Origin of the sequence: Thalassospira mesophila (genome assembly GCF_002115755.1) — a bacterium.
GTDB classification, from domain to species: Bacteria; Pseudomonadota; Alphaproteobacteria; order Rhodospirillales; family Thalassospiraceae; genus Thalassospira; species Thalassospira mesophila.
Map to the genome: position 1 here is coordinate 747,082 of NZ_JFKA01000001.1, position 57,671 is coordinate 804,752.

52 protein-coding genes and 1 pseudogene (2 of these 53 only partly in view) are annotated in these 57,671 nt (G+C 55.3%); 20 read left to right on the forward strand and 33 right to left on the reverse strand.

The window, feature by feature from the left end; translation table 11 throughout:
* Positions 1–615, forward strand: the 3' portion of a protein-coding gene (gene phoB / locus TMES_RS03300) for a phosphate regulon transcriptional regulator PhoB (RefSeq protein WP_085579332.1). The gene continues 84 nt to the left of window position 1, outside the view; 615 of the gene's 699 nt are visible here — the last part of the coding sequence; its start codon lies off the left edge, out of view; the stop codon is at positions 613–615.
* Positions 616–836: 221 nt separating this feature from the next.
* On the opposite strand, the gene TMES_RS03305 is transcribed toward phoB, so the two are convergent.
* Complete coding sequence (locus TMES_RS03305; RefSeq protein WP_085579334.1) at positions 837–2,624, reverse strand: cation:proton antiporter domain-containing protein; 1,788 nt, start codon at positions 2,622–2,624, stop codon at positions 837–839.
* 445 nt (positions 2,625–3,069) lie between these two features.
* Here TMES_RS03305 and TMES_RS03310 point away from each other — a divergent pair, with 445 nt between their 5' ends.
* From TMES_RS03310 to uvrC, 4 genes are all read left to right on the forward strand, one after another.
* Complete coding sequence (locus tag TMES_RS03310; RefSeq protein ID WP_085579336.1) at positions 3,070–4,032, forward strand: calcium/sodium antiporter; 963 nt, start codon at positions 3,070–3,072, stop codon at positions 4,030–4,032.
* Between the two features lie 113 nt (positions 4,033–4,145).
* Entirely contained in the window at positions 4,146–4,916 is a 771-nt protein-coding gene (locus TMES_RS03315; RefSeq protein WP_085579864.1) for an SDR family oxidoreductase, read from the forward strand.
* Between the two features lie 66 nt (positions 4,917–4,982).
* Positions 4,983–5,408 carry a dihydroneopterin aldolase gene (gene folB / locus TMES_RS03320; RefSeq protein WP_085579337.1) on the forward strand — a complete coding sequence of 142 codons (426 nt, stop codon included), beginning with the start codon at positions 4,983–4,985 and terminating at the stop codon, positions 5,406–5,408.
* A gap of 435 nt (positions 5,409–5,843) precedes the next feature.
* Positions 5,844–7,760, forward strand: coding sequence for an excinuclease ABC subunit UvrC (uvrC, locus tag TMES_RS03325; RefSeq protein ID WP_085579339.1), 1,917 nt, complete (start codon positions 5,844–5,846; stop codon positions 7,758–7,760).
* A 78-nt stretch (positions 7,761–7,838) separates the two neighbouring features.
* Here uvrC and TMES_RS03330 read toward each other — a convergent pair whose 3' ends face one another.
* From TMES_RS03330 to TMES_RS03360, 7 genes are all read right to left on the reverse strand, one after another.
* On the reverse strand, positions 7,839–8,363 hold the full coding sequence (locus TMES_RS03330) for a 2,4'-dihydroxyacetophenone dioxygenase family protein (protein ID WP_085579341.1): 525 nt from the start codon (positions 8,361–8,363) through the stop codon (positions 7,839–7,841).
* A gap of 55 nt (positions 8,364–8,418) precedes the next feature.
* On the reverse strand, positions 8,419–9,111 hold the full coding sequence (locus tag TMES_RS03335; RefSeq protein WP_085579343.1) for an RraA family protein: 693 nt from the start codon (positions 9,109–9,111) through the stop codon (positions 8,419–8,421).
* A gap of 27 nt (positions 9,112–9,138) precedes the next feature.
* Positions 9,139–9,873, reverse strand: coding sequence for an SDR family NAD(P)-dependent oxidoreductase (locus TMES_RS03340; protein WP_085579345.1), 735 nt, complete (start codon positions 9,871–9,873; stop codon positions 9,139–9,141).
* A gap of 67 nt (positions 9,874–9,940) precedes the next feature.
* A complete protein-coding gene (locus TMES_RS03345; protein ID WP_085579347.1) occupies positions 9,941–11,446 on the reverse strand; it encodes a tripartite tricarboxylate transporter permease in 1,506 nt (501 codons plus the stop codon).
* On the reverse strand, positions 11,446–11,919 hold the full coding sequence (locus TMES_RS03350; protein ID WP_085579349.1) for a tripartite tricarboxylate transporter TctB family protein: 474 nt from the start codon (positions 11,917–11,919) through the stop codon (positions 11,446–11,448). Before TMES_RS03350 ends, TMES_RS03345 begins: the two co-directional genes overlap by 1 nt.
* Before the next feature lie 171 nt (positions 11,920–12,090).
* On the reverse strand, positions 12,091–13,053 hold the full coding sequence (locus tag TMES_RS03355) for a Bug family tripartite tricarboxylate transporter substrate binding protein (protein WP_085579351.1): 963 nt from the start codon (positions 13,051–13,053) through the stop codon (positions 12,091–12,093).
* A 71-nt stretch (positions 13,054–13,124) separates the two neighbouring features.
* A complete protein-coding gene (locus TMES_RS03360; protein WP_085579353.1) occupies positions 13,125–13,841 on the reverse strand; it encodes a FadR/GntR family transcriptional regulator in 717 nt (238 codons plus the stop codon).
* Between the two features lie 826 nt (positions 13,842–14,667).
* On the opposite strand from TMES_RS03360, the gene pgsA reads away from it, so the two are divergent.
* On the forward strand, positions 14,668–15,219 hold the full coding sequence (pgsA, locus tag TMES_RS03370; protein ID WP_085579357.1) for a CDP-diacylglycerol--glycerol-3-phosphate 3-phosphatidyltransferase: 552 nt from the start codon (positions 14,668–14,670) through the stop codon (positions 15,217–15,219).
* A 58-nt stretch (positions 15,220–15,277) separates the two neighbouring features.
* Complete coding sequence (locus tag TMES_RS03375; protein ID WP_085579359.1) at positions 15,278–15,727, forward strand: molybdenum cofactor biosynthesis protein MoaE; 450 nt, start codon at positions 15,278–15,280, stop codon at positions 15,725–15,727.
* Between the two features lie 20 nt (positions 15,728–15,747).
* Here the strand turns inward: TMES_RS03375 and TMES_RS03380 are convergent, their stop codons facing one another.
* The 4 genes from TMES_RS03380 to metX all read right to left on the reverse strand — a co-directional run bounded on the left by TMES_RS03380 (position 15,748) and on the right by metX (position 19,150).
* Positions 15,748–16,038 (reverse strand): hypothetical protein, encoded by a 291-nt coding sequence (locus TMES_RS03380; protein WP_085579361.1) that lies wholly within the window; start codon positions 16,036–16,038, stop codon positions 15,748–15,750.
* Between the two features lie 69 nt (positions 16,039–16,107).
* Positions 16,108–16,965 carry a hypothetical protein gene (locus tag TMES_RS03385; RefSeq protein ID WP_085579363.1) on the reverse strand — a complete coding sequence of 286 codons (858 nt, stop codon included), beginning with the start codon at positions 16,963–16,965 and terminating at the stop codon, positions 16,108–16,110.
* 351 nt (positions 16,966–17,316) lie between these two features.
* On the reverse strand, positions 17,317–17,988 hold the full coding sequence (metW, locus tag TMES_RS03390; RefSeq protein WP_085579365.1) for a methionine biosynthesis protein MetW: 672 nt from the start codon (positions 17,986–17,988) through the stop codon (positions 17,317–17,319).
* A 4-nt stretch (positions 17,989–17,992) separates the two neighbouring features.
* On the reverse strand, positions 17,993–19,150 hold the full coding sequence (metX, locus tag TMES_RS03395) for a homoserine O-acetyltransferase MetX (RefSeq protein ID WP_085579367.1): 1,158 nt from the start codon (positions 19,148–19,150) through the stop codon (positions 17,993–17,995).
* A gap of 162 nt (positions 19,151–19,312) precedes the next feature.
* Here metX and TMES_RS03400 point away from each other — a divergent pair, with 162 nt between their 5' ends.
* The 6 genes from TMES_RS03400 (at position 19,313) to TMES_RS03425 (ending at position 25,030) form a co-directional block, all read left to right on the forward strand.
* On the forward strand, positions 19,313–20,203 hold the full coding sequence (locus tag TMES_RS03400; protein ID WP_085579369.1) for a chorismate mutase: 891 nt from the start codon (positions 19,313–19,315) through the stop codon (positions 20,201–20,203).
* A gap of 45 nt (positions 20,204–20,248) precedes the next feature.
* Positions 20,249–21,346, forward strand: a complete 1,098-nt coding sequence (gene hisC, locus TMES_RS03405) for a histidinol-phosphate transaminase (protein WP_085579370.1) — start codon at positions 20,249–20,251, stop codon at positions 21,344–21,346.
* A gap of 1 nt (position 21,347) precedes the next feature.
* Positions 21,348–22,385, forward strand: a complete 1,038-nt coding sequence (locus TMES_RS03410; protein WP_085579372.1) for a prephenate/arogenate dehydrogenase family protein — start codon at positions 21,348–21,350, stop codon at positions 22,383–22,385.
* Between the two features lie 110 nt (positions 22,386–22,495).
* Positions 22,496–23,386, forward strand: a complete 891-nt coding sequence (locus TMES_RS03415) for a DMT family transporter (protein WP_085579374.1) — start codon at positions 22,496–22,498, stop codon at positions 23,384–23,386.
* Positions 23,387–23,432: 46 nt separating this feature from the next.
* Positions 23,433–24,002, forward strand: coding sequence for a gamma-glutamylcyclotransferase (locus tag TMES_RS03420; protein WP_085579376.1), 570 nt, complete (start codon positions 23,433–23,435; stop codon positions 24,000–24,002).
* A 68-nt stretch (positions 24,003–24,070) separates the two neighbouring features.
* On the forward strand, positions 24,071–25,030 hold the full coding sequence (locus tag TMES_RS03425; RefSeq protein ID WP_085579378.1) for a DMT family transporter: 960 nt from the start codon (positions 24,071–24,073) through the stop codon (positions 25,028–25,030).
* A gap of 136 nt (positions 25,031–25,166) precedes the next feature.
* Here the strand turns inward: TMES_RS03425 and TMES_RS03430 are convergent, their stop codons facing one another.
* The 4 genes from TMES_RS03430 to ftsE form a co-directional block, all read right to left on the reverse strand.
* A complete protein-coding gene (locus TMES_RS03430) occupies positions 25,167–26,018 on the reverse strand; it encodes a lysophospholipid acyltransferase family protein (protein WP_085579380.1) in 852 nt (283 codons plus the stop codon).
* Positions 26,019–26,129: 111 nt separating this feature from the next.
* The gene (locus tag TMES_RS03435; RefSeq protein ID WP_085579382.1) at positions 26,130–26,924 is read right to left on the reverse strand and encodes a YdcF family protein; all 795 of its coding nucleotides are present in this window, start codon (positions 26,922–26,924) and stop codon (positions 26,130–26,132) included.
* Between the two features lie 191 nt (positions 26,925–27,115).
* On the reverse strand, positions 27,116–28,018 hold the full coding sequence (locus tag TMES_RS03440) for a cell division protein FtsX (protein ID WP_085579384.1): 903 nt from the start codon (positions 28,016–28,018) through the stop codon (positions 27,116–27,118).
* 44 nt (positions 28,019–28,062) lie between these two features.
* On the reverse strand, positions 28,063–28,746 hold the full coding sequence (gene ftsE, locus TMES_RS03445) for a cell division ATP-binding protein FtsE (protein ID WP_085579386.1): 684 nt from the start codon (positions 28,744–28,746) through the stop codon (positions 28,063–28,065).
* 390 nt (positions 28,747–29,136) lie between these two features.
* Between ftsE and TMES_RS23465 the strand changes: the two are divergent.
* Positions 29,137–29,232: pseudogene (locus TMES_RS23465) on the forward strand (zinc-ribbon domain-containing protein); the annotation flags it as partial.
* A 60-nt stretch (positions 29,233–29,292) separates the two neighbouring features.
* A complete protein-coding gene (locus TMES_RS03450; protein WP_158091178.1) occupies positions 29,293–29,964 on the forward strand; it encodes a DUF3426 domain-containing protein in 672 nt (223 codons plus the stop codon).
* Between the two features lie 365 nt (positions 29,965–30,329).
* Here TMES_RS03450 and TMES_RS03455 read toward each other — a convergent pair whose 3' ends face one another.
* The 4 genes from TMES_RS03455 to argH all read right to left on the reverse strand — a co-directional run bounded on the left by TMES_RS03455 (position 30,330) and on the right by argH (position 36,011).
* Positions 30,330–33,002: a DUF4175 domain-containing protein gene (locus TMES_RS03455; RefSeq protein ID WP_245835206.1), complete on the reverse strand. Its 2,673-nt coding sequence runs from the start codon at positions 33,000–33,002 to the stop codon at positions 30,330–30,332.
* A 170-nt stretch (positions 33,003–33,172) separates the two neighbouring features.
* On the reverse strand, positions 33,173–34,438 hold the full coding sequence (gene lysA / locus TMES_RS03460) for a diaminopimelate decarboxylase (protein ID WP_085579390.1): 1,266 nt from the start codon (positions 34,436–34,438) through the stop codon (positions 33,173–33,175).
* Complete coding sequence (gene lptM / locus TMES_RS22900) at positions 34,435–34,599, reverse strand: LPS translocon maturation chaperone LptM (protein WP_169718824.1); 165 nt, start codon at positions 34,597–34,599, stop codon at positions 34,435–34,437. The genes lysA and lptM overlap by 4 nt, the downstream gene beginning before the upstream one ends.
* Positions 34,596–36,011, reverse strand: a complete 1,416-nt coding sequence (gene argH, locus TMES_RS03465) for an argininosuccinate lyase (RefSeq protein ID WP_085579392.1) — start codon at positions 36,009–36,011, stop codon at positions 34,596–34,598. Before argH ends, lptM begins: the two co-directional genes overlap by 4 nt.
* A 33-nt stretch (positions 36,012–36,044) precedes the next feature.
* Here argH and TMES_RS03470 point away from each other — a divergent pair, with 33 nt between their 5' ends.
* The gene (locus tag TMES_RS03470) at positions 36,045–36,599 is read left to right on the forward strand and encodes a TlpA disulfide reductase family protein (RefSeq protein WP_085579394.1); all 555 of its coding nucleotides are present in this window, start codon (positions 36,045–36,047) and stop codon (positions 36,597–36,599) included.
* 156 nt (positions 36,600–36,755) lie between these two features.
* Here the strand turns inward: TMES_RS03470 and TMES_RS03475 are convergent, their stop codons facing one another.
* Positions 36,756–37,544, reverse strand: a complete 789-nt coding sequence (locus TMES_RS03475) for an SDR family NAD(P)-dependent oxidoreductase (RefSeq protein ID WP_085579395.1) — start codon at positions 37,542–37,544, stop codon at positions 36,756–36,758.
* A 100-nt stretch (positions 37,545–37,644) separates the two neighbouring features.
* Here TMES_RS03475 and TMES_RS03480 point away from each other — a divergent pair, with 100 nt between their 5' ends.
* Positions 37,645–38,268: a TetR/AcrR family transcriptional regulator gene (locus TMES_RS03480; RefSeq protein WP_085579397.1), complete on the forward strand. Its 624-nt coding sequence runs from the start codon at positions 37,645–37,647 to the stop codon at positions 38,266–38,268.
* A 54-nt stretch (positions 38,269–38,322) separates the two neighbouring features.
* On the opposite strand, the gene xylB is transcribed toward TMES_RS03480, so the two are convergent.
* From xylB to TMES_RS03520, 8 genes are all read right to left on the reverse strand, one after another.
* Positions 38,323–39,789, reverse strand: coding sequence for a xylulokinase (xylB, locus tag TMES_RS03485; protein WP_085579399.1), 1,467 nt, complete (start codon positions 39,787–39,789; stop codon positions 38,323–38,325).
* Positions 39,790–39,977: 188 nt separating this feature from the next.
* Entirely contained in the window at positions 39,978–40,865 is an 888-nt protein-coding gene (locus tag TMES_RS03490) for a 3-hydroxybutyryl-CoA dehydrogenase (protein WP_085579401.1), read from the reverse strand.
* Between the two features lie 36 nt (positions 40,866–40,901).
* Entirely contained in the window at positions 40,902–41,837 is a 936-nt protein-coding gene (locus TMES_RS03495) for an electron transfer flavoprotein subunit alpha/FixB family protein (RefSeq protein WP_085579403.1), read from the reverse strand.
* A 15-nt stretch (positions 41,838–41,852) separates the two neighbouring features.
* Complete coding sequence (locus TMES_RS03500) at positions 41,853–42,602, reverse strand: electron transfer flavoprotein subunit beta/FixA family protein (protein WP_085579405.1); 750 nt, start codon at positions 42,600–42,602, stop codon at positions 41,853–41,855.
* 273 nt (positions 42,603–42,875) lie between these two features.
* Positions 42,876–43,478, reverse strand: coding sequence for a cob(I)yrinic acid a,c-diamide adenosyltransferase (locus TMES_RS03505; protein ID WP_085579868.1), 603 nt, complete (start codon positions 43,476–43,478; stop codon positions 42,876–42,878).
* A gap of 93 nt (positions 43,479–43,571) precedes the next feature.
* Positions 43,572–43,769: a twin transmembrane helix small protein gene (locus TMES_RS03510; protein ID WP_085579407.1), complete on the reverse strand. Its 198-nt coding sequence runs from the start codon at positions 43,767–43,769 to the stop codon at positions 43,572–43,574.
* Positions 43,770–44,151: 382 nt separating this feature from the next.
* Positions 44,152–44,691 (reverse strand): EndoU domain-containing protein, encoded by a 540-nt coding sequence (locus tag TMES_RS03515; protein WP_085579409.1) that lies wholly within the window; start codon positions 44,689–44,691, stop codon positions 44,152–44,154.
* Between the two features lie 79 nt (positions 44,692–44,770).
* On the reverse strand, positions 44,771–45,403 hold the full coding sequence (locus TMES_RS03520) for a hypothetical protein (RefSeq protein WP_085579411.1): 633 nt from the start codon (positions 45,401–45,403) through the stop codon (positions 44,771–44,773).
* Positions 45,404–45,652: 249 nt separating this feature from the next.
* Between TMES_RS03520 and TMES_RS03525 the strand changes: the two genes are divergently transcribed.
* Together TMES_RS03525 and TMES_RS03530 are read left to right on the forward strand one after the other, a co-directional pair.
* On the forward strand, positions 45,653–46,006 hold the full coding sequence (locus TMES_RS03525) for a hypothetical protein (protein ID WP_143589514.1): 354 nt from the start codon (positions 45,653–45,655) through the stop codon (positions 46,004–46,006).
* A 164-nt stretch (positions 46,007–46,170) separates the two neighbouring features.
* On the forward strand, positions 46,171–47,337 hold the full coding sequence (locus tag TMES_RS03530) for an adenosylhomocysteinase (protein ID WP_085579414.1): 1,167 nt from the start codon (positions 46,171–46,173) through the stop codon (positions 47,335–47,337).
* A 101-nt stretch (positions 47,338–47,438) separates the two neighbouring features.
* Here the strand turns inward: TMES_RS03530 and TMES_RS03535 are convergent, their stop codons facing one another.
* The 3 genes from TMES_RS03535 to ccrA all read right to left on the reverse strand — a co-directional run bounded on the left by TMES_RS03535 (position 47,439) and on the right by ccrA (position 52,967).
* The gene (locus tag TMES_RS03535) at positions 47,439–49,559 is read right to left on the reverse strand and encodes a methyl-accepting chemotaxis protein (RefSeq protein WP_085579416.1); all 2,121 of its coding nucleotides are present in this window, start codon (positions 49,557–49,559) and stop codon (positions 47,439–47,441) included.
* Positions 49,560–49,751: 192 nt separating this feature from the next.
* Positions 49,752–51,428 carry an acyl-CoA dehydrogenase family protein gene (locus TMES_RS03540; protein ID WP_085579418.1) on the reverse strand — a complete coding sequence of 559 codons (1,677 nt, stop codon included), beginning with the start codon at positions 51,426–51,428 and terminating at the stop codon, positions 49,752–49,754.
* A gap of 258 nt (positions 51,429–51,686) precedes the next feature.
* Complete coding sequence (gene ccrA / locus TMES_RS03545; protein WP_085579420.1) at positions 51,687–52,967, reverse strand: crotonyl-CoA carboxylase/reductase; 1,281 nt, start codon at positions 52,965–52,967, stop codon at positions 51,687–51,689.
* A 251-nt stretch (positions 52,968–53,218) separates the two neighbouring features.
* Between ccrA and TMES_RS03550 the strand changes: the two genes are divergently transcribed.
* Positions 53,219–55,294 (forward strand): protein meaA, encoded by a 2,076-nt coding sequence (locus TMES_RS03550; protein ID WP_085579422.1) that lies wholly within the window; start codon positions 53,219–53,221, stop codon positions 55,292–55,294.
* A 312-nt stretch (positions 55,295–55,606) separates the two neighbouring features.
* On the opposite strand, the gene TMES_RS03555 is transcribed toward TMES_RS03550, so the two are convergent.
* Positions 55,607–57,671, reverse strand: the 3' portion of a protein-coding gene (locus tag TMES_RS03555; protein ID WP_245835187.1) for a putative bifunctional diguanylate cyclase/phosphodiesterase. It continues 353 nt past the right edge of the window; only the last 2,065 of its 2,418 coding nucleotides appear in the window; its start codon lies beyond the right edge, outside the window; it ends in the stop codon at positions 55,607–55,609.

Consider the following 57,671-nt stretch of genomic DNA (forward strand, 5'->3'; position numbering starts at 1 on the left):
GTTGTTGAGGCCGGCGACGGCGACGAAGCCCTGAAAATCATGGCGGAAACCCATGTTGATCTGGTTTTGCTTGACTGGATGTTGCCGGTGATGTCGGGCATCGAGGTGTGCCGCCAGATCCGCCGCAAACCCGAAAGCCGCGATCTGCCGGTGATTATGGTGACCGCACGCGGGGAAGAAGGCGACCGTATTCGCGGCCTTGATACCGGGGCGGATGATTATGTGACCAAGCCGTTCGCCATTGGCGAATTGCTGGCCCGTATTCGCGCTTTGTTGCGCCGCTCTGGTCCGGCGCAACCACAGGGGCAACTGATCTATTCCGATATTGAAATGGATCTGGCCGCCCACCGGGTTAATCGCAGTGGCAAAGCTATCCATCTCGGGCCGACGGAATTTCGCCTGTTGCGGTATTTCCTCGAACATCCGGGCCGGGTTTTCTCGCGCGAACAATTGCTTAACGCCGTTTGGGGGCCGAATATTTATGTCGAAACCCGCACGGTCGATGTGCATATTCGTCGTCTGCGCAAGGCCTTGAACGATGTGAAAGGCACACGCGATGTTATCCGCACCGTGCGTGCGGCGGGCTATGCACTAGATGATGATGCGGCTGCATAACCGGCCATTTTTATTTGTTTGAATTGTGACATAATTTCGCAATTTACACCGAAATTACAAGGCCCTGTCATATGACGGGGCCTTGTTTTTATGGCAGCAGCCTTGGCAAGTTTTGCATATCCCGATTGCGCGCTATTCACCGGTTTTTTGGTGCTGCGCAGGCCGGGCATCAAGAGGCTGGCCGCGCTGCCACGGGGCCATGTCGCCGGACGATCATGCGATTAAGGGTTTGTCTTGTTGGGGCTCACCGCACTTGGCGTTGCGGCTGTTGCTGTTGCCGCAGGTTTGGCGGCATTTGTTGCTGAATGTGACGGCGTGCGCGGGGCCAGTTCGTTCATCAGCAGCATGTCGGCGCGGCGGAATTTGGCAATTTCGGCGTCAATTTCATCCTGTGGCACATCGCAGGCGGATAGCACATGGTCCGACAGGCGCAGGCCGGTTTCCAGTACTTCGGGGATGGCGGCATTGGCGCCGCTGCGCGACAGCGCGCCGATATGGGAAATATCCTGCGCGCGGGCGAAAATTTTCAAATGCGGATAATGCTGGCGCAGCAAGGCTACGGTTTTTTCGGTTTCGTGCGGGGTGCCCATGGCCACGGCGGCAACATTGGCCTGTTCGGTGTGGGCGGCGCGGAAGCTTTCCGGGCGCGAGCCATCGGCAAAATAAACCGGCAATCCTTCAGCACGGCCCCGTGCCACTTGCTGGGCGTCGGATTCCAGCACCACAAACGGAATATTGCGGGTTTTTAACAAACGCGCCAACACCCGCCCGACCCGGCCACAGCCAATAATCAGCACATGGTGTTCGACCCCTTCGGTGTGGCTTTCAATTTCGCCCAGCTGGTCGGTTTCGCGCGGGTGCAAAACATCTTCCAGCTTTTTACCCAAGCTGATCAGGCTGGGGGTTAGCGCCATTGAAATGGCGACAATCGGCACCAGTATGGCAGCCAGGTCGGTGGTGATGGCGCCGTTTTGGGCCGCCAGCGTAAACATGACAAAGGCAAATTCACCGCCACCGGCCAAACTCATGGCAATGCGCAGCGAAACAGCGCGGTCAAACCGGGTGGCAAGGGACAGGATAAATAACAGAACTGCCTTGACCACCAGCAGGGCCAAAACCCCGATAATAACGGTAACGGCATGGTGATAAACCACCCCAACATCGACCGACATGCCAACCGACATGAAAAACAGCGATAAAAACACCCCGCGAAACGGGGCAATGTCGGCTTCGATTTGGTGGCGAAATTCGGTTTCGGCCAGCATCACCCCGGCAATAAATGCGCCCAGCGCCATCGACAACCCGGCCATTTCCGTAAGGGTGCTGGCGGCCAGCACGGCAAACAGGGTGCCAATGGCAAACAGTTCGGGGTTATGCAGGGCGGCAATGGCGCGAAACATCGGTCGCAGCAAATAGCGCCCGGCCAGTAACAACAGCGCCACCGCACCAAACCCGGCCAAAATGCTGATCCACGGGCTGGTGGTGGTGGCCGTGTTGCCTGCGGCCTGCACCATAATCAGGAACGGACCAACCGAAACGTCTTGCACCAACAATACGGCAAGGGCAGCGCGGCCAAACCGCGTGTGCAACTGGCGTTCGTCGGAAAGCTGTTTAAGGATGATCGCGGTGGATGACAGGGCCAGCGCCCCGGCAATCACCAGCGCCGCGGGCAATGGCAAATCAATGGCCATTAACACGACAAAGCCAACGCCAAGGGTAACCAGAATTTGCAACATGCCCAAGGCGGCAAATTTGCCCCCAATGACGCGCAGGCGTTCACGCGACAGTTCCAGCCCGATCATAAACAGTAAAAACACCACGCCCAGTTCGGCAACGGTGGAAATATCCTTGTTGCTGGGAATAAGCCCCAGCCCGAAAGGACCGATCACCAGCCCGCCGACCAGAAATCCGATGATCGAATTAGCGCGCAAACGCTGGGCAATGGGCACTGCAATAACCGCAGCGCTTAAAATCAGAAACAGCTCGAACAGCACATTGCTATGAGGCATGAATGATCATCCAGGGTCGTTAAATTTTCGGCCAGTCAACAAACGGTCCCGGTTGCCTCTAGCATAGCGAAACGGGGCAAAAAAACGATGTAAATCTGGTTTCAGGTCGCTTTGTTATCAAGGTTCGGCCACCGGGCGTGCCAGTGAACCGGGCAGGGGCCAACAGGTGAAAACAGTTCTGGTGAACCCGTTTCTGACAGGAGAAAAAGGCCGTCGCTTATTTGCAGGATTGTGATTTTGCAGATGCAGCATATGTATTGTCACATTCACACTGTTACCGGCTGTGTTTTAGGTAACAGCACTGACGTGTGAGGCTGTTCAAACCGGCCTGCGATCCGCTATTTGGGGGACACAGCTTGCGTTTGCGAGGTGGCAATGCCATCTTGCGCGGCAGCGCCCGGTAAAACAGGGCGCATTATTTTTAATAATAAACGGCGGACCGGTTTTGGAACAGCTTATACCCTATTTGCAAATATTTGCCGGACTGGTTCTTTTAACCGCCGGCGGTGAATTTATGGTGCGCGGGGCCGTGGGACTGGCACTGCTGATGGGCATTTCCAAGGTTATTGTCGGGCTTACCATTGTTGCTGCGGGCACATCGGCCCCGGAATTTGTGGTGTCGTTAAATGCCGCACTGGCCGGGGCGGGCGATATTGCCATGGGCAATGTTGTTGGCTCGAACATTGCCAATATCTTGCTGATTTTGGGGTCGGTCGCACTTTTAAAACCGGTTATGGCCAGCCGCACCACCACGGTGCGGGATGGCGGGGCGATGCTGCTGGGCACTTTGCTGTTTATCGGGCTGTGCCTGTTTGGGGTGATCGACCGCTGGGCCGGGGTACTGATGCTCGCCGTGCTGATCGGCATTTGGTACTTTACCTATAAACACGACAAACAAAGCCCTTGTGATGCAAGCGTGCTGCATGAAAACGAAGCCGACGAAGTGGGCGAAGCACCCACTGGCTGGGCCAAACCGGTTATTGCCACGCTGATTGGCGTGGTCGGGCTCACTTTCGGGGCCGATCTGCTGGTTGATGGCGGGGTGACGGTGGCCCGTGAATTTGGTATTTCCGAAGCCGTCATTGGCTTGACGCTGGTGGCATTTGGCACGTCGCTTCCCGAACTGGCGGCGTCGATGGTGGCGGCGTTTCGCGGTCATTCCGATGTGGCGCTGGGCAATGTTTTTGGATCTAACCTTTTGAACCTGCTGGTGATTATTGGCGGTGTGTCGGTGATTTCGCCCATAACTGTTCCGGCCCAAATTGCCGGGTCCGATATGTGGATCATGCTGGCGGTAACCGTGGCGGTTCTGGTTGTGGCCTTTGCCGGGCGGCGCATTGGCCGTGTGGCCGGGGCAATCTTTATGGCGGCCTATTTTGGATATATCGGTATGCTGTTTGCCGCGTAAACCCGTGGCAGGTGCCATACGGGTTATGGCGTTTCCCGGTTGGTAACGGGTGGGAAACAGGATGATGATTGATAAATGATGATACGGATAAAACGGCAGGAAACGGACAGGCGATGACAGATACGATGCCAAAAACCGCCCTGATCACCGGGGCCGCCAAGCGGATCGGGCGCGTTATTGCGCAAGATCTGGCCGGGCAGGGATATGATATTGTCCTTCATTGTAACCAGTCGCGTGATGCAGCCAATGAATTGGCCGGTGACATTCGCGATATGGGCCGCAAGGCCCATGTGGTATCTGCCGATTTATCCCGCGAAGATCAAACTGCCGGGATTATGGATGCGGCGAATGCCGCCCTTGGCCCGATCGGGCTTTTGGTCAATAACGCATCGACCTTTGACTATGACGATGTCAAAACGGCAACGCGCGAAAGCTGGGACTTTCATATGGAGGTTAATCTGCGCGCACCGTTTGTATTGTCACAGGCCTTTGCCGGTCAGTTGCCCGACGGTGCAAGCGGGTTGATTGTTAATATCATTGATCAGCGGGTGTGGAACCTGACCCCGCATTTTACCACCTATAGCCTGTCCAAGGCGGGGTTGTGGACCTTGACCCAAACCTTGTCGCTTGCACTGGCACCCCATATTCGGGTTAATGGCGTGGGCCCGGGGCCGGTATTGCCCAGCGCGCGGCAAAGCCAGGACGATTTTGATGCCCAGTGCCGAAAAACCCCGTTAGGAATTGGGACATCGCCGCAGCAGATTTGCGACGCGATACGGTTTTTCCTTGCCGCACCTGCCGTTACCGGGCAAATGTTAGCCCTTGATGGTGGACAACATATGAACTGGGCGCCCTGCGACAGCACGGAAATGCCTGTCGAATAACCGGGCCGCTCATTGCTGGCGGTTACGCCGGTTGCCCCCACCCGCGCAGCACGAAGGATTTCAAAAATGACCGCAGGTCTGAAACAGGACGATAACATCACCACCTTGCCCTATGCCGATCAGGCGGGCAGCTTGCGGCGCGTGTTTGTGCGCGACATGGTGGTTAATACGTCGATCGGGGTTTATGATTTTGAAAAAGATGCGCCCCAGCGTGTGCGCATTAATCTGGATTTATCCGTGGTCGAGGGCGAAGGCCCCAAGAACGACGACCTGCAAAATGTGCTGTGTTACGAGGAACTGGTCAACGGGGTGCGCGCTATTTGTGCAACCGGGCATGTGAACCTTGTGGAAACGCTGTCTGAAAATATCGCAGCCATGTGTCTGACCGATCGCCGGGTGCGCAAGGTATGTGTGCGGGTCGAAAAGCTGGATGTTTTTGAAGATGTCGCGGCGGTCGGGGTCGAAATTGAGCGCTTTAATCTCGCGCGGTAATGGCCGCGATTTGAAGTGTATAAATTTTGATTTCGGGGCGAGGATGATGGCGAATCTGTGATTCCCTAAGGGCGAATCGTTTTGGTTGTTTATGCACAAGCACTGTTGGCGACAAAAACAAAGGGGTAAAAAGATATTTTACGATAAGATTACGGAATGTTTTCAGGTTGACAGTATTTTTAGTTAATAAAATCAACAACTTAGCTTTTTTGCCTATTTTATGGGCAATTCATAGAACGTTAAGACTCCCAACGGCTGCAGAGTTCAGCCCCCGTATTACCCACATACTTATCCACAGCCTTGGTGGAAACTTTTCAGGGGGGACGATTCCCTTGGTAAACTGTAATTATCTAAGCTGATTCGGCTAGACCATCGTATAGAAACTTTGCTGTTGGCTTGTAAAAGCCTGTTAATTGCACAATTCAGGACCACCCGATGACCTCCCCCGTACCGCCAAGCCCTGCACCGCGCGATATTGAATTGTCGCTGGACGATCTTCACGACGGTAAAGCCGGGCGCGGGGTCAGCGCGATCAAACACGCGTTAAAGACAATGCCGGGGTCGCCGGGCGTTTATCGCATGGTCGACGAGAAGGAACGGGTGCTTTATGTCGGCAAGGCCAAGAACCTGAAAAAACGGGTGACCAGCTACACCCATATTGCCCGGCTGGCCCTGCGCATTGCGCGCATGGTGGCACAAACCGTGCGAATGGAAATTATCACCACCCACACCGAAGCCGAAGCCCTGCTGCTTGAATCCAACCTGATCAAGAAGCTTAAACCGCGTTACAATATTTTGCTGCGCGACGATAAAAGCTTCCCCTATATCCTGATCACCGAGGATCACGGCTATCCACGGATTGTGAAACATCGCGGGGCCCGGGCCAAGGATGGCAGTTGTTTTGGGCCTTTTGCCTCGGCCTGGGCGGTGAACAACACGATTAACCATTTGCAGCGCGCTTTTTTGCTGCGCTCCTGTACCGATTCTGTTTTTGCCAACCGGTCGCGCCCGTGTTTGCTTTATCAAATCAAGCGCTGTTCTGGCCCTTGTGTCGATCGCATTTCCAAACCCGAATATGACGGGCTGGTCGATATTTGCCGCGACTTTTTATCCGGGCGCAGCAAAGTCATCCTCAAGCAACTGGAAGCCAGCATGCTGGCGGCGTCGGAAAACATGGAATTTGAAAAGGCCGCGATGTATCGCGACCGCATCCGGGCGTTGTCGCAAATTCAATCGCATCAGGATATCAACCTCGAAGGGCTGGAAGAAGCCGACGTAATTGCCTTGCATCATGAAGGCGGGCAAAGCTGTGTGCAGGTGTTCTTTTTCCGCAGCGGCTCCAACTATGGCAACCGGTCCTATTTTCCGCGTCATGAACAATCGGCCGAAATTCCCGAAATTCTGTCGGCCTTTGTCGGGCAGTTTTATGCCAACAAACCGGCCCCGCGCCAGGTGCTGCTAAGCCACGATATCGAAGGCCAGAAACTGGTCGAAGAAGCCCTGTGCATTAATAATGGCTACAAGGTTGAGCTGCATGTGCCCCAGCGCGGCGGCAAGCGCAAGCTGGTTGACCATGCCATGACCAATGCCCGCGAGGCCCTGGGGCGGCGCATGGCCGAAAGTGCATCGCAACGCAAATTGTTAGATGGTTTGGCCGACAAGCTGGACCTGGATAGCCCGCCCGAACGGATTGAAGTTTACGATAACAGCCATATTCAGGGCACCAATATGGTCGGCGGCATGATTGTCGCCGGGCCGGAAGGCTTCATGAAAAATGCCTATCGTAAATTTAACATCAAGGGCGACATCGCCCCGGGCGATGACTTTGCCATGATGCGCGAAGTCTTAACCCGCCGCTTTGCCCGCGCGCAAAAAGAAGACCCGGACCGCGAAAATGGCACATGGCCCGACCTGTGCCTGATCGATGGTGGTTTGGGCCAGTTGGGTGTGGCACGACAGGTGCTGGAAGATCTGGGCATTGAAGATGTGATGCTGGTGGGCGTTGCCAAGGGGGTGGACCGTAACGCGGGCAAGGAAGTGTTGCACATCACCGGCAAGGAACCCGTGCGGTTAGATCAGAAAGACCCGATCCTGTATTTCATTCAGCGCCTGCGCGATGAAGCACACCGCTGGGCGATTGGCACACACCGCGCCAAACGGTCCAAACAGATTGGCAAAAGCGTGCTTGATGATGTGCCGGGCATTGGCGGGGCGCGCAAAAAGGCGTTGCTGCATCATTTTGGCTCTGCCCGCGGGGTGGCCGATGCCGGGCTGGCCGACCTTGAAGCGGTGGACGGCATCAGTGCTGCCATTGCACGCAAGATTTACGGCCATTTCCATAACGATGATTAAGGGCGGCGTTGCCCCGGTATCAATAAATCTGTATCAGGCGGGCCGTTATCGACCCCGCCTGATACATTTTCAAATAGTTTAGCGAATGAACTGGTCAACATAATCGGCACCCAGGCCGATTTTGTCGTAATGGGCGCGGCACATGTCGATTTTGGTGAAAACATCTTCATAGCCCATGTGTTTTCCCCACGGGTCGACATAATACATCACGCCGTTAACCTGAAACATCGTGATCATTTCCTCGACATCGTCGGGAACCACCAATGTGTGGGTTTCGCCCGGCGGCTCGTAAACATAGCCCCCTTCATTGGCAACCCAGTCATGTTCCAGATAATGCCAGCGCCCCTTCAAAACCATGCCATGCACCGGGTTGGGGTGGCGGTGGCGGCTAAGCACGCCCGATTTTCGTACTTTTAGCAAATTCACCCAGTATCCCTGGCTGGCATTCAGGCAAAGTGGGCGAAACCACACATTTTCGGCCTGTGGTACCCAAATGCGGTCATCCTTGGGAATGGCATGTTCTACCACAATGTCGCGCCCGGCTTCGGCTGGCATCGCCAGCTGATAGGGCATTTTGGCCAGATCCTGGCTGTCCTTGGTCATTTTGCTCTCTCCTTGATCTTGACGATCCGTCTTTGGGGAATGAAAGGCGGCGGCTTTACATCACGCCATAGGTGGCAAAGGCTTCGGTCGCACTCATGCCGCCCTTGATGGCATCGGCGACGACATTTTCGCTTTTGACCTTTTCAAGTGCGCGGGCGATGGCTTCGTGTTCGGCCTCGGCGGGGATGGCAAGAACGCCTTCTTCATCGCCAAACAGAAGTGTTCCCGGGGCAATTTTGACGCCACCAATTTCGATGGTGCAGCGATAATCAATCACCTTGCCGCGTGGTCCCTGATCCTGGGCGTAAATGCCCCGGCAAAAGGCGGGGAAACCAAGGCCACGAATGCCTGCCGCGTCGCGGACATAACCATCAAGGATCGCTCCGGCGGCTTTGAGGTGCAGCGCACGGGTCGACATTAATTCGCCCCACAGCGCATAGCGCAGCGACGCCCCGGTCGCGATGTAAATTTCGTTTTCCCGCAAATCATCAAGCGCTTCCAGCATCAGGCCAAACGGCTTGTTGGCCAGCGGACCATTTGATGCCGGGTGGCCCAAATCAAATATATCGGCCTCTAACACCGGCATCGCCCGCCCGGCAATTTTGGTGCCCGGTTGCAGCGGGGCAATTTCGGCGGGCAAAAATTGTCGGGTCAGGCCCATCTGGTCCAAAACATCGCCAATCACGGCGGTGAACAAATCGTTTTTCAGGGTTTTGAAAAGATCGGCGTCATTGTCAAAATTTGTCATGGTGAAATCCTTTCATCATTGGCGCGGTTAATTGGCCGAAAAGCCCCCATCGACCGGCAAGATTGATCCGGTCACAAATCCTGCCTGGTCGGATGCCAAAAATAATGCCGGTCCCACCAGATCATCGGGCGTGCCCCAGCGTTGCATCGGTGTGCGGGCAATGATTTGCGCGCTGCGTTCGCTGTTTTTTTCCAGCGCAGCGGTTAAATCGGTTTTGATCCAGCCCGGGGCAATGGCATTTACGCGAATGCCATCAGGGGCCCACGCACTGGCCAGCGATTTGGTTAATTGGCCGATGCCGCCCTTCGATGCCGAATAGGCGGGGGAAAACGCACTGCCAAAAAATGTCAGCATCGATGCGGTATTGATGATGCAGCCACGGCTTTGCGACAAAAGCGGTTTTGCCGCCTCGCAACAGCGCAACGTACCGGTCAGGTTAATGTCGATCACTTGTTCAAAGCCACTGGCGGTAAATTCGGCCCCGTTACGGCGAATGATTCCGGCACAGTTTACCAGCACGTCCAACTGGTCCAGGGTCGAGAAAAACGCCTGCACCACTTCGGTATTGGCAACATCAAGCGTTTGAAATTCAAGTATGTCTTCGGCAAAACCGGCCGGGGCAACCGGTTCGATACCGGTGGCAATGACATGGGCCTTGCCATTGTCCGTGCCGTGCGGGTCATTACCTTGCTGGGCAAAGCCGCGCGCGATGGCATGGCCAATCCCGCTAGAGCCGCCGATAACGACAATCGTTCTGGTCATGGGAACCTCTGATAAGCAAAATAGTCGGATGGTGGCGCAGGTGGTAAAGGCGATGATGCTAAGCGGGTCATGTGGGCAAGCTGGCGGCTTGTTTGCGTTTGGCATGGCGCAAATGCATGAAAATCATCAAGGCCCAGATCGTGAGCGTGACAACACCGAGCGTGCCACTGACCGGGCGCGAGAAAAATTCAATCAAATGCCCGTCGGCCTTGATCATGGATTTCATGAAGTTTTCTTCAATCAAGGGGCCAAGGATCAGGGCCAATATCATTGGCGCCAGCGGGAAATCGTTTTCCTCCAGCACATAGGCGACCAGCCCCACCACCAGCATCACCCAGACATCAAACAGGGTGTTATTGGCGGCATAGGCACCAATGACGCAAAACAGCAAAATGATGGGAAACAATATGGCCTGGGGAATGCCCAGCACATGGCGCGACATCAAAACCGCACCAATCCCGATTGGCACCATGATGACATTGGCCAGCACAAACACCATGAAAATGGCATTGACCAACCCGGCATCCATGACAAAAACCATCGGCCCGGGGGTAATGCCCTTCATCAGTAAAACGCCGATCAGAATGGCGGTAATGGTATCACCGGGAATGCCAAAAACCAGCGTTGGCACATAGGCCCCGGAAAGCGCGGCGTTATTGGCGCTGGAGGCGGAAATAATGCCTTCGATATGGCCTTCACCGTATTTTTCCGGTGTTTTTGAAAACTTTTTTGATACCGCATAGGCAACCCAGGCGGCAATATCGGCCCCGGCACCGGGCAATGCGCCGATCATGGTACCAAGAATAGATGATCGTGCAACACCGCCCTTATATTTCCAGATTGCCGATCCCACACCCGACATCATGCGCGATACACGTACCGGCGGTACGGGGGGCAATTCACGCAATTCACCAATTTTGCGTAAAATTTCGGTAATGGCAAACATGCCGATCAGGGTCGGGATAATGGAAATACCCCCGACCAGTTCGGTATCGCCAAAGGTAAACCGTTTGATGCCCATCACCACATCAATGCCGATCATGGACAGCATCAGCCCGATGGTCAGCGACAGGGCGCTTTTAATTGCCGAACCGCGCGATACCATGATGGCACAGGATAGGCCCAGGACGGCCAGCCAGAAATATTCATAGCTGGAAAACATCAGCGAAAATTCGGCAATTTGCGGTGCGGCCAGCACCAGTACCAGCACGCCGACCAGCCCGCCAATCATGGAGCAAATGACATTGGTGCCAAGCGCCAGTTCGACCAGCCCCTTTTGGCGCATTTTATAGGCTTCGTCGGTATAGGCCGCCGATGCCGGGGTGCCGGGAATACGCAATAGCGCACCGGGAATATCACCGGCAAAAATCGCCATGGTGGTGGCCGACACAATGGCCCCAATGGCGGGGACCGGGTCCATGAAAAAGGTTAACGGAACCAAAAGGGCGGTGCCCATGGTGGCGGTCAGGCCGGGAATTGCACCAATGACAATGCCGTAAATCGATGATCCCAAAATGATCAGTAACACATCGGGGCGAAAGACCTGCTCAAGCGCTGAATAAAATACATCCATCAGTAAATCACCTTGGTCAGGATACCCAAAGGCAGGGACACCATGAGAAAATCGACAAAGAACAGCCATAAAAGGGCGGTTGTTACGGCGGCAATAATCACCGATTTCAGCAATTTCCGGGTGGTGATGACCAGAAAACCCGCCAGCAAGACCGGCACCACAATGGGAAAGCCGACAGGTTTGCTCAGCAAAATATAAAGGATCATGAAAACCGGCACACAGGCCATACGCACAAGGCCGTCGCGGGTTTTCATAACGGCTGCAAGCCGGATCAAGGGTTGGTGTGCCCGTTCCCGATACCCCGAAACGCACAAGGCAATGCCACCCAGTATCATGATGGTGGCAATGATTGTGGGGAAAGTTGCCGGACCATAGGGCTGGTCCGGCAGGGTCGGAAACGATTGCACCGTGATCAGGATCGCGCTTGCCACCAGGACAAAGACAATCCCGAAAAGGGCATCGTTGATTTTCATGTCAGCATCCGAAAACGCAATTGTTATTCCCGGTTCCTGTAAGGCCAGCTTATGGGAACCGGGCCAGGCGCGGCGGTGCCGTGCGGTTTATGCCGCAATAGGCAAGGGTTTGTTTTTACCCGCCCGCCACGAAGGGCCCCGTTGACCGGTTTCGATCAACGGGATTTAGCCTTACTGACCAAGACCAAGTTTCTTGATCACGGCAGCGTTGCTTTCATTGGCGTTTTTCATGAATTCCTCGAACTCGCCCGAGGGAAGCCATTTAACGCCAAAGCCGCGTTTGCTCATGAAATCGGTATATTCAGGCGATGCCACCACGGTTTTAAGGGCAGCTTCCAGTTTTTGTGCCACCTCATCGGAAACGCCCTTGGGCGTTACAATGCCGCGCCACGTACCGCCGACGGCTTTTTTGCCAATCGCTTCTTCAATTGTCGGCACATCGGGGAAGGCATCCAGACGTTTGTCTGACAAAACCGCCAGCGTTTTCACCCGTTTTGCCTGGCGCATTGGCACGGCTTCGGGCAGGGACGATGGCACAATGGCAACACCGCCAGCCGCAAGCTCCTGAAAGCCCGGTGCCGCCCCCTGACTGGGCACAACCGGAACCGATTTTGGATCAATGCCGTTGTCATTCAGAAAACCGGCAAAGGCCAAATGATACGCCGCACCTACCGGGAAACCCGACATTTTGTATTTGCCGGGATTGGCCTTGATATCATCAAGGGCGGATTTAACGTCGTTCCAGTCGCTGTCGGTGGAAACGTTAAAGGCCGAGGCATCAAAGTTTACCAGCCCGATCGGGGTTAAATCCTGATAGGTGATTTGCGAGGTGCCCATCGATTTATAGGTGGTGATTTCGGCGGTGGCCAAACCAATGGTGTAACCATCGGGGTCGGCATCGGCCATGGCGGTATGGCCCACAACGCCGCCCGCTCCGGTGCGGTTCACCACATTAACCGGCTTGCCAAGCTGTTCTTGGAGGCCTTGCGCAATGGTGCGGCCCACGGCATCGGTACCGCCCCCGGCAGACCACGGCACGATCAGGGTAATCGGGCGTTCGGGATATTCGGCAAAGGCCGGGCTGGCGGCAAAAACGGACGCGGCAAGCACGGCAAGGGTTGTAATCTTTTTCATGTGTTTCCTCCACTGGATCGTTTGTTTTGCAAGGGTAACTCTTATGGTTGCCTGTTTGCGGGGTGGTCAGGTTATCGAAGCATCTTCCGCTGGACGTTGGCGGTTGTTTCGATCAGTTTTTCCGCGGTTTTTTTGGCCGCTTCGGAATCTTTGTTTTCAATTGCATCGGCCAGAATCTTATGGTTTTGCAAATTCTGGGCATAACTGCTGGGCTGGTTGCTTACGGCTAAAAAACTGGTGCGCAGGGCATGAATTACGGAGTCTGCCACCGACTGAATGAACCGGTTGTGCGAAGCGCGAAAAACCGCCTTGTGAAAGTCGATATCTACAGTCACCCAGGTTTCCAGGTCATCGACCTCTACTGCACGGGCCATTTCAAGATAGGCTGCCTGAATGTCGGCGGCCTCTGCCGGGGTGGCATGAAGGGCCGCGGCCTCGGCGGCGGCAGGTTCCAAAAGGCGGCGAAAAGCCAGCAATTCATTCATGAAGCCGGGATCGTTGATAAAAATCTGGGCGGCCCATTGGGCCACATCGCGATCCAGAATGTTCCAGCGTGACCGGGGTAAAACCAGTGTGCCCCGGCGCGGCGCAATCTCGATCAGTGATTTGGCCGCCAGCGCCTTCATGGCTTCGCGCAGGGTGTTGCGTGAAACGGCAAATTCGGCGGCCAGTTCGGCTTCCTTGGGCAGGCGCGAATGTTCGGCAAATCGGCCCGAAACAATGGCACGGCCAATTTTATCACACGCAACCGATGCGCCGGAACGCCATGCGGGATCTGCTATTGTCATCGAATGTTCCTTATCCCTGATGTCTGGTTGCAGGGATATGTTTCCGCCCTAATGATTTCAGCGCAATAGCGCCGATCTTTTAATTATTATTGGTAGGATGAATAATGGCAAAAAACGCCAGACTGTCAATAGGTCCTACCAATGCTGCGTTGCACAGTATGGGGATCATTCGCCTAAAGGCGCAGCCGTGATTGAAAAAACGGGGCAAAAAAGTTTGAAGTTTTTTTTCTATCAGCGCGCTGCACACAAAAAATGCGGCAGGGTGGGCTTGGGGCGAAGGAATAAAACCGTGTTTGCGACGATCAGATTGCGGTTGCTGATGTAACCGGCTTGTTGCGAAAAAAGCTGTGCCGCAAAAGAAAACGGCCCCCTGGGGAAGGGGGCCGCTAAATCTGCCGTGGTCACGGGGTCGGGGGGGGGAAGTTGACCACGACAAAAAGGAAAAGAGAAAACGTTTCGGGAAGAGGCAATGTCGGGAAAAATCACCAAAGCGGCATAATGGGCACACACCGCCAAGGTGATATCACATTGCATTCCTATGGATTTTCAAGGGCAGCCTCCTTCGTTTCGTTTACATTGGCTTGCTGTATGAAGCTAACTTACCGATCCGGGCGGGGCGGGAATAGCTGGCAATGTGGCAACTGTGCGTTCACGAAACAGAACGATCAAAAAGGTTTAATGACAGGCGTGATATTAACCATCTGGCTGCTTGTTAAGAGCGGCCATAGGCTTTAATAATTGGCCGCAAGTCAGATAGCCAGGGTCGACCTGTTAAGATGACCATAAGCTGTCTCGTCGTGAAATTTCCGGACACAGGCCCGTTTGAATGAAAAAACAGATCCCCAATCTGCTGACATTGTCGCGAATTATCGTGATCCCGGCACTTGTCGCATCGTTTTATATCGAGGGGCCGGCCGCAAACTGGGTCGGGTTTACGCTGTTTGCTCTGGCCGGGGTCACGGATTTTTTTGATGGCTATCTGGCACGCAGCATGAACGTGGCCTCGCGTTTGGGCCGCTTCCTGGACCCGATTGCCGATAAATTGCTGATCGCGGCTGCGTTAATGATGATGGTGGCCTTTGGCCGTATTTCCGGGCTGTCGGTTTTGCCCGCCGTGATTATTATGTGCCGCGAAATTCTGGTCTCGGGCCTGCGCGAACATCTGGCGGAGCTTAAGGTGCCCTTGCCGGTTACCGTGCTGGCAAAATGGAAAACCACGGCGCAAATTCTTGCCCTTGGCTTTTTGCTGGTCGGCGACGCATCGCCCGATCTGATCCCGTCGATCCTGATTGGTGATGTGTTATTGTGGATTGCGGGCCTTGTTACCGTGCAAACCGGCTATATCTATTTGCGCACCGGGCTTAAGCATCTGGATTAACCCGACGGCCGCACGGCACGTATTGCACCGCACCGCCGACCAAGACAGGGCATTCCCCATGGCAATGATCAGCGTTCAACAACACGATTTTGACCCCGGTTGCGAGCTTTCCGCCTTAACCGATGGCCGTACCGATATCGGGGCTGCTGTCAGTTTTGTTGGTTTGGTGCGCGACGTTGCCGGGAATGAAAATGTCAGCGCCATGACGCTGGAACATTATCCGGGCATGACCGAACGCCAGCTTGAAAAAATTGCCAGCGATGCTGCGGAACGCTGGCCGCTGGATGGGGTGCGCATTATCCACCGGTTTGGCCGCTTGCTGGCGGGGGACCGCATTGTGCTGGTGATTACGCTATCGGCCCATCGCCGGGCGGCGTTTGAAGCCTGCGATTACATTATGGATTTTTTAAAAAGCCGCGCGCCGTTCTGGAAACGCGAAGAAACCGATGGTGGCGAAAAATGGGTTGCCGCCAAAGCGGGCGATGAAGACGATTTGGGGCGCTGGTAACCTGTAAAACCGGCGCAGCCCTAAACCGGGACGTAATTTTTCACAATATCCAAAAACTCGGTCAAACCTGCTTGCAAGGCGGCCCCGTTTTGCACCTTGGCGGTCAGGGCATTTATTTTTGTAATGTCGGCGGGGTTAATGGTGATGTCTTGTGCGACCTGACGATCGCGCAACTTGATAACGGCATTGGCAGCCTGATTGCGGCTGGCCGCCAGCGTGGTTTTCTGAGTGATATTTGCCGCCTGATAGTGGGCATCAAGGGCAGAAAATGCTGAGATTGCGGCGCTGATCAGGTTGGTTAAATCCGACATAGGGGACTCCGGTGATCTGTTTTTGAAACGGCATATCAAGGGGCATGTGAAGCAGCATATGAAGCAGTGCTAGGGTTGGGCCTGTTTGGTGATGCTATCCATCATGCTGCGGGCTTTTTGTTTAAGCTGGCTTTCGCTTAAATCCCGGTTTTCGGCCACAAGTCGCAATCCTTTGTCGATGCCGACCAGCACGGTTTGCGTGCTGATTTTATCGTAATTTTCGATCTGGTTTTGCAACTGCTCGCCCAACTGGCCTGCGGTAACAAAATGGTGCAGGGCATTTTGATACGCGGTTTTTTCATCCCGGTTCAGGTTTTGCCATTGTTGCCACCACTCCTTGATCTGGCTGGTGCGGGCGGCCTCGGGCAGGGATGAGTTGCTGTGGATTTTGTTAATACTGGCCACCAATGCATCGCGGCGCACCAGAAATACCGGCGGCGATGTACCCAGTGTTTGCGCCAGCGACGCCAGTTGGCTGCGCAGTTTGCGCAATAACGGTGCCGATGCCTTGATGGTGCTTGCACCAAAAATGTCATCCTGACCAATATCGCTGAAAATGGCGGCGAAGCTTTGATACTGGGTGCGCAGATTTGCCATTTCATGCTGCCAGCGGGCATTCTCCGCCGGGTCAATCGTGATGGCATCGGGGTTAATCAGGATCGGCAGGTTTTGCGCGGTCAGGGTGCCGGTAAATTGCGCCAGGTTGGCAATGAAACCGGCTTGCTGCGCATCGCGACTGCGTATCGGCGCACTGAATTGGGCCGTGCGCAAATCATTCAGGGCGGAAATCGCCTGACCGGTTTCAACGCCAAACTGATGGGCTGAAAGTTTCAGGGCATCGGCCTTTTGCGCGCATGCCGCCAGCAAAGCCAGCATCGCGCAGATGCAGCCCCGCCGGATCTGTTTTTTAACCCCGTAAATATCCATCCTGCGTCCCCCGATTGCGCCATGTTCAGGTCGATTGACGCAGCAGCGGAGGTTTTGTGATGGATGCAGCAGGGATAGGCGGGCGATTAGAGCATATTTCCTTTAATAAGACCCATTCTGCCCGCGCATTTTGCTGCTCGGCTACGTCGAAATCCTTGTCCGTAACCCCGTTACGCCCTGCTGACTTCTCCTTGCCGAGCAGCAAAATGCGCGGGCCCGGAGGGTTTAATTTTGACGGCGTTTGACGGCGTTACACCGCTTGCCCGATGCGCCGCATCGCGCGGCGCGCTGTGCCTTGCCAAACGGCACGTCAAAATTAAACAAAATGGGTCTTATTAAAGGAAACATGCTCTAGCCCTTTTTGCTCAGCATGAACAAGGCCTGATTGCCAAAAAAATTGGCCAGGTTTGAATGGCTGCCAAGGCTGACCTTTGAGCCGCTTTCATTAAGCACCATGGATCGTTCAATGATCAGATCCATGTCTTTGCACAGGGCGACAAAGTCGCGCACGGTGCAGAAATGGATGTTGGGTGTTTCGTACCACATGATTGGCAGGTTGGGGTTTTGCGGCATGCGGCCATGAAACATCAAATCAAACCGGGCCCGCCAATGGCCGAAATTGGGAAAGGATACAATTGCCTTGCGGCCAATGCGCAGCAATTCGGCCAGCACTTCGCGCGGGCGGTTGGTTGCCTGCAAGGTTTGGCTTAAAATCGCGTAATCAAAGGCATCGTTGGGGTAATCGTGCAAATCGCGGTCGGCGTCGCCCTGCATAACGGGCAGGCCCTGCGCCACACAATTGCGCACGCCTTCGTTTGAAAGTTCCAGCCCGCGACCATCGACCTTTTTGGTGCGTTTTAAATAACCCAGCAATTCGCCGTCGCCACAGCCGATATCAAGCACGCGCGTGCCCGGTTCCACCATGTCGGCAATTAATTGCAAATCAACGCGGATGCGATCGGACGGGGCGGTGGCGGTGGCAGTGCCGTTCTGGGCTGCGGTTTGTGAGGATATTTGTGTCATAATCTTAATTCAATCCGCGCGCTTCGGCGGCCCCTTGGATAAAGCCGCTAAGAACCATGTGAAAATCGGGTTCATCAAGCAAAAAGGCGTCGTGGCCCTTGTCGCTTTCAATTTCCACACAACTGACATTGCACGACGCCGCATTCAGCGCATGGGCCAAACGGCGGCTTTCGGCGGTGGTAAAACACCAGTCCGACGAAAATGAAATGATGCAAAACCGCGTGTTCGAGCCCCGAAATGCCTCGGCCAGACGGCCATCAAATTCCACCGACAGGTCGAAATAATCCATCGCCCGGGTGATATAAAGGTAACTGTTGGCATCAAACCGGTCGACAAAGGATTTGCCCTGATGGCGCAAATAGCTTTCGACCTGAAAATCATGATCGAAGCTATAAGTAATTGCGCCGCGATTTTGCAATTTACGGCCAAATTTGCGATGCAAAACCGGTTCGGACAAATAGGTGATGTGCGCTGTCATCCGCGCCACCGCCAGGCCACGGGCGGGTTTTTTGCCTTCGAGCAAATAATTGCCGCCACACCAGTCGGGGTCGGCCATTACCGCCTGTCGGCCCACTTCGTGAAAGGCAATGTTTTGCGCTGAATGGCGATAGGATGTGGCAATGGGGGCGGCGGCAAAAACCCGGTCGGGAAAGCTTTTGCACCATTCGAGCACCTGCATCCCGCCCATGGATCCGCCAATAACGGCAAACAGGGTATCGATGCCCATATGGTCAATCAGCATCGCCTGCGCGCGCACCATATCGGCAATGGTGATGACGGGAAAATCCAGTCCCCACGGCTTGCCGGTTTCGGGGTTGGTTTCCTTGGGGCCGGTGCTGCCAAGGCAGCCGCCAATCACGTTGGTGCAAATAACAAAGTATTTTTCGGTATCAATAATTTTGCCGGGGCCAACAATGGCGCGCCACCAGCCTTCCTTGCCGGTAATCGGGTGGACGTCGTCGGCAACATACTGGTCGCCGGTTAAGGCGTGGCACACCAGAACGGCGTTGGATTTATTGGCATTAAGCGCGCCATAGGTTTGATAGGCCAGCGTAAACGGGCCAAAATCAACACCGCTATCCAGGCGCAATTTGTCGGTTTCGCCCAGCACAATCTGATGGCCAGGCAGGGCGCGGCGCGAAAGCGGGGCAGAAATGGACATAAACGTTGTCTTCCTTTGCACGGGCATATGGGGCGCGCCAAACGTCGCGCCCGCCTTTTTTGTTCGTTCCAGTTAGGAACAGGCATGCTTTTAGTCAATCTTTTCTTTGCAAATGGCGGGTAGTTCCCTAAAACTGAGCGCCGTTTGGCAAAAGAGTGGATCATGGCGCAAAACGACGAAAATTTGGCAAATCTTGACCTTAACGAGCTGCGCGCTGAAATCGACGAGATCGATCAGGCGATGCAGGCATTGATCATTCGCCGTACCCGTGTGGTGCAGGCCGTTGGCGCGTTCAAGGACCGGCAGATTGCACAGGGCAGCAAGGTGCATGTGCCTTACCGCCCTGCGCGCGAGGCCCGGATCATGCGCACATTGGTGCGCCGCCACGACGGGGCCTTTCCCAAAACCGCCCTTATTCAAATATGGCGGGAACTGATTGCGGCAGGTACGCGCCTTGAAGCGCCCTATACGGTTGCGCTGTGCCGCGATGCCGACGGGCAGGATTGCTGGGAACTGGCCCGGCTTAATTTTGGCTGCCTTAATGAAATTGTCGAATTTGACAGCCAGCTTGAAGCCATTCATGCACTCGAAGATGGTCGGGCCGCTGTCGGTGTGTTTCCCGCCCCGGTACCGGGCGAAGGCCATTCATGGTGGCCGCTGATTGGCCCTGAAAGTGCGGTTCGGGTCGTGTCAAAGCTGCCCTTTGGCGGGCGGCCCGTTGGGCGCGGTGAAGATACCGAAGGGTTTGTTCTGGCCGCGATTGAGCTGGAAGAAAGTGGCGATGACCGCACCCTGTTTGTGGTGACGGTGGATCTGCCCGGTGACGAGGCCGCCTTGCGCAAAGATTTTGCCAAAGCCTGCCCCGGTTCGGCAATCCTTGGCGTTTTTACCCCCGATGCGACAAACCATTGTTTTGTCCTTGTTGATGTGCCCGGATTCCTTTGTAATCAGGGCGAAAATTTTCGACGCACCCTTTTGGATCATGGATTGAAATGTGGTGATGTGCGGGTGTTGGGGGCTTATGGTGTTCCGATCCCGGCCGACGAAATGTAAACGACCAAACGACCATACGAATATTTCCCCAGGGAGTTTCCTGTTATGACTGCGCCCACCCCCCGTCCCGGTATCCTTGATATTGCCCCTTATGTTGGTGGTAAATCCAGCTCAGCAGGTGCCACCCGCGTGATCAAGCTGTCGTCCAACGAAGGCGCGCTTGGCCCCAGCCCCAAGGCCATCGAAGCATTGCAAAAATCTGCCACCAGACTGCATCGATATCCCGACGGCGGCAGTGATATTCTGCGCGCGAAACTGGCGGAAAAATACGATCTGGAATTTGATCAGATCGTATGTGGTGCCGGGTCTGACGAACTGATTACGCTGTTGATTCGGGCCTATGCCGGGCCGGGCGATGAAGTGCTGTATTCACAGCATGGCTTCCTGATGTATCCGATTGCGGCCAAGGGTGTGGGGGCGGTGCCGGTCACGGCGGCTGAAACCAACATGACAGCCAGTGTTGATTCTATTTTGGCAGCAGTCACCGATAAAACCAAAATCGTGTTTGTTGCCAACCCCAACAACCCGACCGGGACCTATATTACCTCGGCCGAGGTCGCACGCCTGCGTGATGGCCTGCGCGAAGATATTTTGCTGGTGGTTGATGCTGCCTATGCCGAATTTATGACCGGCCAGGAAGATTATACCGCCGGGGCCGAACTGGTGGCCAAGGGTGACAATACGGTTATGACCCGGACATTTTCCAAAATTTATGGTTTGGGGGGTATTCGTCTGGGCTGGTGTTATGCCCCGCCCGCCATTGCCGATGTGTTGCAACGCCTGCGCAACCCGTTCAATGTTGGTTTGCCGTCACAAGAAGCCGGTGTTGCCGCCCTTGAAGACGACGATTTTGTGAATGCCTGCGTGCGCCATAACTCGGAAACACGGGAATGGTTCCGCGAGGAAATTAACAAATTGTCGGGTTTGAAGGCCCATCCGTCCTATGGCAATTTTGTCATGGTTGAATTCCCGATGGCTGAAGGCAAAAACGCCGATGCCGCCAACGAGTTCATGATGGCGCGTGGGGTTATTCCGCGCAAAATCGGCGCGTATGGCTTGCCGCAAATGTTGCGTATTTCAATCGGCACGCTTGAAGAAATGCAGATCTGTCTGCAAACAATCAAAGATTTTATAGCGAATTAAAATGACCAGTTCCGCATCGACGACCCCGCTGTTTGACAAAGTTGCATTTATTGGCATGGGCCTGATTGGGTCTTCCATGGCACGTCGCATGATCCGCGACGGTCTGGCAGGCAGCATCAGCTGTGCCGTGCGTTCCGAAGCCACCCGTGACCGGGTGTTGGAACTGGGCATTGCCAATTATGCCTATTGCGACATCGAAAGCGCGGTCAAAGACGCGGATCTGGTAATGCTGTGCGTGCCGGTGGGCATTAACGAAACCATCGGCCAGCAGCTTGAAGGCCACCTTAAACCGGGTTGCATCGTTTCCGATGTTGGCTCGGTCAAACAGGCGGTTATTCGCGATATTGCCCCGCATCTGGGCGAAGGGGTGCATTTTGTCCCCGGCCATCCGCTGGCCGGGACGGAGCATTCCGGCCCCGATGCGGGCTTTCCTGAACTGTTTGAAGGGCGCTGGTGCATTTTAACACCGATCCCCGGCGTGCCCGATGCCGCCAATGCCAAGGTTCAGGCCTTGTGGGAAGCCTGCGGCATGCGGGTGGAATGCATGGATGCCGATCATCATGATCGCATTTTGGGCATTACATCACATTTACCCCATCTGATTGCCTACACCATTGTCGGCACCGCAACCGACCTTGAAGATGCAATGCGCCAGGAAGTGATCAAGTTTTCGGCCTCGGGCTTTCGGGATTTTACCCGTATTGCCGCGTCTGACCCGACCATGTGGCGCGATGTGTTTTTAAACAATCGCGAAGCCGTGCTGGAGGTTTTAGGGCGTTTTCAGGAAGACCTGATGGCCCTGCAACGCGCCATTCGCTGGGGCGAGGGTGACAAACTGTTCGAGCTTTTTTCGCGCACCCGCGAAATTCGCCGGGGCATTGTCGATGCCGGGCAATATTTTACCAATTTCTCGGCCGAGGGCGAAGACCGCCAGTCTGACGAAAGCGGGAAAAGCAAAAAGCCCAAACCGGATGCGAGCACCAATCCTGATGCTGCGTCTGATTCTGTTCCTGATTCTGATCCCAAGCTCGACGCATAACCTGCCTGATAGATAGAGGCCTGTTTTAACGGGCCTCTTTTTCGGTGCCAATGTTGTTTGGCAGTGACAAAGGCCGTAATCCACGGTGCTGCCCGCAAGGAACCCCAGTGATGCCCGCACAAAATATATCGAACCACCCGGCCTTTGCCCGGTTCATGCCGTTTGTGTTTGTCTTTTTGTGGAGCACGGGTTTTGTCGGTGCCAAATTTGGCCTGCCCTATGCCGAACCCTTTACCTTTTTGCTGATCCGGTTTTTGCTGGTGATTGCCATTTTGCTGCCCGTGGTGTGGCTGATGCGCGCGCGCTGGCCCAAAACATGGGCCGAAACCCTGCATATTGCAGTCGCCGGGATGCTGGTGCATGGCATTTATCTGGGTGGGGTTTTTGCCGCTATCCATCATGGTTTGCCCGCCGGTTTATCGGCCCTGATTGTCGGCATGCAGCCGGTTTTAACCGCATCGGTGGTGGGTGCGTTGCTGGGCGAACGGGTTACATCGCGGCAATGGTTGGGGCTGGCTTTGGGGCTGGTCGGTGTCGGTCTGGTGCTGGGGCCAAAAATTGGCGATGGGTCCGGCATTACCGTTGTTGGTGTGTTGCTGGCCCTTGGCGCCCTTTTGGGCATGACGGCAGGTACGTTGTATCAAAAACGGTTTTGCACCGGCATGGATTTGCGTAGCGGCACGGTTATTCAATATATCGCGGCCAGTGTTTTGGTGGCCATTGCCGCCTTTTCGTTTGAAACCCGCCATGTTAACTGGACACTGGATTTTGCCATGGTTCTGGCGTGGCTGGTGCTGGTGTTATCCATCGGCGCGATCATGCTGCTGATGGTGCTGATCAAGCAGGGCGAAGCCACCCGGGTCGCCAGCATGTTTTATCTGGTGCCGCCCACGGCTGCTTTTTTTGCCTGGCTGTTATTTGATGAACAGATTGGCGTTTTGGGTTTTGTCGGTTTTGGGGTTGCCGCCCTTGGGGTGGCCATGGTGATGTCAAAACGTTAGGGTCGGGATGATCAAACAGCACCAATAACGATCCGGGAGGATTTGAATGACGGGCGATGCAGGCCGCGATGATAAATGGGTGTTTGGCTATGGCTCGCTGTTATGGCGGCCCGGTTTCACCTGCGAGGAACGCGCCCAGGCGCTGTTGCGCGATTATCACCGCTCATTTTGCATTTATTCCCATCATTACCGGGGCACGCCGGAAAATCCGGGGCTGGTTCTGGGCCTGTCAGCCGGGGGCGAATGCCACGGCATGGCGTTTCGCGTCAAACCGCAAAACTGGCCACTGGTCAAAGCCTATCTTGATGAACGCGAACTGGTGACCAACACCTATATTCCGGCCGATGTGGATGTGGAACTGGCCGATGGCCGCCACGTTATTGCCCATACCTATGTGGCAGACCCGTCGCACCCGCAATATGCCGGTAACCTGCCCATGCGACAGGCGGCTGAAATTATTACCGCGGCCTATGGTAATGTTGGCCCCAATCTGGAATATCTTGAAAATACGGTCAGCCATCTTGATCAGATGGGCATTGTTGATCCGCCGTTACATGATTTGATGGATCTGGTGCGTCGCGAATATGGACAATTAAACATGGGGGCGGGGATTTAACCCGGCCTGACACATAAGGACCCTGCTGTGGCATATATGTGCCTTGCGGCAGGTTCGGGGGGAACTTGATGTCTGAGGCAAATTCAATGGCGGGCAAAACACCGACTGTCCCCATGATCGCCTATATGTTGTTAATCGCCTGCGCGCTGATGTGGGGGTCCAACCATGTGGTGGCGCGCGGGGTTAATGCGTCCGTACCGCTGGCGGCCTTGTCGTTCTGGCGCTGGGTGGTGGCGTTATTGTTGTTGTTACCGGTTTGTATGGGCAAATTGCGCCGCGACTGGCCGCTGATCCTTCAGGGGTGGAAACCGATATTTTTCATTGGCACTACCGGCACCTTTTTGTTCACCATTGCGATTTATCTGGCGGCTTATAATACCACGGCGGTCAATACCGGCCTTTTGAATGCGACAACGCCGATCTGGGTGTTGTTGTTTGCCGCGTTATTAACGGCGGATAAACCCCGCATGACCCAGTGGATTGGCGTGCTGATTGCCGGTTTGGGCACGGCGGTAATTATTGGCAAGGGCGACATTAACGTTTTTCTGGAAATGAATTTTGTTTCCGGCGATCTGTTCGCGCTGATTTCGGCGATGATCTGGGCGGCCTATTCGATGCTGTTAAAATACGCGCCGCGCGGCATTCATCCGTTCAGTTTGATTTTTGCCTCCATCGTGGTCGGGCTGGTTTACCTGACGCCGATCTATCTGTGGAGCATTCTGGTTAACGGCGACCCGTATTTCACCCGGCTGGACTCGGCATGGCCCGATATGATCAAAATCGCCTATATCGGCGCAGGACCGGCCTTTTTGGGGTATTTGTTCTGGAACCGGGGTGTGGGTATGGTCGGTGCTGCCAATGCCGGCGTGTTCCTGTATTTAATGCCCGCCTTTGCCAGTGTGCTGGCGGTTATTTTTCTGGGTGAAGAACTGCATTTATACCATTTGGGCGGCATCGCTCTGATAGCGGTGGGCATCTGGCGGGCGACCCGGCGCGTGCCCAAACCGGCCCCGGCCCAAACTGCCTGATTCCCACGTTACCAGAACCATCAAATTCCATGCAAAAGGCCGGTCAGAATTTCTGACCGGCCTTTATCGATGATTATGTTCTTCGTACTTTGCGCTGCCGTGCCGTGCCGTGCCGTGCCATGCACCGTCCGCCTGTTTATGCTGTGGTTTGGGGCCCACTGGCATTTGACGGGGGGGTGTTATTGGCGGTGGTGGCGGAATTATCGGGTTTGGCCGCATCATCAAGGTCGGTGATGCCCGGTGTGGGCGGCGGCGGCGGCAGGTCAAATTCGACCTGCGCGATTTTTTCCAGCTCGCGGGTGCGATCATCGATGCGCGATTTTATTTCGCGCATAAAGGTTTTGCGATCCAGCCCCGGTTCCATCGGCGGCAAATATTCCAGCGTCACCTTGCCGCTATATTTCATAAACTTTGCCCGGCCCCAGAACATGCCGGAATTAAGCGCAACCGGGATCATGGGGACATCGGGGAAAGCCCGGTAAAGGGCATAAACACCGGGATGATAGGGGCGGTCTGATCCCGGCGGGGTGCGGGTTCCCTCGGGGAAAATCACCACGCGTGCGCCGCGTTTCAACCCGGAATCAACCCCCTTGATCATGTCTTTAAGGGCCGATCCACCGGCAGAACGATCCACCGGGATTTGCCCTGAATATTTTAAAAACAGGCCAAAAACCGGAATATCGATCAGTTCCTTTTTCAGGATATAGGCCGGATCATGCAACAGGGTATGAAAGGTCAGTGTTTCCCACGCGGACTGGTGTTTGGACACCAGAATGCACGGTCCATCGGGCAGATACTGGCCACCAACAATGCGGGGTTCCAGCTTGACGGTTATTTTCAGGATCCACTGGACCCACATGCACCAGAAACGCCCGGTTTTTTGGGCGATTTTGGGGCCGAAAAACAAAAACGGCCACAGCACCAGACATTCAACGGCTGTGCCGCCAAAAAACAGGATGTTGAAAATCAGGGCACGCATTGTGCTCATCTTTACGTCCTTCAAACCAGATTCATTGCGTCTTGGTCTTTTAGGGGGTTTTGCGCGCAATGTGAAATAAATGCTTCACATGCCCAAAATGCGTAAGCATCCAACCCGCCCTTAACCCTGATTGCCCAAAACGGCGTGCGCGGCATCGGGGGTGGTTGCGTGTTGTTGCACCCGGGGGTGGCCTGTTTCGCTATTGATCGGATTGGCGGCTGAAAGCTGGTTGTTGTCGGGGTTTTGATCGGGGGCGGCGGGCAAACTTTCGCGCGCGGATGGAAACCATTCCAGCATCTTGTTGCGAAAAGCCGCAAACAGATATTTGTTATATTCGCTTGAAATTAACGCAGCACTGCCGGGCCAACGCCACCAGTCATCCACTTTGACATTTTCGGGAAATACCGGATGGGCAACAATTTCGACATCGGGCATTAAATTGTGAAATTCCAGCAGCGAGCGCGGCATATGGTAATTTGCCGTCACGATGCGCAGGCTGTGATAGCCCTGTTTGTAAACCCAGGTGGCGGTTTCAATGGCATTGCCACGGGTATTTTCCGCGACATGGCCCAAAACAATGCAACATGCCACCAGATCAGGGTCGGCGTGCCCGGCGCTTAGCAGCTCGTCCACCTCAACCCCGCGATACACCCCGGAAATAAACAGCTTTTGTGCCAGATGGCGGTTTAACAGGCGGCGGCCTTCGCTCAGCCGTTCACTGCCACCGGTCAACACAACAATGGCGTCGGTTTTTTGATAGGGGGCGGGAACGTGATCGGGAATTTGCCCGACATACCAGAAAAAGCCGACCGTCCAGGTCAACGCCAGCATAATCACGGTGGAAATCAGGAATCGCACACGGTGTGACCGCCGACGGTTCTGGACCGAGCGGGGCACAGTTCGGGTTCTCTTCATTCCGGGATGCCTTTGGTGGCGCCGGGACGCAGCCGCATCGTGGGTCTCCCATTATATCGCATGGAATGCATCAATCGTGATCAGGCGTTATTGCTCACTTTACGCACATTCGGGGTGGGGTTGTCTAGCCGTGCAAAGTGCAAGGGTGCGCGAAGTGTATGGGATAAAACAACATAAAATCAATGTTGTGGTTATAGCATCCTGCGCAACACCTGTAGCACGGTGCGCTTTGCCGTGAGCCATGCCACGGCTGATATGGTCACAGGCACAAACAGAACCAGCACAAAAAACAGCGGTAAATGAAGCGCTGTCGGAATTTGCCAACCCGCGCGCAGCCCCAGATAACCGATTAAAATCGAAACCGGCAGGGCAATGCCAATGCCAATCAGGCTGCCCAAAAATGCCAGCCGCATGGTGTGGCGGGCAAACTGGCTGGCAATATAACTGTCGGGTGCGCCAATAAGATGCAGCAATTCTATGATCGATTTATGGATCGAAAGCCCCGACCGTGTGGCAAAGAAAACCGACAATGTGGTGGCGGCAAACAAAACCCCGATTAACGCCAACAGCGCCATTTCGACCGATACCGCCACATCGCTGATCCGTTCGAGCCAGATGCGATGGTCATCCAGCACGGCTTCGGGCGCGGTTTTTGAAACTGTTGCTTCGAGCACGTTATAATCAAACCCGGTTGAGGGCGTAATTTCGATGATGCGCGGGATGGGAAGGTCGCTGATCATTTCATTGGGGCCCAGCCACGGTTCAAGCAGCTCGACCATTTTATCGGGGCTCAGCTCGGCAATGCGGGCAACACCGGGCTGGCCCGATACGGCGGCAATAATGGTTTGCACCCGGTCTTCAAGGGCGGCATCGCGTTCTTCGGGTTCAAGCTGTGAAAAACCGGTGGGCGGCACCTGAATGGTCAGGCTGCCGTCAATCTGGGTGGCCCAGCGACCAACGGTGTCGTGCAAAACAGCAAGGCCGACAATGGAAAATGTCAGCAACGCCACCATCAGGGCAACCATGCTGGGCAGGAACCGGCTTGACGAATCGTTTTCAAGCGGCAAATGCGAGGGACGGGAACGGAATGCCATAATGCCTGGGTATTTCCTGCTTTTATCTGTCGTTATGCTGGTCGTTATGCCTGGGGCCGGTGGTCAAGGTCGTGAATGGTACCCCCTTCAAGCAGCCAGTGCTTGTGCCCGAACCGGCGGATCAGGTGGCGGTTATGGGTGGCAATCAACACTGTGGTGCCCAGTTTGTTTAATTCCTCGAACAGGTACAAAAGCCGCATCGCAATACGGTCATCCACATTGCCGGTCGGTTCATCGGCCAGTAACAATGCCGGGCGGCTGATGACGGCGCGCGCAATGGCCACGCGTTGCTGTTGCCCGCCCGAAAGCCGCGATGGAATGGCGTTGATCTGATCGCCAAGCCCGACCCATTCCAGCAATTCGGTCACGTTTTTGCGAATTTGCAAATCTTCTACGCCCGCAACGCGCAAGGGCAAGGCCACGTTTTCAAAGGTCGATAAGTGGTTGATCAGGCGAAAATCCTGAAACACCACACCGATTTTGCGGCGGATGGCGGGCAGTTCATCACGCGGGATGCGAATATTGTCGCGCCCGAAAATGCTGATTTCACCGCGCGTTTGCCGCAATGCCAGATAGAGCAGACGCATCAGGGTGGATTTCCCTGCCCCCGATGCCCCGGTTAAAAAATGAAAACTGCCGCGTGTCAGGGAAAAGTTCAGTTCACGCAGAATTTCCGGTCCGGATTCATAGCGGACCCCGACATTGCGAAAACTGACGACATCGTTCACCTGCGTCCTCCTGACTGCGTGTTTGTGGTCTGTGGTACCATGTTCGTAAACGACACCACAGACCGGCTTATACCCGAAAATGCCTTAAAAATGCGTGGATATGCAAACGCGACCGGCAAGCAGTTGGTCACGGCGTTGTTTTAATTTAAAAAAATATCGTTCACGGGCCTGTTTTAACGCCGCTGTATGTGATCTGGAACGCAGTTTCTGGCCCGCCTTTGCCAAGCTTCTGTTATCTTTGCTTAACAGTCTGTTAAATCGGCGCTATTTACATATAGTATGAAGCGGCGAAAAGCGGGGGGTGTCCGTTAACCGTTTTTCCTGTATTCACAAGGTTCCTGTTCTCAGGTTCGGAATTCCAGCTGCTGACAGCTTTATGCCAGGTTTGCAATGATCATAACTTGCCCAGAATGTTCTAAAAAATACTCTGTAAAGGCCGAGTCAATCGGACCGAAAGGCAGAACTGTACGCTGCAAAAGTTGCGGCAACAGCTGGCATCAGGACCCTCCGGGGGCAAAACCTGCTGCACCGGCCGCGCCGCCGCCCGTGGCACCATCGGCGGGCGAGGATGTCTCGCCCTCGTTTGACCATGTGGCTACCAGTTTTGCCGCCAGTCAGGTTGACGGCGATGTTGATGCCGGTTTTGAAGGGGCCGATCGTATTCCCGATCCGCCGCCCTTCCCGCGTCAGCTTGTCCGCAAGGACGAGCCCGGTCCGAAATCGAAAAAAGGCATCGTCGGCTGGATTTTCTTTTTGCTGATTATCGGCGGGATTGGTGCCGGGGCCTATTATGCCAAGGACACGCTGATTAATGCGTGGCCACCTATTGCCAAGGTTTATGACATGGTCGGGCTTGATGTGCCCCATGTTGGCGAAGGCCTTGATATCAAGGAAATGCCACCGACCCGTGAAGAAGAAGACGGGGTGGATGTTTTGGTGGTGCGGGCCGAAATCGTCAATATCAGCAAAATAGACCGGCCCTTGCCCTATTTGCTGATTGAATTGCTTGATCCGCTGGACCGGGTGGTTCAACGCAAAAAAATGGCGCTGATCTTTGACCAGCAAGCGGCACAAACCGATGCCGGAATGCCGATTGCGGAACAGATTTTGCCAGTTGGCAAAACCCTGAATGTCGAAACCAAAATTCGCAAGCCCAACCCCACGGCCACGCGCCTGCAGGTAACCTTCCTTGACCCGCGCGAGGCCCTTGAACCCTAGGATCAGGGTTGGCAGCGCCGGATTATAATTTCAAGCGGGCGGTACCCAACGGTGCCGCCCGCTTTTTTGCAAGGTAGCGGCTGTTTGCGTGGCAGGTATCGAGGATGGAACCTGTCGCAGAAACCCCCTTGCCGGGCACGAGGTCAGCCGCGCAGTACAGTTACAGTGGTGCCCACCAAGCGCCGATGCGTGGGCCGCATGGAAAACAGGTATGGCGGCGACGGCGGCCAGGGAAGGCGCGCCGGGAGGGGGCTGCTTACTGTGATGGGCATTATTATGCGACAGGTGGGCAGGAGATGACGGCTAAGCCATGACCGGTAAGAGAACACATCGCCAAAGCGGGGAAACCGGCATTGAGGACCGGATCAAAACCGTTTTAGCAGCCGGTCGATATAATCATGTTCGATGGCCGGTCGCTCCGGTTCGCTGGAGCGGCGGCGCAATTCCTGCAAAATCCGCCATGTCTGGTTCAGGGTGTCGGCATCGGGAATGCTGGTGCCATTTTCGCCGTCCACCGGGCGTCCCAGCGGGTCGCGCTGTCCGGGCTGGCCCAGTTCATCAAGCATCGGCATCATTTTGCTGAGCCCTTCAAGCGCCTGACCAAGCGCACCAATCCCCTCGCGCAGGCTTTGCAGGGCTTTTTGCTGTTCTTGCAGGCCCTCGTGCTGGCGCCCATGGGTTAAGGCCTCGGCGGCCCGTTTCATGGCATCAACCGTGCTTTGCAGGCCACTGCTTTGGCCAAACCGTTCAAATCCCGGGTCGCGGGTTAAAGAATTGGCATCGTCGGACAATTGTTGCTGGGCCTGAGCGCGGTCGCGGCTGTTGGGGCCGTCATTGCTGCGGCTATCGCCCTGGTCCATCAATTCCTGCTGGCGACGCGCAAGGTCGCGCATGCCATCGAGCATCTGGCGCAGCGGGCCGGTAATTTCCTGCCCCTTGCCATCGGTGCTGACCTGCATGTTTTCCACCAGCTGGCGCAACTGATCGATCAGGTTGCGGGCTTCGTTGCGCGCACCAGAGCGCATCAAGGCCCCGATCTGGTCGATAACACGCGACAAATCCTGTTGTTCAATCAGTTTGCCTTGCGCGCGATGGCCGGGATGGTCGGGCGTGTCTTTTTGCGCCAGTGCCGACATATATTCGTTTAGCGCCTGACGATACCGTTCGATCAGGTCGGAAATTTCCTGTTCGCTGATGTCGGGGTTCGACAGGGCATCAAGCAGTTTTTCTTCGGCCTCGATCAGGTTGCGTTCGGCCAAACCGTAATGGCCGCGCTCGATTTCCTCGGCGATGTGCCACAAAAGATCGCCAACATTGTGGTGATAGGCGATGTCGTCCAGATGGGCTGATAATCGTGCCGTTGCCACCGACAGGGCCAAAAACACGCCAATATCGCCGCCATAGGCCTGGGGCGAGTTTAAAACCGGATACAAATTATCGCGCAATTCGCGGGCGCGGTCGGGATAGCGCAGCAAAAACTTGCGAATATCAATCAGCTTGCGGGCCACCGGATGGGTAAATTCCCGTTCGGGCAGAACCAGCGACTGTATTTCGCTTTTGCCGGTCTGGCCGTAATTATCGGTGGCGACCAGTTGCAAATTAACCGGTAACCCCGCCCACGCATGCGCCACCAGATTTAAAAAATAAGGCCCGTGCAAATCATTGACCGTGGGCGACGCACCGCCAGTGCCGCCAGAGCCATCATTGCTGTTCGCCTCACCCTTGCGCGCCGGGTAGCGGTCGCTGGGCCCGGAAAGGGGGCTATTATTGGCGGGGGCAGGTGTTTCACCCGGTCCGGCCAGATGAATAACAATATTGTCGGTTTTGCCATAAACCGCCGCGGGCGTGGCTTCCAGCCGCGGGCTGATCACAAGGTTAAGGCTGCGAATGCCATAATCGTCATTGGCGACGTAATCAAGGCGCACATGGTCGCGCTTGGTGGCGGTGGGCGGGGCGGTAAAAGCCAAAGCCGGTGGCATATCGGCAATAATGTCGACCTGCAGGGTTAACCGGCTTGATCCCCACACGGTCATGTTCCATTCGCCGGGCTGGTCGAGCAGGGTTGACAGCGCATAGGTGTTGTTATCGCGCTCGCCAAGCGGGCGTTCGCGGCCATCCGGGGCGATCAGCGCTGGTTTCCAGGTGCTGGTAATGCTGCCGGCCAAAACCGTTCCGGCGGGCACGCGCAAACGAACGGGGTGGGCATCGCCGGTTGGCGTGTTCACATGTCGATCAGGGTTTGTTAGCGGTGCTGCGCTGCCATCATCTTGCGGGTTCAGGGTTAATCCAGCGTCATTCCCGCCCGAAAGGGCCGCCATGGGCGGGGTATTGTTCCATGTGGCGGGGCTGCGGGCGATTGTGCGACCATTGTGTTCATTGGCCGTGAAATAGGAAATGGTCCAGTCGCGCTCCGGGTTGATCACGCGGGGGATTTTGCCGGTATAGGCGGGCGGCGTAACCCACAAACTGGTCGCAAAGGCCGCCCCGCCCAACCGGTTGATCGGGTCAAGGGCGGTGGCAAGGCGGTCGCCATATTTGCCATAAGACGCCAGAATACCGATAAACAGCAGCAATAAGGGAATGATCGTTAAGCCGAACGGGTCATATTTCGCCAGCACGGGCCCGGGGCGTGGCAGGTGCAAATCGCCAATTTGCGTGTCGTTGATGTCAAGCTGGCGGTGCCATAAAAATGCTGTCAGGGCATCGTCGGTCGGGGCGATATCGTCGGTCCGGCTTTGAAGCGGGGTGTGATGCAGGCTGTTTTCGGCCTCCATCCGCGCCATGACTTGGCGCCGGGTTGGCGATTTTAACGCCCGGCAGGCAAAAAAGCCGCAAACCCCAAGGCCGATACAGGCCAGGGCAAGAATGCCAATATGGATCACAGGCGGTAGTTGACCAAGAATACCGGTCAGGGCAAGGCCAAGGGTGGTGGCAATAATCGACACTACGGGTATCAGGCGTGGCCATACCCGTTCCCACATCAAAATCAGACGTGCAATTTTTAACCGACGTTCCAGCCGGGCTGATGTGAGTAACATATTCACGCAAGCGGCCCTGTGGTGGATACTAGGCCCAGTTTGGGCGCGCAATATTTAAGGTCAAGCAAAGACCGCGTGATCGGATGCAAAAAAGGGCCGCGGCACGCGCGACCCTTTAAACGTTTCAACCGCGAAAAGTGCGGATGACGAGGCATATTCGCGGGACGCAATCAGTCCAGCCAGCCCGGAACCTTGTCGAGTGCGATCAGATCATCAATCGATGGGCGTTCGCGGATAATGGCGAATTTATCGCCGCTGACCAGAACCTCCGGCGTTAGCGCACGGGTGTTATAGGTCGATGACATCACCGCGCCATAAGCCCCGGCAGAGCAAATCGCCACCAGGTCACCGGGTTGCAAATTATCGGGCAATTTGCGGTCTTTGCCAAAGGTATCGCCGGTTTCACATACCGGGCCCACCACATCGACAGTCGCCATTTTGTCATCAACGCCTGCTTCATCAACGGCAATGATTTCGTGATAGGCATTGTACAATGTCGGGCGGATCAAATCGTTCATCGCGGCATCAAGGATGACAAAACGTTTGGCTTCGCCGTCTTTAATATACATAACGCGCGAAACGAGAATACCGGCATTGCCAACAATCAAACGGCCCGGTTCGAGCGTGATGTGGCAGCCCAGATGCCCCACCGTTTCACGCACCATCTGGCCATAGGCCGCAGGCAGGGGCGGGGTTTCGCCTTGATAGGCAATGCCAAGCCCGCCGCCAAGGTCCAGATTTTTAACCTCAATGCCATGGGTGCGCAGTTCCTCGACCAGCCCTGCCAGGCGGGTGAAGGCCTCGCGAAACGGGGTCAGATCGGTCAGCTGCGATCCGATATGCATGGCAATACCGGTAATTTCGATGCCATCCATTTGGGCGGCATCGCGGTAAACCTCGATCGCGCGTGTCCAGTCGATGCCAAATTTGTTTTCGGCCTTGCCGGTGGCAATTTTCTCATGCGTTTTGGCATCGACATGCGGGTTGATGCGCAATGCAATGCGGGCTTTTTTGCCCATATCCAACGCAACACGGTTTAATTCGACCAGTTCAGGGATTGATTCGACATTGATTTGCGCAATGTCGGCATCCAGTGCTTCGCGCATTTCGGCATCGGCCTTGCCCACGCCCGAAAAAATAATTTTCGACGGGGCAATGCCCGCCTGCAATGCCCGGCGCATTTCCCCAACCGACACCACATCGGCCCCGGCCCCCAATTTGGCAAGGGTCTTGATCACCGCCTGGTTTGAATTGGCCTTTAGCGCATAACACACCGTGGCATCCAGCCCGTCAAACGCACCGGCATAAACCTTGTAATGGCGTTCCAGCGTTGCGGTTGAATAGCAATAAAACGGGGTGCCGACTTTTTCAGCCAGTTCCGGGATCGAAACGCCTTCGGCGCTTAATACGCCATCGATATATTCAAAGTGGTTCATTGGCTGGGATAGCTCCGGGGGTAATCTTTGCCAGCTTCCGTTGGCGGTTCAAGCGGGCCTTTTTTGCCACATGCAGCGACCGACAGGCCCATGGTGATGGCAAGGGCCAATAGCAGCGTACGCGCGCCAAGGCGCGAAAAAGTCGGGGTTTTATGCGTCATTTCAAAAACCTTTCCTTGGCACTGGCAACGGCTTCGCGCACCCGTTCGGGGGATGTGCCACCAAAACTTTTGCGCGCCGCAACCGATGCATCGACGGTCAGCACTTTAAACACAGCATCGGTAATTTTCGGCTCGATTTTCTGCAAGTCTTCCAGCGGCAACTGGTCCAGATCGCAGCCTTTGGTTTCGGCCAGTTTAACCGTGGCCCCAACCACATGGTGGGCATCGCGAAACGGCATGCCCAGTTCGGATACCAGCCAGTCGGCAAGGTCGGTTGCGGTGGTGTAACCGGCCCCGGCGGCCTTGCGCATATTATCGGCAAATACCTTCATATCGGCAACCATGCCGGTCATGGCGGCAACGCACAGACCCAAATGGTCATGGGCGAAAAATACCGGTTCCTTGTCTTCCTGCATGTCCTTGGAATAGGCCAGCGGCAATCCCTTCATCGACAGCATCAGCGAATTATAACACCCGACAATCCGGCCAATTTTCGAGCGGATCAGCTCGGCAGCATCGGGGTTGCGCTTTTGCGGCATGATCGACGACCCGGTAGAGAATTTATCGGACATGCCGATAAATTTGAACTGGGCCGAACACCAGATCACCATTTCTTCGGCCAGACGCGACAAATGCATGGCGGTGATGGAGGCTGTGTTTAAATATTCCAGCGCAAAATCGCGATCCGACACGGCATCTAGCGAATTGGCCGCCGGGCGGTCAAACCCCAATGTTGCGGCGGTTAAATGCCGGTCAATCGGGTAGGGCGTACCGGCAAGGGCGGCCGACCCCAGCGGGTTTTCGTTCATACGGACCTTGCAATCGGCGACGCGCGACCGGTCGCGACCAAACATTTCAACATAAGCCAGCATATGATGGCCGAATGTCACCGGCTGGGCGGCTTGCAAATGGGTAAAGCCCGGCATCACGGTATCAATGTTTTTTTCCGCCTGACCGATCAGGGCTTCCTGCAACCCGCTCAGACCGGCCTCAAGGTCGTTTAGCGCAACATCGCGGACCCACAATTTAAAATCGGTGGCAACCTGGTCGTTACGCGACCGGCCGGTATGCAGGCGGCCAGCTGCCGGGCCGATCAGCTCGCGCAGGCGGCTTTCGACATTCATATGGATATCTTCAAGGGCGCTGGAAAAGGTAAATTTCCCGCTCTCGATTTCTTGAAGAATGCGCTCTAGACCTTCGATGATTTTCTCGCCATCCTCGGCGGGAATAATGTTTTGTTTGACCAACATGGCGCAATGGGCCTTTGATCCCTGAATGTCCTGGGCATAAAGGCGTTTATCGAATCCGATCGAGGCATTGATTTCTTCCATAATCGCGGAAGGGCCTGCTTCAAAGCGACCGCCCCACAAGGCGTTGGCGTTTTTCGGGTTGGCTGATGTCTGATCGGTCATGTTGTTTTCGCTTTGGTCTGAAAGGTGTCAGTTGTGAAGCCGCTGCTTCAATATGTAAAACTTGGCGTGATTGTCGCCATATCCGCCATTTATGCAAGCCCTGCCTTTGCCAATGTGGCTGTCCCTGATCAACTTTCCAAACTTGATACCGCCACACATGCGGGCCCATTGCCCGATAAAACCGCATTTAGCGACGAAAACGGCAATATCCATGATTTGAAAGATTTTCAGGGCACGGTTTTGCTGGTGAATTTGTGGGCGACATGGTGTGCGCCGTGCGTGCGCGAAATGCCCGATTTGAATGATCTGTCTGACAAGATGACCGACAAGCGTTTCCGGGTGATTGCGGTTAGCCAGGATCGCGGCGGGGCCAAGGACGTGCAGGCGTTTTTCGATGAAAACAAAATTCATAACCTTGATGTCGCCCTTGACCCCAAAGGGGTGCTTGCGCGCTCGTTCAAGGTGCGCGGCCTGCCGACCAGTATTTTAATTGGCAAAGATGGCACCGTGATCGGCTATGTCGAAGGGGTGGCATCGTGGGCCGACCCGGCGGTTATCAAGTATTTCACCGACCTGACAAACGACTGATTGGTGCCTGGTATCGCGTGCCTGTTGCGCGCGGGCCAATAAGCCGGGCAAAGCGGTTTACATATGAATTGTCAGCACCGGCCCCTTGTTGCCCATCATGTGTAATGGCAGGCAATATGGGACCGGTGCTGGTTTTATCACAGGGCGGGGATGGATTTACGCCTGATAACGCGGCGCTGCCTGCCCGTTAATCAAGTGCGGCAGCATTGCTTTGCGCGCATCTTCAAGGGTTTGCCACAAATTTTCGTCATGCAGGGGCGGAATGGTGATGGTTTCGCCTTTGTCAAACCCGGCAAGGGCGGCATCAACCAGGTCGTCCACATCCATCACGCCATCAAGGTCGTTAACATTGCGACCTGAACGTTCCCAAATTTCGGTACGGGTGGCGGCGGGCAACACGGCCTGAACATGCACACCGGTTGCGGCCAGTTCAATATTCATTGCCTGTGACAGGGCGATAACAAAGGATTTGGTTGCGCCGTAATAGCCCAGCGGTAATTCCGGGGCCAGCCCGACGACAGACCCGATATTAATAATTGCCCCGGCTTTATTTTCAACAAAACGCGGAATAACCGCAGCGCTAAGCTGGCTTAGGGCCGTGACATTTAATGTAATCAGATTGCGGATTTCTGCCGATGTGGCGTCCCTGAAACCGCCATGGGCGGCCATGCCGGCATTGTTTACCAGAATGCCAAGGTTGGGCAAGCTGGCAAGCTGGTCTTCAACCTTTGCAAGGTCGGCAGCATCGGTCAAATCGGCAACAAGAATATCAACCTTCACCCCGGTTTCGGCCCGCAGGCGTGCCGCCAGGGCATTAAGGCGTTGTTCGTTGCGGGCAATAATCAGCAAATCATGGCCGCGTTTGGCAAAGCGGTCGGCATAGGTGGCACCAATGCCGGTGGACGCACCGGTAATGGCAACGGTGCTTTTATGAAACTGCGACATAGGGAATTCTCCGGATTTTTGGCAGGGCATCGCCCTTGCATGTTCATGTATATTTCCTTATGATGATAAGTAACATCATTAGAGTCAACAGGAGGTTTTCATGAAGCTGTCGCAAAGCCAGGTAGACGCCAATCGCCGCCGCATTCTGGCGGCTGCAGCCTGCCTGTTTCGGCAACATGGTATTTCCGGGGTTTCGGTAAATGACGTGATGAAGGCCGCCGGAATGACCCACGGCGGATTTTATAACCATTTCAAATCAAAGGATGATCTGGTTCAGGCATCCTTGGGAATGCCAAATGACCTGCTGGTCGATGGCTGTATGTCGGCACTGGATTTTTCCGATTTGTATCTCAGCCGCCCGCATCGCGACGATGTTGATCACTCTTGCGTGTTCTCGTCGCTTGGCACCGAGCTTGCGCGCGGCAATGCTCGTTTGCGGAATGATTTAACGCAAAATTTGCGCCATTTTGTCGCGCAAATGGCCCTGCCGAAATCCGGCGATGAAAATACTCAGCCCGGAATTGTTGGTAATGCGGATGCGGATGCAGCCAATGACCGCGAGACGGCAATCGCCAATGTCGCCACCCTGATCGGCTCGGTTATTATGGCCCGCATCGCCGATGATCCGCAATTTTCCGACGACATACTGGCCGCGGGCCGCAAGCGCCTTGGTTTGGGATCGCTCGACGATGCCAAAACCGGCATTACCCCGGCATCGGCCTGATCGGGACTGTGTGTTTGTGTCCTGATCCTGACCTGATACGGATATGATACGACGCTAGCGATCCTGAAATTCGTCGGCCAGCGCATCATAAAGGCGGCGGAACTTTGCCATGCGGGGCAGATATTGTTCGTGGCGGTGGGCATCGGGTTTTAAAACATTTTCGATGACCGGGGGCGTGCAAACATCCGCGATGGTGCCATCCTTAACTGCCAGCCGCGCCAGCCGTGCCGCGCCAAAGGCCGGGCCTTTGGCCCCGCCCTGATAACGTGCCAGCGGGGTGCCCATGATATCGGCGATCATTTGCGTCCAATACAGGCTGCGCGCGCCGCCGCCAATAACGCCGGGTAATGCGCAATGCGTTCCGGCGGCATGCAGGCACGATTGCGCATCGGCCAGGGCAAAGGCAACGCCTTCAAGCACCGCCTGCACCATATGATCGCGGGTGGTGTTGGTGCCCAGACCAAAAAACACCCCGCGCGCATAGGGGTTGTTATGCGGGGTGCGTTCGCCGCTAAGATAGGGCAGAAACATCAAATCAGACGGTTTTTTATGTTGCGCTTCAGTCCGTGCCAACAGGTCGGCAATGTTGGTTTCACCCAGCATTTTTGCCACCCACGCCAGGCAACTGGCCCCGTTTAACAAAACCGCCATTTGAAACCAGCGATCAGGCACCGCATGGGCAAAGCTGTGCAACAGTAATTCCGGTTTCGGGCGATAGCGGTCGGATGCGACAAAAAGCTGCGACGATGTGCCCAGCGAAATAAACCCGTCGCCATGGGTGACGGCACCGGCACCTATGCCCCCGGTGGCCGCGTCGCCGCCGCCGCCCGCAATCACCACATTTTTGCCCATGCCCCAGCGCGCGGCCAGTTCGGGGCGCAGCGTGCCGGTGGCATCGCTTCCCTCAAACAGGGGCGGTAACTGGTCAGCATTAAGGCCGGTGGCGGCAATGGCATCGGGGTTCCAGGCGCGTGTTTCCTCGTCCAGCCACAGTGTCCCGGCGGCGTCGGACATTTCGGTGGCCTTTTCACCGCATAAATGCAGGCGGATATAATCCTTGGGCAGCAAGATGGTGCGAACTGCCTCAAACACATCGGGTTCGTGTTTGCGCAGCCACATGATTTTGGGGGCGGTCATGCCGGGCATGGCGACCACACCAGCGCGCAGGGCCAGGCCGGGCAGGGCGGCTTCAAGTTCGTCGCATTCGGCCTTGGCGCGGCCATCATTCCATAAAATGGCGGGGCGCAGCGGCGTATCATCCGCGCCCAGCACCACAGCACCATGCATTTGCCCCGAAAGGCCTATGGCGCGGACCTGTGCCAGGGCGCTGGCATTGTCGGCCATGATCAGGTCAATCGCCTGCAGGGTGGCTTCCCACCAGTCGGCGGGGTTTTGTTCGCTCCAATACGGGTGCGGGTTGCTAAGCGACAGGGCAATATCGGCTTCGGCGACAATTGTGGATGTGTCATCCATCAGCAGGGCTTTCACCGCCGAGGTGCCAACATCGATTCCCATAAACATCGCAACGCCTCCCGTTAATTTTATTCCCTACAGGAGTACAAATTCACGGCGCAATATCAACCAATTTGATTGCGAATTTTTTGTGCCTGCTATCAAAGGTTGGGCTAAAACCGAAAAAGGCCACCGCCCGGGGGCGATGGCCTTGATAATCGAGCTTGCGAAAACTGTGTTCTCGATCCTGACCGGTGTTAGCGGGTCGGGACCGGTTCGTCGCCGGAATAGTCGTAAAAACCACGACCAACCTTGCGGCCAAGCCAGCCGGCTTCGACATATTTTACCAAAAGCGGGCACGGGCGATATTTGGTATCGGCCAGGCCATCATGTAAAACATGCATGATCGACAGGCAGGTATCGAGACCAATAAAATCGGCCAGTTGCAACGGGCCCATCGGATGATTGGCCCCCAACCGCAATGCGGTATCGATCGACTGCACATTGCCCACACCCTCATACAGGGTATAGACCGCTTCGTTGATCATGGGCAGCAAGATGCGATTAACGATAAAGGCCGGGAAATCTTCGGCGCTTGCCGTGTCTTTGCCCAGTTTTTTCGTCAATTCATGAATGATGCGATAGGTCGTTTCATCGGTGGCAATGCCACGGATCAACTCGACCAGTTTCATCAACGGCACCGGGTTCATGAAATGCATGCCCATGAACTTTGACGGGCGGTCGGTATAGGATGCCAGACGTGTCACCGAAATGGACGACGTGTTGGTCGCAATAATGGCTTCTTCGCCCAGAACCGGACACAACGACTTGAAGATCTGCTTTTTGACTTCTTCGTTTTCTGTCGCCGCTTCGATCACGAGGTTGCAGTCGGACAAAAACGTGTATTCCACCCCGGTGGTAATATGGGCCAGGGCGGCGTCTTTTTCCGCTTGCGAAATCATGTCTTTCTTAAGCTGGCGGTCCAGGTTCTTGCCAATCTGAACCAGTGCTTTTTCAAGCGCCTGTTCTGATACGTCAAGAAGACGGACGTCATAACCGGCCAGTGCGATCACATGGGCAATCCCGTTGCCCATCTGACCGGCACCGATCACGCCGATTGTCTTGATATCATCCAATGAAGCCATGTTTCCCCACTTAATCCCTATCCAAAAAGGATCTGACTATTTGTCGAGTTCACTCGCCAATGCGGGAAGGGCCTCGAACAGGTCCGCAACAAGTCCGTAATCGGCAACCGAAAAGATCGGTGCGTCTTCGTCCTTGTTGATCGCAACAATGACCTTACTGTCCTTCATGCCGGCAAGGTGCTGGATAGCACCTGAAATGCCTACCGCAATGTATAGCTGCGGTGCAACAACTTTGCCGGTTTGCCCCACCTGCCAGTCGTTCGGGGCGTAGCCCGCATCAACTGCGGCGCGCGATGCGCCAATGGCTGCACCCAGTTTGTCGGCAATCGGTTCGATCAGATGAAAGTTTTCACCCGACCCCATGCCGCGCCCGCCCGAGATCACAATCGAGGCTGCAGCCAGTTCCGGGCGTTCCGACTCGGTCAGTTCCTGACCGACAAAGCTGGATTTACCAAAATCCGATGCAATTGAAATGCTTTCGACACTGGCCGAACCGCCGTCGCCCGCGACCGGATCAAAGCCGGTGGTGCGGACCGTAATCAGTTTTAAGCTGTCGGACGATTGAACCGTGGCAAGGGCGTTACCGGCATAAATCGGGCGCACGAAAGTATCGGCACTTTCAACGTCGACAATTTCCGATATTTGCGCGACATCCTTAAGGGCGGCAACGCGGGGCATAAAGTTTTTGCCCGTGGTCGAAGATGCCGCCAGAATATGGCTGTAATCGTCTGCCAGTTCGATGACCAGACCGGCCAGGTTTTCAGCCAGTGCATGGCCGTAAACCGCATTATCAGCCAGCAAAACCCTGGCAACGCCGTCGGCCTTGGCGGCCGCATCGGCAACGGCAGCACAGTTTTCACCGGCAACCAGAACAGTAATATCACCGCCAATTTTTTTGGCAGCGGCGATGGTGCAAAGGGTCGCGCCCTTTAATTCGGTATTGTCGTGTTCGGCAATAACTAGAATGCTCATATGACCTGCCCCTGCTTAAATTACTTTGGCTTCGTTACGAAGCTTGTCGACCAGTTCGGCCACATCGGCAACCTTGATGCCCGCCTTGCGCGATGCCGGTTCGGTCACTTTCAGGGTTTTCAAGCGCGGTGTGGTATCCACCCCCAGATCGGCAGGCGACAGGGTATCAAGCGGCTTTTTCTTGGCCTTCATGATATTGGGAAGCGACGCATAACGCGGCTCGTTCAAGCGCAAGTCGGTGGTGACAATGGCGGGAAGGTCCAGCTTGATGGTCTCAAGGCCGCCATCAACTTCGCGGGTCACATCCATTTTGCCATCGGCAATCACGATTTTGGATGCAAACGTGCCCTGCGGCCACCCCAGTAAGGCGGCGAGCATCTGGCCGGTCTGGTTGGCATCATCATCAATCGCCTGTTTGCCCAGAATAACCAGATCCGGGGCTTCTTTGGCGACCACTTCCTTTAGCAGCTTGGCAACCGCCAGCGGCTGCAATTCATCGTCGCTTTCAACCAGAATGGCGCGATCCGCACCCATGGCAAGGGCCGTGCGCAGGGTTTCCTGCGACTGTTTCACCCCAAGGGATACGGCGACCACTTCGGTGGCGCTGCCGGCTTCCTTCAGGCGGACGGCTTCTTCAACGGCGATTTCGTCAAACGGATTCATGGACATCTTGACGTTGTTTAATTCAACGCCTGACTGGTCCTGTTTGACTCGGATCTTGACGTTGTAATCCACAACGCGCTTAACGGCGACAAGAACCTTCATGACAGACCTGTTCGTTTTTGTTGTCTAACCAATGGGTGCATCACCCTTTTAACGGCTTGATACACCCGGTGTTACTGTTTTCCCTGCAATGCACAATAATCGGCACATGCAGGCTTGTCAATTTACGTAAAGAGGTTAACGTTAACGATAACTTCTTTACCGAAAATTTGGTTCTTTCGAACCAAAAACAATATTTTCGGGGCTGCTGGCAAGGTGCTTTGGCAAGGTGGGTTGAGCCCAATGGCTTATCCACCTTCTTACCCCGAAGAAACGCTATTTCTTTTGGCTGTCTGTCGCATCGCGGGTTTGGCCCGGTTGCCACAAAATATCGTCCTTGCCGCCATTATTGGCGTGGCGCGACAGCACAAACATATGGTCCGACAGGCGGTTGATATAGCGTATGGCCTGCGGGTTGATGTTTTCCTGCGCGGCCAGTTCAACCATCAGCCGTTCGGCGCGGCGCGAAACCGTGCGCGCCACATGCAGTTGCGCGGCCAATGCGGTGCCGCCGGGCAGGATAAAGGATTTTAACGGGTTTAAATCGGCATTAATGGCGTCAATTTCATGTTCTAACCGGGTAACCTGGCTTTCAACAATGCGCAGGGCCGGGTATTCGCCTGCGTCATTGGTGCCATCGCCGGGGGTGCATAAATCCGCGCCCAGATCAAACAGGTCGTTTTGAATGCGCGCCAGCATGGCATCGATGTCGGGCGCATCGGCGCTGTGTAATCGGGCAACACCGATTACGGCATTTGTTTCATCCACCGTGCCATAGGCGGCAACGCGAATGTCGCTTTTGGCAACCCGTTTGCCGTTACCAAGGGCGGTTTTGCCCTTGTCGCCCGATTTGGTGTAAATGCGTGTCAGCTGAACCATGTTGTGCGCGTTCGTTTCCTGTTTGGTTTCGTAATTGCCCGGTATCATCCGCAATGGTATTGATCCGGGCCTGTGTTTGTTTGGCGCGCTAGCCTAGCGGTGGCCCATCGCCATGACAGATAAAATCAGCAATAACAAAATGGCCCCGGCCTGCGCGACAATGCGCCACTGCATCAGTTTGTTGGATGTCCGCGCACTTTTGCCGCGGGCCATGGTAATGATGCCCAGCACTAAAATGATGCCAACCGCCGCCATCGCCAGCAAAACACCGATTTGCAAAAACGCAGCCATGTGTCGTCTCCGTTCGAACCCGCCTGATATGTAATCTGGCGCCATGTTTCAGCAAGGTGCCTGATCGTCTTTGGGGCAATTGCATATGGTACAACCGCTCCATTATGGATCAGGGCCGGTATGCTGCGTCAATCTGCCGGTCAGGGCAAGTTTTGCTGTAATGATTGTGAAAAAAAAGCCGGTTTGACCCGCCTGCCAGCGGCAATTTTGGCAAAAACACCGGGTTTTGCGTGTTTTGTATGGGGAAGGCTGCTCGGGTACTGGCAAAAGTGCAGGTGCACAAAAAAAGAAAGCCAGCGCCCAGGGAGAAGGCGCTGACTTCCGTCTTTTTTTGTTTGCTCGTGGGGATCTTAAGGCCGGTATTTAACGGCCGGTATCGGGGTTATGTCCGGGGATAGGCGGTGTTGACATACCAGCCGGTATTATCGTGAAGCCAGTACAGGGTCAGTTCAAACTGGCTTCCCTGTGTTGTCACACAGGAAGGCCCCGACATGTTGTTGTGCTGTGCAGCATAGGCGATGGCGACAAGGACATCATCCTTGCTGCAGTGGTCGGGAAACATGGTCGATTTGGCTTTGTTGAACTGGTCGTGACCATCGCTGATCAGGAAATTATCCAGTTCATAAATGCCGTTGCTTTGCCAGTGCCCGCCCTGCCATTGCGAAACCACAAGGGCATGGCTGTAGCCATCAAATGTGATGGTGCCAGGTGTTTGACCGCCCGGCTGGGCATGAAAACCCACCGCGCCATAACGGCCAATTTCACCGCAAAAGATATGGCGCTGGTTGATGTCGATGTGATCGACCGTCACAATTCGGGCCAGATTGTTGCAATTAACGGCGGCTGACGCGGTTTGGGCCAGTGCCATGGCACCGATAAAAGCCAGCAGAAAGTGCAGGGTCAGGCGAAGCCGGTTTCGCATGTCTGTTTTCCTTGTTCTTGCGATACGGGGGCATGTGCCGTGCCCCCGTATGCTGTGAAGGCCAGGTTATGCGCTGCCCTTATTGGTGGAACAGGCCGCTTTTGCCGTCATAGGTCATGGCAATTTCGTTCACCCCGCCACCGAACTTGGCAACCGACTGTTTGCCGGTCACATCGGTGATGATGGTCGAGCTTTCGAAATGGCCTTCAAGCCAGATATAGACGTCGGTGTACGGCGTTACCTGGATCTGCTGGGTGGCCAGAACCGAATTGGCCGAAATCGGCTTGCGTTCCTGGATCTGCTGGTTGACCTGGGCGGTCTGCGAGACGCCAAAGGTCAGGCAGGGATATTTGCCGTAAGACATGTCGTTCTGTGCGGCAAAGGTGCCCGACCCGACATCCGCACTTTTAACCGGCTGGCCAAAGGTGGCGCTGTCGCTGAAGGTGTAGATGGAGCCGGTCATGGCCGGGCCGGGCTGAACTTCCGACAATTTGGTGATTTTTTCGCCGTTTTTGCCAGTCGAGGCCGTCGAGGCGTAAATCCAGTATTCTTCCGACCACTGAATGGAATTGCTTTCAAACGGGTCAAAGGCCACCCAGATCACACTGACCGAAGAATTGCCCACCGGCTTGGCAAGGGCGATTTTCTGTTGTGCGCCGTTGATGATGTTCAGGTCGGCGGGATCAACGTTAAGGGTGAGGGTAAAATCCATTTTGGTCTCCTGCTGTTTTGTTTTTGGCTGAGCGTTTTGCTCGCCGACAGAAGTAGGCTAAAAAAAATACTCCTATAACGGGTATGATTCCACTGAGACAATATTTTAAATGGCTTTAAGGTGTCGGTGATGGAAACCGTAACCAAAGGCAAGAAGATGGAGCGTCAAATCTTTAAAGGTTTTCCGATCTATGATCAGGTGGCCTTCGCGACTCTTGAACAGCTATTCGAAGAAAACCGAGGATTGGTAATGGCTTCACTGCCATGGCTGGTCGCCGAACTGATCGAGGATTTTGGCTTTCGCGCGGCGCTTGAATTTGTCTATTGTCACGGTGGACGCAAGATTTACCTGCGCAATGATCGCGCCGATCTGGCTCGGAAAATGGATCTAAATATCTCGCAAAAGTTGCATGAGCGTATTTTGAACCTGTCGAGCAGCAGCGGATATGTTGAAATTCCATCCCCGTGGGGGGTATCGGAATCCATCCGCCGGGCGCTGATCATGGGCGATTTCAGCAAGGGCATGAACCGCGAGGAAATCCGCCAGACCTATGGCTTGTCGAGCCGGGCGCTGACCAATATTTTCAGCGTCAACAAACACTAGACCGGCCATCAGGCATTTTCACAATGGGCGATATGCCCCTGTGTTGTGGTGTTAGGCCACAGGCAGGGGCGTTTTTTTGCCTGGCAATTGTGCTGTGTGCTTTTCATTCGGGGCCCGAGCGATTACCAAGGCAGTCGGATTACACTTTAAATGGGCCCCACACCATGAACAGCCGTATCAAGGACGCCGCACTGGCCGCGCACATTACCGATGAAGCACTGGCCTGGCGCCAGGTGATTTGCCCGGTGACCGCCGCCTATGGCAAATATGTTGCCCGTCGCGATTTGCACGGCAAAACCATTGTCAGTTTTCAGCATGTCCTCGAAGATACCATTCCCACTTTGCTGCCTTTTGTGCAGGCTGGCGCAAAGGTAAAAGTTGGCGCGTGCAACCCCGACAGCACCGATGACGCCGCTGCGGCCTATCTGGCGCAAAACGGCGTCGAGGTGCATGCTTTTTCCGGCATGACACCCGATGAATATGCCCAAAGCATCGATATCCTGTCGAATGAACCGGCCGATATTATTGCCGATATGGGCGGGGAGCTGATCGAGGCCTTTGTTAAAAAGGGCCATCAGGTTGACGGGGCGCTGGAAGCCACCACAACCGGGGTGCATCGGGTTGAAAAGCTGGAGCTGAATTTTCCGGTTTTTAACTGGAACGACATTGCGATCAAGGACCGCCTGCATAATCGCCATCATGTGGCGCAGGAAATGTGGCCGGTATTTTCCAATGTTACCGGCTTGGCGTTGTATGGCCGCACCGTGCTGGTGATCGGCTTTGGCCCGGTCGGGCGCGGGGTGGCCGAACGGGCGCGCAACCTGGGGGCTGTGGTATCGGTGGCCGAACGCGACCCGGTCCGCGCGCTTGAGGCCCAGCATCATGGCTGTGCGGTGGTTGACCTTGAAGCCGGGCTTAAAAACAATGCCATCATTGTCACCGCCACCGGCCTTTCGGGCATTTTGGGCAAGGTGCAGTTAAAACAGCTGCGGCGCGGGGCTGTTTTGGTCAATGTCGGCCATTCCAATACCGAAATTGATGTGGCCTGGCTCGATACCCTGCCCAAAACCCGGATGCGCCGCCATATCGAACGCTTTGATCTCGGCGACGATAAACAGGTTTATCTGCTTAACCGTGGCAGTTTGCTTAATCTGGCACCGGGTATGGGCGGGTCAGGCAAGGATCTGTTTGATCCGTTCTCGGCCATTTTGCTGCGCGGCATTGACTGGCTGGCATCGGGCGGGGCATTGTCGTTCAAGCCCGGTTTCTGGGCTTACCCGGCTGAACTTGAAGCCGAAATTGCGCAGCGGATTTTGGCATCGCATAGCTAGTGGCCAATGGTCAAAGGCCAATGGCGGTTTCTTTTTCAAATGTGGTTAAAAGGCGCAGCCTGCCGGTTTTGGCAGCGCTTTTTTACCAAATGACGCCGTCCTCAGGCACGATAGCCGATGCGCAAATTGCCCCAATGTTGGCCGCTTACCATAATCGGCACATCGCATTCCTTCATAAATACAACCTTGTCGCCCATGTCGCGGAAATAGGTTTGCAGCAATACCGGTTTGGTGTTGCGCGCCGCCATGAGCCCGGCACGGTCGTCAAAAATGCGGCGGTTGCGGGCATTGCCAGTGTTCCAAAGCGGGTCGTTGGGCCGCTGGGGTTGGCTAAATACCTTGTTATGGGTCGGTAAATATCCGTTCTGGTCAACTGCTGCGACAAACACAATATGGGCATCCTTGCCCAGGGTGCCTTCCTGCAAGGGGGCAAAATGGGTGTCGGTGAAATTTAGAAACGCGGTGGTAAACTGTTTGGGGTCCGTCCCCTCGATCACCTGATAACGCGGTGTCATCAGTTCATCGATTTTAAGTTCCCCGCGTCGCACCGCATCGTCAAACAGTTTGCCCAGTTGCTGTGCCAGCGGTTTGCCCAGTTCGGCAATTTTTTCGTCATGGGTGCGGGTTTTGACCAGCATCTCGTCGATCACCTTGTGGGCTTCGGCGGTAAGCTGGTCAAACTGGATATGCGCGCCAAGGCTTGAAACCGCCTTTAAGGTGCCATGCAGTTTTGTGTCGCCGTCCAGCGTAATCGACACCGGCTTTCCGGCATCTTTTTCGCTGGCATCAATCCGGGCCAGCAAGCCTGCGGTCGACATGTCGGCGGTGACACCGGTCCGGGTTTCGCCCTTGCCAAAATCAACCACAATATCAACGGCAATCGGCACCCGGCGGCGGGGTTTGTTTTGGCTGGTGCCATCGGCACCGGCATTGGCATCCGACCCGGTTGTGCGCAAAACCGCGCGGAAACGCTGGTCCATTTCCGTTACATCGCGGCGGATATGGGTGGCCAGCCCACGCAGGTTTTCCGATGTGTCCCGCGCATTTTGTGCCTTGCTGTGCGCCAGCCCGATATTGTCGGCAATGCCCTTCATATGGGTGGAAACTTCCTGGGCACTGCCCGAAATTTCATTGATCGCGGCAGTTTGCTGCTCTACCGAGGCGGAAATATCGTTCGACAGGCGGCTTACCTCGTCAATTGCCCCGCCAATGCCTTCAATCGCGCCAACTGCGGTCGATGTTGCCTGCTGGATTGCCTGAATTTGGGCATTGATGTCGGAAATGGCTTTTTCGGTTTGGGTGGCAAGGTTTTTAACCTCGTTGGCAACCACGGCAAAGCCCTTGCCGGCATCGCCAGCCCGCGCGGCCTCGATGGTGGCATTGAGTGCCAGCATTTTGGTCTGGTCGGAAATGCGTTTGACAATATCAACCACCTTGCCAATTTCACCCGCCGTGCTTGACAGGCTGGCCATGGTGCCGGTGGTTTCATCCACCCGGGCAACAGCCTGCCCGGCGATATCGCTGGTCTGGTGAATGCGCTGGGCAATTTCGTGGCTTGATGCCTGTAATTCCTCGGTCGCCGAGGCCACGGTGGCAACATTGCCGCTGGCAATGGCGGTGGTTTCGGTAATGCGTTCCACCAGTTTGGACAACTCGCGCGAATCGGTTTCCATAATTTGCGAAACGTCATTCATCCGCCCGGCCTGAAAGCCGACTTCGGAAATCATATTGTCGGTTTCGCGTTCAATAATTTCGGAAATCGCCTGTATTTCGCGGGTGGTGCGGCTATCGGCACCTGTTGGGCCGGTTTTGACCATCTGCCCCAGAACGGCCCCCATATCGGTGCAAAATGTGGTGCGCAGGGCATCGGCGCACAATTGGGCCTTGTTGCCGCGCATATTTGCCGCCACATGGCGCAGGGCGGTCGACAGGGCATGTTCGTATGCACTTGCCAGCACGGTTGTACTGGCGGTGGGAAACAGGCCCGTTACCGGGTTGCGGGCCAGCTCGCGGCTGATGGTTTCGGGGCCACTGGCACTGAATAAATCCTGCCAGTATTGCGCCATTGCGGTTGCTTTTTGGCTGGCATCGGGCGGTGGGGTGTCGGCGAAATCGGCGATAAAATCCCTGGCGATCTGGCCAAGGTGCGGGGATATGACATCAAATGCAGCGCTGGCATAGGGCAGCGAAGCAGCCCCTGCGGCTGCCTGGCGAATATCCATGGGACGTCTCCTTTGGATTAACCGGGTTTTTCCCCGATAATTCATTTTGTTGTCATGAAGCCTATCTCTATATGGGGGGCGATGTCATATTGTACTTTAGGTTGATATACAAAAAAACGGGTGCCAGCATGCTGACACCCGCAAGGCTGGGCCAGATGGCCCCGGTTCGGTTGGGGGGATCAGGGTGCGATTTTAGCGCCCCAAAAGCCCACGGGTCACGACCTGCGCCTGTATTTCGGCCGCCCCTTCAAAAATGTTCAAAATCCGCGCGTCGCATAACACCCGGCTGATCTGGTATTCGGTGGCATAGCCATTGCCGCCATGAATTTGCAGGGCATTATCGGCGTTGGACCATGCCGTTCGTGCGCCCAGCAATTTCGCCATGCCCGCCTCGATATCACAGCGAATGTCCTGGTCTTTTTCGATGGCGGAAAAATAAGTCAGCTGGCGGGCAATCATGGTTTCAACCACCATCCAGGCGATTTTGCCATACACACGCGGAAAGGCATAAAGCGGTTTGCCAAACTGGATGCGGTCCTGGGCATAGCGCATGCCAATTTCCAGCGCATTTTGCGCCACGCCCACCGCCCGGGCCGCAGTCTGGATACGGGCGGATTCAAACGTTGCCATTAATTGTTTAAAACCCTGGCCTTCCACTCCACCCAGCAGGTTTTCGGTTGGTACACGAAAACCATCAAACCCCAGTTCATATTCCTTCATGCCGCGATAACCCAAAACCTCGATCTCGCCGCCACTCATGCCCTTGGCGGGAAACGGGTTTTCATCGGTGCCACGCGGTTTTTCGGCCAGTAACATCGACAGGCCGCGATACCCTGCCTGATCGGGGTTGGTGCGCGTCATTAATGTCATTAAATCAGACCGGGCGGCATGGGTGATCCATGTTTTGTTGCCTGTAACGCTGTAATGATCACCATCTTTCACCGCGCGGGTGCGCAAATTGGCCAGGTCGGACCCGTTATTGGGTTCGGTAAAGACAGCGGTGGGCAAAATTTCGCCCGATGCCAGCTTGGGCAGGTAATGGTCCTTTTGCGTATCGGTTCCGCCAAGGCGGATCAGTTCGGCGGCAATTTCGGACCGCGTGCCGAGTGATCCCACCCCGATATAGCCGCGCGATAATTCCTCGGTTACCACACACATGGCGGTTTTGCCCATGCCAAGGCCGCCAAATTCTTCGGGAATGGTCAGGCCAAACACACCCAGTTCGGCCATCTCATTGACAATTTCAATTGGAATTAACTCGTCGCGTTCGTGCCAGCCATGGGCGTGCGGGCTGACTTTTTCGTCAACAAAACGGCGAAACTGGTCGCGCACCATATCAAGGGTGTCATCCTCCAGCCCGCTATGGCCAAATTGGCCACTGGCAAGGCTGTCGCTGATCTCATCGGCAATGGCGCGGCGCACCGCATCGACATTGCCCTGCGCGATCAGGGTTTGCACCGATATATCGGCGTTAAATTTTGCAATGTCTTCGGGGGCTGTGCCCATGGCGCCAAGGCGAATGATTTCACCTTGCGACATGGCAATGCCGCCCGAAATCTGAGCCAGATATTCGCCAAAGGCGGCCTGCAAAATCAGTTGTTCCAACCGCCCGAATTTGCCTTGCTGTTCCAGCCGCCCGGCCCATGCGCGCATTTGGCGCAGTGCGTTAACATAGGTGGCAAACCACGCAAAGCCGTGGGCCGCAAACTGGTGCTTTTCCATCAGTCCGGCGTCGAGTTTGCCATCGGGGCAAATGGCGGCGCTGACTGCGTCGCGCGTGGCATCATAAAGCGGGCTCAGGGCGGAAAGGGCGCCGTCACACAGGGATGTCAGCTTGGCGATCAGGGCGTTTTCTGTTGTGGCGTTCATGGCATTATCCTGTCAGGCGGCACCTTGCGGCACACATCACGGTAAGGCGTTGGTCGTGCAAGTGGCGGTGTTTGTGCGTCATCGGGGCCAATATGATGCGACGCCCGGTTTAAAGCACAAAGATATTTATAAATGAAAACCGGGACGTGATCCTGCCCGTAACGGGCGAGGTTCGGGCAGGATCGCGCCGGTCACAGTCGAAAGTGGCAAGGGATGCGTGTCGAGGGAACCAAACCATCATCGCCCGCCATGTGGGATTTATCCTTCGACTGCGTCTTCCAGCGTGCGCATCCCCGGCCGTTTGGCCTGCACCAGCACCGCCATGTTGCCGGGCTTGTGTTCGTTGCGCATCATTTTCATGTGGGCACGCGGAATATCTTCCCACGAAAACACATCCGACATGCTGGGGTCGATCCGGCGTTCGATCACCAGTTTGTTGGCCTGTGCCGCCTGTTTTAAATTGGCAAAGTGGCTGCCCTGAATGCGTTTTTGCCGCATCCAGACAAAACGGGCATCGAATGTCAGGTTAAAGCCGGTGGTACCGGCACAAAACACCACCATGCCACCGCGTTTGACCACATTGCACGATACGGGAAATGTCTGTTCGCCGGGATGTTCAAACACAATGTCAACATCGACACCCTTGCCGGTAATATCCCAGATCGCCTTGCCAAATTTGCGCACTTCTTTCATGTAAGGGCCAAATTCCGGCCCGTTCACGGTGGGAAGCTGGCCCCAGCAATCAAAATCCTTGCGGTTGATCACGGCCTTCGCCCCCAGGCCCAGCACAAATTCGCGTTTGCTTTCGTCGGAAATAACGCCAATCGCATTGGCCCCGGCAGTGGTAATCAACTGGATCGCCATCGACCCAAGGCCACCCGAAGCCCCCCACACCAGCACATTATGGCCGGGGCGCAAAATATGCGGGCGATGGCCAAACAACATGCGATAGGCGGTCGCCAGTGTCAGCGTGTAGCACGCGCTTTCTTCCCATGTCAGGTGTTTGGGGCGTGGCATTAACTGTTGCGATTGCACATTGGTAAACTGGGCAAAGGAGCCATCAGGGGTTTCATAACCCCAAATGCGCTGGGTGGGCGATAACATCGGGTCGCCACCATTGCATTCCTCGTCATCGCCATCATCCTGATTACAGTGAATGACAACCTCATCGCCGACTTTCCAGCGTGTGACTTTTGAGCCGACCGCCCAGACAATGCCCGAGGCATCGGACCCGGCAATGTGGAAGGGCTCGTTATGAACGTCAAACACCGAAATCGGTTTGCCCAGGGCCGCCCACACACCGTTGTAATTAACCCCGGCCGCCATCACCAGCACCAGTACCTCGTGCGAGTCGAGAACCGGCACATCGACCACTTCGCACTGCATTGCGGTATCAGGGTCGCCGTGGCGTTCGCGGCGAATGGCCCAGGCATACATTTGCTTTGGCACATGGCCCAGCGGCGGAATTTCGCCAATGTCATAAAGGTCTTTGACGTCCGGTCCGCCCCGGTGTGGTGCAATCTCAGCGGCGGTGTTCATGGCCTTCACTCCTTTTTCGGGCCGCGTGCGGCACGGAATAACGACTTGTCGGCAAGGGAAACGCCACATTGGGCGAGTCCCCGTTGGCAATGGCGTGTAACGCTTTGGTTTCACTGCATTGCGTAATTTCGCTTTTATCGCGTTGCACAAATTGTTATATAATTACCCAGTGAATGTCTAGTGGGTAATTTAAGAACGTTTTCGCGAAATAATCGGAAAGCGTTTAAGCAACAAATGTACGCGAGGTCGCCATGTCAACAGATCGCACACGCACTGCAACATCGCCGAAACGCGACCGCCCGTGGTTGATCCGCACCTATGCCGGGCACAGTTCGGCCCAGGCCTCAAACGCGCTTTATCGGCAAAATCTGGCCAAGGGCCAAACCGGCCTGTCGGTGGCGTTCGATTTACCTACCCAGACCGGGTATGATTCCGACCACGTGCTGGCACGCGGCGAGGTTGGCAAGGTGGGGGTGCCGGTGTCACATCTGGGCGATATGGAAGCCCTGTTTGACGGCATCCCGCTTGATAAAATGAACACATCCATGACCATCAACGCCCCGGCGGCATGGTTGCTGGCGTTGTATATTGCGGTGGCGGAAAAGCAGGGGGTGAAACGCGCCGATTTGCAAGGCACCACCCAAAACGACATCATCAAGGAATATCTGTCGCGCGGGACCTATATTTTCCCGCCCGCCCCCAGTTTGAAACTGATCACCGATGTGGCGGCCTTTACCTATCGCGAGGTGCCAAAATGGAACCCGATGAATGTGTGTTCCTATCACTTGCAGGAAGCCGGGGCGACGCCGGAACAGGAACTGGCCTTTGCCCTGGCAACCGCCATTGCCGTGCTGGATGCCGTGCGCAGCTCGGGCCAGGTGCCCGAGGATGAATTTGGCCAGGTGGTGGGGAGAATTTCGTTTTTTGTGAATGCCGGTATTCGTTTTGTTACTGAAATTTGCAAAATGCGGGCGTTTTGCGAGCTATGGGATGAAATTACCCAAACCCGTTATGGCATTAGCGATGAAAAATTCCGCCGGTTTCGTTATGGCGTGCAGGTGAATTCACTGGGGCTGACCGAACAGCAACCTGAAAACAATGTATACCGCATTTTGATTGAAATGTTGTCGGTGGTGTTGTCGAAAAACGCCCGCGCGCGCGCTGTGCAGCTTCCGGCCTGGAACGAGGCACTGGGGCTGCCGCGCCCGTGGGATCAGCAATGGTCGTTGCGCCTGCAACAGATCATGGCCTATGAAACCGACCTTCTGGAATATGAAGACCTGTTTGATGGCAACCCGGCGATAGAGCGCAAGGTGGCGATGTTAAAACAGGGGGCACTGGCCGAACTGGCAAAAATTGATGCCATGGGCGGGGCGATTGCGGCGGTGGATAGCGGCTATATGAAGGGCGAACTGGTGCGCGCCAATGCCCAACGGTTGGCTGATATTGAAAACGATGTCACCCGCATTGTCGGCGTAAACGCCTTTGTCGAAACCGAACCTTCGCCCTTAACCGTTGATGGCATCCAGTCGATTATGACGGTGGATGACATGGCCGAAAGCGAACAGATTGAAAAACTGGCCCGCTGGCGCGACACCCGTAATGGCGATGCGGTAACAACCAGCTTGCAAAAACTCGAACAGGCCGCGCGCGCGGGCGACAACATTATGGAACCCTCCATCGCCTGTGCCCATGCCGGGGTGACAACCGGCGAATGGGCGCAAACCCTGCGCGATGTGTTTGGCGAATACCGCGCCCCGACCGGGGTGACATCGATCATTTTAAGCGATGATGACGGGGCCGATGGCAAAATGACCGACCTGCGCCACAAGGTGGATGCGGTATCGGCCCGTTTGGGCACAAGGATGAAAATGCTGGTTGGCAAACCGGGGCTGGATGGCCATTCCAACGGGGCCGAACAAATTGCCATGAAGGCCGGGGATGCCGGAATTGATGTGTTATATGACGGCATTCGCTGGACACCGGATGATCTGGTGAAAAATGCGCTTTCCAATAATGCTCATATTGTTGGTTTGTCGATTTTGTCAGGTTCGCATGTGGCGCTGGTGCGCGATGTGGTGCGCGGCCTGCGCGATGCCGGGGCGGGGCATATTCCGGTGGTGGTGGGGGGCATTATCCCCGAAGGCGATGTGCTGGTGCTGCGCCAAATGGGGGTGGTGGCTGTTTACACGCCCAAGGATTACCAGCTGGTCGCCATTATGACCGATATGGTCAAACTGGTGGAAAGCCGGGTCGATCAATATCGCAAAGCCGATGCCGAAGACGAAATTGGCGGCGACCATCACGACCCGGTAACGATTTACTGACCACAACGACACTCGGCAAACCCGGCGAGAGATGTTTTTGCCGGGTATCTTCGTATGCTCCCCGCAGCATTTTGGTGATTCGTCGCCAATGGTGACGATGGTCTCGCACCATATTTTGCGATTGTGATGAACTCTACCTTAGCTTTGCCAAGGCATGCCATGTGGCAGCGTGTGCATGCAAATACGGTGTATCAACAGGGGGCACATTGCAAAGATATAGGGCAAGGTGGGGCAGGGCCAAGAAGGCGGGCGACGGGTACGGGGAACGGAGAAACGTTGCTGATAAGAACGGCTGCCAGCAATGAAATCTGATTAGTCTTCGCCGTTAACGATTTCCGCTTCGATCATGGCGGCTTTGTATTTTGCCGCCCGCTCCAGAACCCATTTTTCAAAAACCGGTACCGGCAGGGGTCTGGAAAAGAGGAAGCCCTGAATGAAATCGCAGCCCTTTTTTTGCAGGTATTTCAGCTGTTCGATTTCTTCCACACCTTCGGCAACCACATCAAGATACAGGCTGTGGCCAAGGCCGATTACGGCGTCGACAATGGCTTTGTCGTCGGGGTCAACATTGATGTCATTGACAAAGGACCGGTCGATTTTAATCGAGGTCACCGGGAAACGTTTGAGGTAATTCAGCGATGAATACCCGGTACCAAAATCGTCAATCGCAATGCCAACACCCAGTTTTTTCAGTTCCTTTAGGGTGGAAACGGCTTTTTCCGGGTTGTTCATCAGGATCGATTCGGTAATTTCAAGTTCCAGCGTGCCTTCGGGCAATTTGGTTGTTTGCAGCGTCTGGGTGACGGTGCGCACCAGTTCGGCATCCTGAAACTGGGCGGGCGACAGGTTAACCGCCATGCGCAAATCGGGCATGCCGTTTTCGCGCCAGATTTGGGTTTGTTTGCAGGCTTCGCGCAACACCCACGCGCCCAAACGGTTGATTAACCCGCATTCCTCGGCCACCGAAATAAACTCGCCGGGTAAAATCAGGCCGCGTTCCGGGTGGTTCCAGCGCACAAGGGCTTCGGCCCCTACCACCTGTTCGGTCTGGCAATCCACCTTGGGCTGATAATAAAGTTCAAGCTGGTTGAAATCCAGCGCGTTGCGCAAATCTTCTTCGATGGTTTTGCGCTCCTTAACCCGCTCATGCATGGAGGGCAGGAAGAAACGGTAATTGTTGCGGCCTTCGGCCTTGGCGGCATACATCGCCATATCGGCGTTTTTAACCAGCTGTTCGGGGTTGTCGCCATCCTCGGGGAACAGGGTAATGCCGACCGATGCGGTTGAATGCAGGCGAATGCCCCGGCAATCAAACGGTTGTGCCAGCTCGTCAATAATGCGCTGGGCCAGAACAATGGTGTCTTCGATGTTTTGAACATCGGTCTGGATAATGGCAAATTCATCGCCCCCCAAACGCGCGGCGGTATCCGAATCGCGAATAATACGCGACAGGCGCTGGCCCATTTCCTGAATCATCAAATCGCCGACATCATGGCCGAAATGGTCGTTAATGTCCTTGAACCGGTCCAGATCCACAAACAAAACGGTTACACCGCGCTGAAACCGGCGCGCCGACAGCAACGCCTGACGCAGCCGGTCCAAAAACAAGGTGCGGTTGGGCAGGCTGGTTAACACGTCATGCACCGCAAGGTGGCGCATGCGGGCTTCGGTTTGTTTGCGTTCGGTAATATCGGTATAGGTGGCAACATAACCACCCCCGGGCATCGGGTTATGGTCGACCTGCACAACCCGGCCATTGGGCCGGGTGCGTTCCATGCGGTAAGGTTCACGCCGCCGCGCAATGGCAACCCGGTCTGAAATCAGGGCGGGGATGCTGACCTCGCCATATTCGCCGCGTTCACCATTAAAGCGCAAAATATCGGAAAGCGGCGTGCCTTCCTTAACCAGGTCGCGCGGCAGGTTCAAAAGCTCTATATAGCGTTCGTTCCATACCATCAGGTTCAAATCCTGATCAAACAGGCATATTCCCTGACCGATATTATGCAAGGTCGCTTCCAAAAGGGCCTGTTTACGCTGGGCTTCTTCCTGTGACTGGCCTTGCAAGGCCACCATTTCATTATATTCACGAATAAGCAGGCCAAGTTCATCGACGCTGTTCCATTCCACCGGGCGCCGCAGGCGGCCATGTTTGGTCATGCGGATGGAATGCAACAGCCGAGACAGCGGTTCCTTGATCGAGCGGCGGTTGGCAATCAGCAGGCTGGCGGTGACAACCGCAATCAGCAAGGCAAACAGGATCAGATCAATCAGGATCCGGCGCCATAAAAGCTCGCGCACGCGGGCTTCGGTGAAGTAAATTACCAGTTCGCCAACATCGTGGCGCACATTGTTGCGTTCAAAATAAACCCGGCGCGAC

Bases quoted from the DNA above. Each gene is read 5' to 3' on its own strand.
- TMES_RS03305 (WP_085579334.1), bottom strand. From the start codon at position 2,624: ATGCCTCATAGCAATGTGCTGTTCGAGCTGTTTCTGATTTTAAGCGCT.
- TMES_RS03315 (WP_085579864.1), top strand. From the start codon at position 4,146: ATGACAGATACGATGCCAAAAACCGCCCTGATCACCGGGGCCGCCAAG.
- folB (WP_085579337.1), top strand. From the start codon at position 4,983: ATGACCGCAGGTCTGAAACAGGACGATAACATCACCACCTTGCCCTAT.
- uvrC (WP_085579339.1), top strand. From the start codon at position 5,844: ATGACCTCCCCCGTACCGCCAAGCCCTGCACCGCGCGATATTGAATTG.
- TMES_RS03330 (WP_085579341.1), bottom strand. From the start codon at position 8,363: ATGACCAAGGACAGCCAGGATCTGGCCAAAATGCCCTATCAGCTGGCG.
- TMES_RS03335 (WP_085579343.1), bottom strand. From the start codon at position 9,111: ATGACAAATTTTGACAATGACGCCGATCTTTTCAAAACCCTGAAAAAC.
- TMES_RS03340 (WP_085579345.1), bottom strand. From the start codon at position 9,873: ATGACCAGAACGATTGTCGTTATCGGCGGCTCTAGCGGGATTGGCCAT.
- TMES_RS03345 (WP_085579347.1), bottom strand. From the start codon at position 11,446: ATGGATGTATTTTATTCAGCGCTTGAGCAGGTCTTTCGCCCCGATGTG.
- TMES_RS03350 (WP_085579349.1), bottom strand. From the start codon at position 11,919: ATGAAAATCAACGATGCCCTTTTCGGGATTGTCTTTGTCCTGGTGGCA.
- TMES_RS03355 (WP_085579351.1), bottom strand. From the start codon at position 13,053: ATGAAAAAGATTACAACCCTTGCCGTGCTTGCCGCGTCCGTTTTTGCC.
- TMES_RS03360 (WP_085579353.1), bottom strand. From the start codon at position 13,841: ATGACAATAGCAGATCCCGCATGGCGTTCCGGCGCATCGGTTGCGTGT.
- pgsA (WP_085579357.1), top strand. From the start codon at position 14,668: ATGAAAAAACAGATCCCCAATCTGCTGACATTGTCGCGAATTATCGTG.
- TMES_RS03375 (WP_085579359.1), top strand. From the start codon at position 15,278: ATGGCAATGATCAGCGTTCAACAACACGATTTTGACCCCGGTTGCGAG.
- TMES_RS03380 (WP_085579361.1), bottom strand. From the start codon at position 16,038: ATGTCGGATTTAACCAACCTGATCAGCGCCGCAATCTCAGCATTTTCT.
- TMES_RS03385 (WP_085579363.1), bottom strand. From the start codon at position 16,965: ATGGATATTTACGGGGTTAAAAAACAGATCCGGCGGGGCTGCATCTGC.
- metW (WP_085579365.1), bottom strand. From the start codon at position 17,988: ATGACACAAATATCCTCACAAACCGCAGCCCAGAACGGCACTGCCACC.
- metX (WP_085579367.1), bottom strand. From the start codon at position 19,150: ATGTCCATTTCTGCCCCGCTTTCGCGCCGCGCCCTGCCTGGCCATCAG.
- TMES_RS03400 (WP_085579369.1), top strand. From the start codon at position 19,313: ATGGCGCAAAACGACGAAAATTTGGCAAATCTTGACCTTAACGAGCTG.
- hisC (WP_085579370.1), top strand. From the start codon at position 20,249: ATGACTGCGCCCACCCCCCGTCCCGGTATCCTTGATATTGCCCCTTAT.
- TMES_RS03410 (WP_085579372.1), top strand. From the start codon at position 21,348: ATGACCAGTTCCGCATCGACGACCCCGCTGTTTGACAAAGTTGCATTT.
- TMES_RS03415 (WP_085579374.1), top strand. From the start codon at position 22,496: ATGCCCGCACAAAATATATCGAACCACCCGGCCTTTGCCCGGTTCATG.
- TMES_RS03420 (WP_085579376.1), top strand. From the start codon at position 23,433: ATGACGGGCGATGCAGGCCGCGATGATAAATGGGTGTTTGGCTATGGC.
- TMES_RS03425 (WP_085579378.1), top strand. From the start codon at position 24,071: ATGTCTGAGGCAAATTCAATGGCGGGCAAAACACCGACTGTCCCCATG.
- TMES_RS03430 (WP_085579380.1), bottom strand. From the start codon at position 26,018: ATGAGCACAATGCGTGCCCTGATTTTCAACATCCTGTTTTTTGGCGGC.
- TMES_RS03435 (WP_085579382.1), bottom strand. From the start codon at position 26,924: ATGAAGAGAACCCGAACTGTGCCCCGCTCGGTCCAGAACCGTCGGCGG.
- TMES_RS03440 (WP_085579384.1), bottom strand. From the start codon at position 28,018: ATGGCATTCCGTTCCCGTCCCTCGCATTTGCCGCTTGAAAACGATTCG.
- TMES_RS03455 (WP_245835206.1), bottom strand. From the start codon at position 33,002: ATGTTACTCACATCAGCCCGGCTGGAACGTCGGTTAAAAATTGCACGT.
- lysA (WP_085579390.1), bottom strand. From the start codon at position 34,438: ATGAACCACTTTGAATATATCGATGGCGTATTAAGCGCCGAAGGCGTT.
- lptM (WP_169718824.1), bottom strand. From the start codon at position 34,599: ATGACGCATAAAACCCCGACTTTTTCGCGCCTTGGCGCGCGTACGCTG.
- argH (WP_085579392.1), bottom strand. From the start codon at position 36,011: ATGACCGATCAGACATCAGCCAACCCGAAAAACGCCAACGCCTTGTGG.
- TMES_RS03475 (WP_085579395.1), bottom strand. From the start codon at position 37,544: ATGTCGCAGTTTCATAAAAGCACCGTTGCCATTACCGGTGCGTCCACC.
- TMES_RS03480 (WP_085579397.1), top strand. From the start codon at position 37,645: ATGAAGCTGTCGCAAAGCCAGGTAGACGCCAATCGCCGCCGCATTCTG.
- xylB (WP_085579399.1), bottom strand. From the start codon at position 39,789: ATGTTTATGGGAATCGATGTTGGCACCTCGGCGGTGAAAGCCCTGCTG.
- TMES_RS03490 (WP_085579401.1), bottom strand. From the start codon at position 40,865: ATGGCTTCATTGGATGATATCAAGACAATCGGCGTGATCGGTGCCGGT.
- TMES_RS03495 (WP_085579403.1), bottom strand. From the start codon at position 41,837: ATGAGCATTCTAGTTATTGCCGAACACGACAATACCGAATTAAAGGGC.
- TMES_RS03500 (WP_085579405.1), bottom strand. From the start codon at position 42,602: ATGAAGGTTCTTGTCGCCGTTAAGCGCGTTGTGGATTACAACGTCAAG.
- TMES_RS03505 (WP_085579868.1), bottom strand. From the start codon at position 43,478: ATGGTTCAGCTGACACGCATTTACACCAAATCGGGCGACAAGGGCAAA.
- TMES_RS03510 (WP_085579407.1), bottom strand. From the start codon at position 43,769: ATGGCTGCGTTTTTGCAAATCGGTGTTTTGCTGGCGATGGCGGCGGTT.
- TMES_RS03515 (WP_085579409.1), bottom strand. From the start codon at position 44,691: ATGCGAAACCGGCTTCGCCTGACCCTGCACTTTCTGCTGGCTTTTATC.
- TMES_RS03520 (WP_085579411.1), bottom strand. From the start codon at position 45,403: ATGGATTTTACCCTCACCCTTAACGTTGATCCCGCCGACCTGAACATC.
- TMES_RS03525 (WP_143589514.1), top strand. From the start codon at position 45,653: ATGGCTTCACTGCCATGGCTGGTCGCCGAACTGATCGAGGATTTTGGC.
- TMES_RS03530 (WP_085579414.1), top strand. From the start codon at position 46,171: ATGAACAGCCGTATCAAGGACGCCGCACTGGCCGCGCACATTACCGAT.
- TMES_RS03535 (WP_085579416.1), bottom strand. From the start codon at position 49,559: ATGGATATTCGCCAGGCAGCCGCAGGGGCTGCTTCGCTGCCCTATGCC.
- TMES_RS03540 (WP_085579418.1), bottom strand. From the start codon at position 51,428: ATGAACGCCACAACAGAAAACGCCCTGATCGCCAAGCTGACATCCCTG.
- ccrA (WP_085579420.1), bottom strand. From the start codon at position 52,967: ATGAACACCGCCGCTGAGATTGCACCACACCGGGGCGGACCGGACGTC.
- TMES_RS03550 (WP_085579422.1), top strand. From the start codon at position 53,219: ATGTCAACAGATCGCACACGCACTGCAACATCGCCGAAACGCGACCGC.